Annotated in this window: 51 protein-coding genes and 1 pseudogene (2 of these 52 running past the window's edge); 25 read left to right on the top strand and 27 right to left on the bottom strand. The window is 72.0% G+C overall.

The features are described from left to right. The 3 genes in view from ABZX61_RS42105 to ABZX61_RS42095 are tightly spaced (at most 32 nt apart) and all read left to right on the top strand, a layout consistent with a single transcriptional unit that may run on beyond the window. A protein-coding gene (locus ABZX61_RS42105; RefSeq protein ID WP_355202606.1) for a peptidoglycan-binding protein crosses the window boundary here: on the top strand, window positions 1-540 show its 3' portion. The gene continues 519 nt to the left of window position 1, outside the view; 540 of the gene's 1,059 nt are visible here — the last part of the coding sequence; its start codon lies off the left edge, out of view; the stop codon is at window positions 538-540. Window positions 541-572: 32 nt separating this feature from the next. Then, window positions 573-1,289 carry an ABC transporter ATP-binding protein gene (locus tag ABZX61_RS42100; protein WP_355202603.1) on the top strand — a complete coding sequence of 239 codons (717 nt, stop codon included), beginning with the start codon at window positions 573-575 and terminating at the stop codon, window positions 1,287-1,289. Continuing rightward, a complete protein-coding gene (locus ABZX61_RS42095; RefSeq protein WP_355202600.1) occupies window positions 1,286-2,500 on the top strand; it encodes an ABC transporter permease in 1,215 nt (404 codons plus the stop codon). The genes ABZX61_RS42100 and ABZX61_RS42095 overlap by 4 nt, the downstream gene beginning before the upstream one ends. 7 nt (window positions 2,501-2,507) lie before the next feature. Here ABZX61_RS42095 and ABZX61_RS42090 read toward each other — a convergent pair whose 3' ends face one another. The 4 genes from ABZX61_RS42090 to ABZX61_RS42075 form a co-directional block, all read right to left on the bottom strand. Next, window positions 2,508-3,365 (bottom strand): alpha/beta hydrolase, encoded by an 858-nt coding sequence (locus ABZX61_RS42090; RefSeq protein ID WP_355202597.1) that lies wholly within the window; start codon window positions 3,363-3,365, stop codon window positions 2,508-2,510. A gap of 175 nt (window positions 3,366-3,540) precedes the next feature. Beyond that, window positions 3,541-4,188 (bottom strand): PadR family transcriptional regulator, encoded by a 648-nt coding sequence (locus ABZX61_RS42085; protein WP_355202594.1) that lies wholly within the window; start codon window positions 4,186-4,188, stop codon window positions 3,541-3,543. A 359-nt stretch (window positions 4,189-4,547) separates the two neighbouring features. Further along, window positions 4,548-4,853: a hypothetical protein gene (locus ABZX61_RS42080; RefSeq protein WP_350732067.1), complete on the bottom strand. Its 306-nt coding sequence runs from the start codon at window positions 4,851-4,853 to the stop codon at window positions 4,548-4,550. An 87-nt stretch (window positions 4,854-4,940) separates the two neighbouring features. Beyond that, complete coding sequence (locus tag ABZX61_RS42075; protein ID WP_355202591.1) at window positions 4,941-6,989, bottom strand: ATP-binding domain-containing protein; 2,049 nt, start codon at window positions 6,987-6,989, stop codon at window positions 4,941-4,943. 68 nt (window positions 6,990-7,057) lie between these two features. Here ABZX61_RS42075 and ABZX61_RS42070 point away from each other — a divergent pair, with 68 nt between their 5' ends. From ABZX61_RS42070 to ABZX61_RS42060, 3 genes are all read left to right on the top strand, one after another. Further along, on the top strand, window positions 7,058-7,681 hold the full coding sequence (locus ABZX61_RS42070) for a TetR family transcriptional regulator (RefSeq protein ID WP_355202588.1): 624 nt from the start codon (window positions 7,058-7,060) through the stop codon (window positions 7,679-7,681). Window positions 7,682-7,915: 234 nt separating this feature from the next. Continuing rightward, on the top strand, window positions 7,916-9,538 hold the full coding sequence (locus ABZX61_RS42065; RefSeq protein ID WP_355202674.1) for a SulP family inorganic anion transporter: 1,623 nt from the start codon (window positions 7,916-7,918) through the stop codon (window positions 9,536-9,538). A gap of 380 nt (window positions 9,539-9,918) precedes the next feature. Further along, the gene (locus ABZX61_RS42060) at window positions 9,919-10,476 is read left to right on the top strand and encodes a hypothetical protein (RefSeq protein ID WP_355202585.1); all 558 of its coding nucleotides are present in this window, start codon (window positions 9,919-9,921) and stop codon (window positions 10,474-10,476) included. Between the two features lie 56 nt (window positions 10,477-10,532). Here the strand turns inward: ABZX61_RS42060 and ABZX61_RS42055 are convergent, their stop codons facing one another. After that, window positions 10,533-12,188 (bottom strand): acetolactate synthase large subunit, encoded by a 1,656-nt coding sequence (locus ABZX61_RS42055; protein ID WP_350732073.1) that lies wholly within the window; start codon window positions 12,186-12,188, stop codon window positions 10,533-10,535. Between the two features lie 139 nt (window positions 12,189-12,327). Here ABZX61_RS42055 and ABZX61_RS42050 point away from each other — a divergent pair, with 139 nt between their 5' ends. Further along, window positions 12,328-13,044 (top strand): BTAD domain-containing putative transcriptional regulator, encoded by a 717-nt coding sequence (locus ABZX61_RS42050; protein WP_355202582.1) that lies wholly within the window; start codon window positions 12,328-12,330, stop codon window positions 13,042-13,044. Window positions 13,045-13,133: 89 nt separating this feature from the next. Next, window positions 13,134-13,454, top strand: coding sequence for a hypothetical protein (locus tag ABZX61_RS42045; protein ID WP_355202579.1), 321 nt, complete (start codon window positions 13,134-13,136; stop codon window positions 13,452-13,454). A gap of 58 nt (window positions 13,455-13,512) precedes the next feature. Here ABZX61_RS42045 and ABZX61_RS42040 read toward each other — a convergent pair whose 3' ends face one another. Next, complete coding sequence (locus ABZX61_RS42040) at window positions 13,513-14,700, bottom strand: cysteine desulfurase-like protein (protein ID WP_355202576.1); 1,188 nt, start codon at window positions 14,698-14,700, stop codon at window positions 13,513-13,515. A gap of 9 nt (window positions 14,701-14,709) precedes the next feature. Here ABZX61_RS42040 and ABZX61_RS42035 point away from each other — a divergent pair, with 9 nt between their 5' ends. From ABZX61_RS42035 to ABZX61_RS42015, 5 genes and pseudogenes are all read left to right on the top strand, one after another. Further along, the gene (locus ABZX61_RS42035; protein WP_355202573.1) at window positions 14,710-15,753 is read left to right on the top strand and encodes a winged helix DNA-binding domain-containing protein; all 1,044 of its coding nucleotides are present in this window, start codon (window positions 14,710-14,712) and stop codon (window positions 15,751-15,753) included. A 44-nt stretch (window positions 15,754-15,797) separates the two neighbouring features. Further along, window positions 15,798-17,228, top strand: a complete 1,431-nt coding sequence (locus ABZX61_RS42030) for a wax ester/triacylglycerol synthase family O-acyltransferase (RefSeq protein ID WP_355202570.1) — start codon at window positions 15,798-15,800, stop codon at window positions 17,226-17,228. A gap of 65 nt (window positions 17,229-17,293) precedes the next feature. Next, window positions 17,294-17,614 carry an MmcQ/YjbR family DNA-binding protein gene (locus ABZX61_RS42025; protein ID WP_350732081.1) on the top strand — a complete coding sequence of 107 codons (321 nt, stop codon included), beginning with the start codon at window positions 17,294-17,296 and terminating at the stop codon, window positions 17,612-17,614. A gap of 176 nt (window positions 17,615-17,790) precedes the next feature. Next, window positions 17,791-18,771 (top strand): annotated as a pseudogene (locus ABZX61_RS42020) (RNA polymerase sigma factor); the annotation flags it as partial. An 87-nt stretch (window positions 18,772-18,858) separates the two neighbouring features. Beyond that, on the top strand, window positions 18,859-19,617 hold the full coding sequence (locus ABZX61_RS42015; RefSeq protein ID WP_355202568.1) for a class I SAM-dependent methyltransferase: 759 nt from the start codon (window positions 18,859-18,861) through the stop codon (window positions 19,615-19,617). Here the strand turns inward: ABZX61_RS42015 and ABZX61_RS42010 are convergent. Further along, window positions 19,614-20,354, bottom strand: a complete 741-nt coding sequence (locus ABZX61_RS42010; RefSeq protein WP_355202566.1) for an alpha/beta hydrolase — start codon at window positions 20,352-20,354, stop codon at window positions 19,614-19,616. The two genes, ABZX61_RS42015 and ABZX61_RS42010, sit on opposite strands and share 4 nt — an antisense overlap. A 65-nt stretch (window positions 20,355-20,419) precedes the next feature. Between ABZX61_RS42010 and add the strand changes: the two genes are divergently transcribed. Together add and ABZX61_RS42000 are read left to right on the top strand one after the other, a co-directional pair. Beyond that, window positions 20,420-21,367 (top strand): adenosine deaminase, encoded by a 948-nt coding sequence (add, locus tag ABZX61_RS42005; RefSeq protein ID WP_350732086.1) that lies wholly within the window; start codon window positions 20,420-20,422, stop codon window positions 21,365-21,367. Between the two features lie 39 nt (window positions 21,368-21,406). Next, window positions 21,407-21,868 (top strand): hypothetical protein, encoded by a 462-nt coding sequence (locus tag ABZX61_RS42000; protein WP_355202563.1) that lies wholly within the window; start codon window positions 21,407-21,409, stop codon window positions 21,866-21,868. On the opposite strand, the gene ABZX61_RS41995 is transcribed toward ABZX61_RS42000, so the two are convergent. Together ABZX61_RS41995 and ABZX61_RS41990 are read right to left on the bottom strand one after the other, a co-directional pair. Beyond that, window positions 21,865-22,317 carry an NUDIX hydrolase gene (locus ABZX61_RS41995; protein ID WP_355202561.1) on the bottom strand — a complete coding sequence of 151 codons (453 nt, stop codon included), beginning with the start codon at window positions 22,315-22,317 and terminating at the stop codon, window positions 21,865-21,867. The two genes, ABZX61_RS42000 and ABZX61_RS41995, sit on opposite strands and share 4 nt — an antisense overlap. After that, on the bottom strand, window positions 22,314-23,324 hold the full coding sequence (locus ABZX61_RS41990) for a substrate-binding domain-containing protein (protein WP_350732091.1): 1,011 nt from the start codon (window positions 23,322-23,324) through the stop codon (window positions 22,314-22,316). The genes ABZX61_RS41995 and ABZX61_RS41990 overlap by 4 nt, the downstream gene beginning before the upstream one ends. A 264-nt stretch (window positions 23,325-23,588) precedes the next feature. Between ABZX61_RS41990 and ABZX61_RS41985 the strand changes: the two genes are divergently transcribed. The 3 genes from ABZX61_RS41985 to ABZX61_RS41975 all read left to right on the top strand — a co-directional run bounded on the left by ABZX61_RS41985 (window position 23,589) and on the right by ABZX61_RS41975 (window position 27,488). Next, complete coding sequence (locus ABZX61_RS41985; RefSeq protein ID WP_355202557.1) at window positions 23,589-25,610, top strand: beta-galactosidase; 2,022 nt, start codon at window positions 23,589-23,591, stop codon at window positions 25,608-25,610. Window positions 25,611-25,932: 322 nt separating this feature from the next. Next, window positions 25,933-26,484 carry a hypothetical protein gene (locus ABZX61_RS41980; protein ID WP_350732095.1) on the top strand — a complete coding sequence of 184 codons (552 nt, stop codon included), beginning with the start codon at window positions 25,933-25,935 and terminating at the stop codon, window positions 26,482-26,484. A 95-nt stretch (window positions 26,485-26,579) separates the two neighbouring features. Next, window positions 26,580-27,488: a hypothetical protein gene (locus ABZX61_RS41975; protein ID WP_355202554.1), complete on the top strand. Its 909-nt coding sequence runs from the start codon at window positions 26,580-26,582 to the stop codon at window positions 27,486-27,488. Between the two features lie 7 nt (window positions 27,489-27,495). Here the strand turns inward: ABZX61_RS41975 and ABZX61_RS41970 are convergent, their stop codons facing one another. The 6 genes from ABZX61_RS41970 to ABZX61_RS41945 all read right to left on the bottom strand — a co-directional run bounded on the left by ABZX61_RS41970 (window position 27,496) and on the right by ABZX61_RS41945 (window position 30,750). Further along, window positions 27,496-27,783, bottom strand: a complete 288-nt coding sequence (locus ABZX61_RS41970; RefSeq protein ID WP_355202552.1) for a hypothetical protein — start codon at window positions 27,781-27,783, stop codon at window positions 27,496-27,498. Beyond that, on the bottom strand, window positions 27,780-28,025 hold the full coding sequence (locus tag ABZX61_RS41965) for a hypothetical protein (protein WP_355202549.1): 246 nt from the start codon (window positions 28,023-28,025) through the stop codon (window positions 27,780-27,782). Before ABZX61_RS41965 ends, ABZX61_RS41970 begins: the two co-directional genes overlap by 4 nt. A 90-nt stretch (window positions 28,026-28,115) precedes the next feature. Beyond that, window positions 28,116-28,586, bottom strand: a complete 471-nt coding sequence (gene rraA / locus ABZX61_RS41960; RefSeq protein ID WP_355202547.1) for a ribonuclease E activity regulator RraA — start codon at window positions 28,584-28,586, stop codon at window positions 28,116-28,118. Window positions 28,587-28,598: 12 nt separating this feature from the next. Then, entirely contained in the window at window positions 28,599-29,756 is a 1,158-nt protein-coding gene (locus ABZX61_RS41955; RefSeq protein WP_355202544.1) for an MFS transporter, read from the bottom strand. Beyond that, window positions 29,749-30,453 (bottom strand): GntR family transcriptional regulator, encoded by a 705-nt coding sequence (locus ABZX61_RS41950; protein ID WP_350732103.1) that lies wholly within the window; start codon window positions 30,451-30,453, stop codon window positions 29,749-29,751. Before ABZX61_RS41950 ends, ABZX61_RS41955 begins: the two co-directional genes overlap by 8 nt. Before the next feature lie 105 nt (window positions 30,454-30,558). Continuing rightward, on the bottom strand, window positions 30,559-30,750 hold the full coding sequence (locus ABZX61_RS41945) for a hypothetical protein (protein WP_355202541.1): 192 nt from the start codon (window positions 30,748-30,750) through the stop codon (window positions 30,559-30,561). Between the two features lie 153 nt (window positions 30,751-30,903). Here ABZX61_RS41945 and ABZX61_RS41940 point away from each other — a divergent pair, with 153 nt between their 5' ends. Further along, entirely contained in the window at window positions 30,904-33,711 is a 2,808-nt protein-coding gene (locus ABZX61_RS41940; RefSeq protein ID WP_355202538.1) for an AAA family ATPase, read from the top strand. A gap of 33 nt (window positions 33,712-33,744) precedes the next feature. Here the strand turns inward: ABZX61_RS41940 and ABZX61_RS41935 are convergent, their stop codons facing one another. Genes ABZX61_RS41935 through ABZX61_RS41920 form a run of 4 tightly spaced genes read right to left on the bottom strand, consistent with a single transcriptional unit; the run spans window position 33,745 to window position 39,746 of the window. Then, window positions 33,745-33,999, bottom strand: a complete 255-nt coding sequence (locus ABZX61_RS41935) for a hypothetical protein (RefSeq protein ID WP_355202536.1) — start codon at window positions 33,997-33,999, stop codon at window positions 33,745-33,747. 23 nt (window positions 34,000-34,022) lie between these two features. Further along, window positions 34,023-34,241, bottom strand: coding sequence for a hypothetical protein (locus ABZX61_RS41930; protein WP_355202533.1), 219 nt, complete (start codon window positions 34,239-34,241; stop codon window positions 34,023-34,025). A 30-nt stretch (window positions 34,242-34,271) separates the two neighbouring features. Further along, on the bottom strand, window positions 34,272-36,434 hold the full coding sequence (locus ABZX61_RS41925; RefSeq protein ID WP_355202671.1) for a peptidase domain-containing ABC transporter: 2,163 nt from the start codon (window positions 36,432-36,434) through the stop codon (window positions 34,272-34,274). A gap of 36 nt (window positions 36,435-36,470) precedes the next feature. After that, window positions 36,471-39,746 (bottom strand): type 2 lanthipeptide synthetase LanM family protein, encoded by a 3,276-nt coding sequence (locus ABZX61_RS41920; RefSeq protein WP_355202531.1) that lies wholly within the window; start codon window positions 39,744-39,746, stop codon window positions 36,471-36,473. 244 nt (window positions 39,747-39,990) lie between these two features. Here ABZX61_RS41920 and ABZX61_RS41915 point away from each other — a divergent pair, with 244 nt between their 5' ends. Then, on the top strand, window positions 39,991-40,170 hold the full coding sequence (locus ABZX61_RS41915) for a hypothetical protein (protein WP_355202529.1): 180 nt from the start codon (window positions 39,991-39,993) through the stop codon (window positions 40,168-40,170). 122 nt (window positions 40,171-40,292) lie between these two features. Continuing rightward, the gene (locus tag ABZX61_RS41910) at window positions 40,293-42,275 is read left to right on the top strand and encodes a hypothetical protein (RefSeq protein WP_355202526.1); all 1,983 of its coding nucleotides are present in this window, start codon (window positions 40,293-40,295) and stop codon (window positions 42,273-42,275) included. A 216-nt stretch (window positions 42,276-42,491) separates the two neighbouring features. Here the strand turns inward: ABZX61_RS41910 and ABZX61_RS41905 are convergent, their stop codons facing one another. Beyond that, window positions 42,492-44,975, bottom strand: coding sequence for a caspase family protein (locus tag ABZX61_RS41905; RefSeq protein WP_355202523.1), 2,484 nt, complete (start codon window positions 44,973-44,975; stop codon window positions 42,492-42,494). 758 nt (window positions 44,976-45,733) lie between these two features. Here ABZX61_RS41905 and ABZX61_RS41900 point away from each other — a divergent pair. Next, entirely contained in the window at window positions 45,734-46,864 is a 1,131-nt protein-coding gene (locus ABZX61_RS41900) for an amidohydrolase family protein (protein ID WP_355202521.1), read from the top strand. A 231-nt stretch (window positions 46,865-47,095) separates the two neighbouring features. On the opposite strand, the gene ABZX61_RS41895 is transcribed toward ABZX61_RS41900, so the two are convergent. Continuing rightward, window positions 47,096-47,575, bottom strand: coding sequence for a hypothetical protein (locus tag ABZX61_RS41895; RefSeq protein ID WP_355202518.1), 480 nt, complete (start codon window positions 47,573-47,575; stop codon window positions 47,096-47,098). 85 nt (window positions 47,576-47,660) lie between these two features. Between ABZX61_RS41895 and ABZX61_RS41890 the strand changes: the two genes are divergently transcribed. Further along, window positions 47,661-50,693, top strand: coding sequence for a CARDB domain-containing protein (locus tag ABZX61_RS41890; RefSeq protein WP_355202516.1), 3,033 nt, complete (start codon window positions 47,661-47,663; stop codon window positions 50,691-50,693). 5 nt (window positions 50,694-50,698) lie between these two features. Continuing rightward, window positions 50,699-51,331, top strand: coding sequence for a nitroreductase family protein (locus ABZX61_RS41885; protein WP_355202513.1), 633 nt, complete (start codon window positions 50,699-50,701; stop codon window positions 51,329-51,331). On the opposite strand, the gene ABZX61_RS41880 is transcribed toward ABZX61_RS41885, so the two are convergent. Then, window positions 51,326-52,042, bottom strand: coding sequence for a hypothetical protein (locus ABZX61_RS41880; protein ID WP_355202511.1), 717 nt, complete (start codon window positions 52,040-52,042; stop codon window positions 51,326-51,328). The genes ABZX61_RS41885 and ABZX61_RS41880 overlap by 6 nt on opposite strands. Window positions 52,043-52,188: 146 nt before the next feature. Further along, a complete protein-coding gene (locus tag ABZX61_RS41875; RefSeq protein WP_350732127.1) occupies window positions 52,189-52,644 on the bottom strand; it encodes a MarR family winged helix-turn-helix transcriptional regulator in 456 nt (151 codons plus the stop codon). A gap of 111 nt (window positions 52,645-52,755) precedes the next feature. Here ABZX61_RS41875 and ABZX61_RS41870 point away from each other — a divergent pair, with 111 nt between their 5' ends. Next, the gene (locus tag ABZX61_RS41870; protein ID WP_355202508.1) at window positions 52,756-53,610 is read left to right on the top strand and encodes an NAD(P)H-binding protein; all 855 of its coding nucleotides are present in this window, start codon (window positions 52,756-52,758) and stop codon (window positions 53,608-53,610) included. On the opposite strand, the gene ABZX61_RS41865 is transcribed toward ABZX61_RS41870, so the two are convergent. From ABZX61_RS41865 to ABZX61_RS41850, 4 genes are all read right to left on the bottom strand, one after another. Beyond that, window positions 53,597-53,740: a hypothetical protein gene (locus tag ABZX61_RS41865; RefSeq protein WP_355202505.1), complete on the bottom strand. Its 144-nt coding sequence runs from the start codon at window positions 53,738-53,740 to the stop codon at window positions 53,597-53,599. The genes ABZX61_RS41870 and ABZX61_RS41865 overlap by 14 nt on opposite strands. Before the next feature lie 50 nt (window positions 53,741-53,790). Then, the gene (locus ABZX61_RS41860) at window positions 53,791-54,177 is read right to left on the bottom strand and encodes a VOC family protein (protein ID WP_350732131.1); all 387 of its coding nucleotides are present in this window, start codon (window positions 54,175-54,177) and stop codon (window positions 53,791-53,793) included. Continuing rightward, window positions 54,174-54,461 (bottom strand): metalloregulator ArsR/SmtB family transcription factor, encoded by a 288-nt coding sequence (locus ABZX61_RS41855; protein WP_350732133.1) that lies wholly within the window; start codon window positions 54,459-54,461, stop codon window positions 54,174-54,176. The genes ABZX61_RS41860 and ABZX61_RS41855 overlap by 4 nt, the downstream gene beginning before the upstream one ends. 197 nt (window positions 54,462-54,658) lie before the next feature. Then, window positions 54,659-55,453: the 3' portion of a TIGR04222 domain-containing membrane protein gene (locus ABZX61_RS41850; protein WP_355202501.1), read on the bottom strand. The gene runs 153 nt beyond the window's last position; only the last 795 of its 948 coding nucleotides appear in the window; its start codon lies off the right edge, out of view; its stop codon occupies window positions 54,659-54,661.

The following is a 55,453-nucleotide window of genomic DNA, read 5'->3' as shown; positions in this document are numbered from 1 at the left end:
GTCGTGTTCCAGCCCGCCGCCGTACGCGTGACCGACGCCAAGGCCGAGGTCGGCGCCAGGACCGCGCCCGGACAGCAGGCGCTCACGGTGAGCGGCATCCGCCGCCTGGTGCACGTGGACCTGGACACCGGCGACCAGTCGCTGGCCCGCAAGGGCGCCAAGGTCACGGTGACCCTCCCCGGCGGTGAGCGGGCCGCCGGCCGGATCACGTCGGTCGGGACGGTCGCGGAGTCCTCCGGGTCCGAACGGGACGCGACCACCACCATCGACGTGGACATCACCCTCGCCAGGCCGCCGCGGACGAAGCTGGACCAGGCGCCGGTCGAGGTGGAGATGGCCAGCGCGCGGCACGCGAACGTGCTGGCGGTGCCCGTCGAGGCGCTGCTGGCGCTGCGCGAGGGCGGCTTCGGGGTCGAGGTGGCGGAGGGCGCGGCGAGCCGGATCGTGGCGGTCGAGACCGGGGCCTTCGGCGGCGGCCTGGTCGAGATCAAGGGCGAGGGGCTGGCCGAGGGCATGAAGGTCGGGGTGCCGGTCCAGTGAACGGCCCAGTGAACGGCCCAGGGAACGGCCCAGTGAACGGCATCGTCGAGTTGTGCAAGGTGACCAAGACGTACGCCGGAGACGTGCACGCCCTGCGCGGCGTGGACCTGACCATCGACCGGGGAGACCTGCTGGCCATCGTCGGCCCGTCGGGATCGGGCAAGTCCACCATGCTCCACATGATCGGCACCCTCGACCGCCCCACCTCCGGCACCGTGCGCGTCGCCGGTCATGACGTCGCGACCCTGTCGGACCGGGAGCTGTCCGGGCTGCGCTCGCGCACCCTGGGGTTCGTCTTCCAGCAGTTCCACCTCTCGCCCGGCGTCAGCGCGCTCGACAACGTCGCCGACGGCCTGCTCTACACCGGCACGGGCCGCCGCGCCCGCCGCGAACGCGCCGCCGCCGCGCTGGAGCGGGTCGGGCTCGGCCACCGGCTCCGGCACCGGCCGTCGGAGCTGTCCGGCGGCGAACAGCAGCGGGTGGCCGTCGCCCGGGCCGTGGCGGGCGACCCGCCGCTGCTCCTGGCCGACGAGCCGACGGGCAACCTGGACTCCCACGCGGGCGCCGACGTGCTGGCCGTCCTGGCGGACCTGCACCAGGCCGGCACCACCGTCGCCGTCATCACCCACGACGCCGAGATCGCCGGCTGGTGCTCCCGCCAGGTACGCCTGCGCGACGGGCTCGTCGTCGACGGCCACGAGCACGACCACCTGAGCCCCGTGGAGCTGTTGAGAGGAGCCGGGCGTTGACCGACCACCACCACCGAGCCGGGGCGCGGCCCGCACCCGGCCGGCTCAGCCCCGGAGACGTGCTCCGCGTCGGGGCCGCCGGGCTGCGCGCCCGCCCGACGAGGGTGATCCTGTCGGCCCTCGGCATCGCCATCGGCATCGCGACGATGATCGCCGTGATCGGGATCTCGTCCTCCTCCCGCGAGCAGCTCCTGCGCCAGCTCGACAAGCTCGGCACCAACCTCCTCACGGTGGCTCCGGGGCAGACCATGTTCGGGGAGGAGGCCAAGCTGCCGACCGGCGCGCTGGCCATGGTCCAGCGCATCCGCCCGGTCCGGACCGCCGCGGCGACCGGCGGCGTGGAGGCCACCGTACGCCGCAACAACCACATCCCCGAGTCCGTCACCGGCGGCATCGCCGTCCAGGCGGCCAGCACCACCCTCCTGACCACTCTGGAGGGCTCGGTGACCAAGGGCACCTGGCTCAACGACGCCACCGCCCGCCAGCCGGCCGTCGTGCTCGGCGCGCAGGCCGCCGAACGGCTCGGCTTGGCCAGGACCGGCGTGCAGGTGTGGATGGGCGGCCGCTGGTTCACGGTCGTCGGGATCCTCGGGCCGATGCCGCTGGCTCCGGAGATCGAACGCTCGGCCCTGGTCGGCTTCCCCGCGGCGCGGGAACTGCTGGGCTTCGACGGCTACCCCACCACCATCTACGAGCGCTCCTCGGACGAGGCGGTGGAGTCGGTGCGCCAGGTGCTGCCCCGTACCGTCAACCCCGAGAACCCGGAGGAGGTCACCGTCAGCAGGCCGTCGGACGCCCTGGCCGCCAAGGCCGCCGCCGCGGGCGCCTTCACCAACCTGCTGCTCGGGCTCGGCGCGGTGGCCCTGCTCGTGGGCGGGGTCGGAGTGGCCAACACCATGGTCATCTCCGTGCTGGAGCGGCGCAAGGAGATCGGCCTGCGCCGCTCGCTCGGAGCCACCCGCGGTCAGGTACGCATCCAGTTCCTGGCCGAGTCGCTGCTGCTGTCCACCCTGGGCGGGGTGGTGGGCGCGGTTCTGGGGGCCCTGGCGACCGCGGGTTACGCCCTGTCGCGGGGCTGGCCGCCGGTGGTCCCGCCGTGGGCGCTGGGCGGGGCGGTCGGGGCGACCCTGCTGATCGGGACGCTCGCCGGGCTCTACCCCGCCATGCGCGCCGCTCGCCTGTCGCCCACGGTCGCCCTCGCCACCACCTGAGGGCCCGCTAAGAGAGGAAACCGCGGATCGCGGCCGCGACCTGCTCGGGGCGTCCGCGCTGGTCGGCGTTGCAGGTGGCGCTGTGGTCGAGGCCCTTCAGGTCCACGCGCCGGACATGGGGCAGGACGCGCTCCAGCCCCGTGAGCACGGACTTCAGGTGGGCGGGGCTCCGGGTGCCGCCGAGCAGGAGCACCTCCGCCCCGATCGGCCGGTAGATGTCCAGGCTGCCGGCCGTCTCCGCCACCACCTGCCCGTCGTAGTGCAGCGTGGGGGCCAGCTCCCGGAACGTCGGCTCCCCGTCAACCGCTGCCTTGTCCTGACTTTTCAGCATCATGCCCGTGAGCAGCTCCAGGACCGCCCGCGGCATGACATTGAAGAACTGCGGCCCCAGCCGCGCCGCCCTCATCCCGGTGACCAGCGCCGCCGGGATCCGGCCGGCCGCGAGCTCCCGGTCGAAGCGCTCCAGCCAGCCGGCCGGGTAGAAGTCGTCGACGTCCAGCGGCGGCTCGAAGATGACGGCCTTGCGCAGGCCGGGCCGTACGAGCGCGGTGCGCAGCGTGACGATGGCGCCCGAGCTCACGCCGACGACGCGGTCCGCCCCGGTCGCGGTGAGCAGCGCGTCGAGGTCCTCGACCTCCCGATCGAGGCGGTAGTCCGGACCGTACGGGCCGCTGCGGCCCCGGCCGCGGCGGTCGGGCACGTAGCACGTGAACTCGTCGGCGAGGGCCTGGGCCAGCTCGATGTTGCTGTGGCCGCTCTGCATGACTCCGTGCAGGAGCACCAGCCCGGGGCCGCGGCCGAGCCGGCGGTAGCTGATCGTGGTGCCGTCCTTCGAGGTCACGGCGTCGAGAGTGGTCGTGGTCATGATGGCTCCCCATGGTTCGGCCCGTGAAGGGGAGCCCGGCTATTGTTGCGAGTGCCATCTCGTGTCCGGGGTCCCGCTTCGCGGGCATTTCGGTACGAAGATCTCCCGGCGGCGGTGTTCCCGCACCGCCGCCGGTCTTGCGATCGGCCACCGGGCTCTTCGCCGGTCGCCGGGGTCAATCCGCTGTGCTGCCCCTCTCCGCGATGTCCGCCACCTCGGGGGGCAGGTCACCGGTCCGGTGGAAGGCCCGCCATCCGTCCAGGCCGGGGAACGTGCCGGAGGTCAGCTCGGCCAGCAGTGCTCGCACCCAGCCCGCCTCGGCCTCCCGCATCGCCAGCGCGTACTCGGACTCGAGGAGGAACAGCCTGGGCACCTCCTCCCGGTCCCGCTCCAGCGCCCGGCGCGCGTCCTGGAGCTGCTGCTCCAGCAGCTCCAGGCGCTGCCGCAGCAGCGGCTCCACCTCGTCCGGGCCGAGCCCGGCCAGCACCGACAGCCCCGCCTCGAACGCCGACGGCTCCCGCACGGGCGTGGACAGCAGCTCGCGCGTCCAGTCGTCGGCCTCCTCCCGGCCGGCTTCGGTGACGCGGTAGACGGTCCGCTCGGGGCGGGCGCCCTGCCTGCCGCTCTCCACGGCCTCGATCAGGCCGTGCTTCTCCAGGTTGCGGACGACGGTGTAGAGGGATCCCCACTTGATCGGCATGTCCTGGTCCTTGCCGCGCGCCCGTAGCACCGAGGCCATCTCGTACGGGTGCATCGGCCGCTGCCCGGCCACCGTCAGCACGGCCAGAGCCAGCAGGTTCGCGACCCTGCGCCGCTTCGTCATCCGGCTCATCTCCTCGTGGACGAATACTCGTACACGAGCATACGTGCGCGAGTATCCGCACGCAATGGGGAATCGCTGCGCGTCTTACGTTTGGAGACAGCGTCGGATCCGCGTTCTGCGGTCGGGCGCGTCGGGTCGCTGAGCCCGGTGCCTGGCCGGTGCGGCGCGTCGAGAGGGCGGCCCGGTGCGCGGCGCGTCCTGTGGTCGGAGGCGGTGTTCGGGCGCTTGGGGAAGGCGGCTCACCGGTGGACGGCGAGCGGGCGCGGGCCGTGCCTGAAGGGGGTGGGGCGGGAAAGGCGGCGCCGCCCCGGGAGAGGGTCACGTCAGACGGAGTCGGTGACGCCCGGGGCGGCTCGGGGTCAGGACATACTGCTCACGAGGATCACGCCGAGGGCGATGCCGATGATCATCCCGACGCCGGCGGCGACGGCGGCCCACTTGCCCAGCGGTTCGCCCCGCGTGTGGCCGACGATGCCCAGCACGATGCCGGCCAGGCCGAACAGGATCGGGATGAACAGCACGGCCACCACCGCGCAGACGAACCCGATGATCGACAGGACCTGGTTGCTCGGCGGCTGCTTGTAGGGAGGCTGCGGATACGGGGGCGGCTGCGACCACTGGGTGTTGGGATCGTCGCCCTGGGGCGGGTCCTGCGAAGAGGTCACTTGCGGGCTCCTCTCGAGACGTGAACAACATCACACACCGAAGGGCCCGGTCCTGTCGAGCCGAACGAACCAGGACATATACCGATTTCACGCTGCTTCTACGGGATGAGAAAGCTGGGGCGGCAGAGGCCTGGCGTGAACGACGTCCAGCCGGGAGACGGCCCGGGTGAGGGCGACGTACAGGCGGTTCAGGCCGCGCCGCTCGGCTTCGGCGACGGCGGCGGGCTCGGCCAGGATCACGTGGTCGTACTCCAGCCCCTTGGCCAGCGAGGCGGGCAGCACGGTAAGGCGTTCGTCCACGTCCATGCCCTCGTCCCGGAGCGCGGACGTGATCGCCTCGACGTCGGCGTCCGCCGCGATCACCCCGATCGACCCCTCGAACGCCATCGCTTCGCGCGCCGCCTCCACCACGCCCTTCTCCAGCCCGCTCACGTGGGTGACCCGCAGGCGGCCGTCGGAGCGGTACGAGCGCGTCGCGGGCACCTGCGTGCCGAGCGCCGCCAGCAGCGTGTTGGCCAGCTCCACCACGGCCGCCGGGACCCTGAAGCCGGTGGTCAGGGCGATGACCTGGCCGTCCGGCTTGCCCAGCAGCGCCATGCGCTCCGGCCAGGAGGAGGCCGCCCACGGCGTGGTGCCCTGGGCCAGGTCGCCGAGCACGGTGAGCGAGCCGTGTTCGCTGCGCCTGGCCACGGCCCTGCACTCCATGGGGGACAGGTCCTGGGCCTCGTCCACGATGACGTGGCCGTAGCCGCGCGGGCGCTCGATGAGGGCGGCGATCTCATCGAGCAGCACGAGGTCGGCCGCCGTCCACCTGGCGCTCTTGACGCTGCGGGGCGGCTTGGCCCAGGTGATCGCCTCCCATTCGGCCCCCGTCAGCGCGCCGTCCCGCCTGCCCTTCGCCGACGCGCCGTCCCGCGTGCCTCCCGCCGGCCCGCTGTCGCGCGTGCCCTCGGCCGGGCCGCGCAGGATCTCGTACAGGACCTCTTCGGGTTTGACGGCGGGCCAGACGGCGTCCAGGAACGGGGTGACGGCGCGGGCGATCTTGCGGGTCCAGGCCGCGACGGCCGTCTGCCCGCGCGCCTCGGCCTGGCGCTGGATCGCGGCGACCGTCCGGGCCCGCACCCGCTCGCGGCCCACTCCGTACGGCAGGGACTCGCGGCGCGTGTCGTCCACGATGCGGCGCAGCTCCTCCTCGGGCACCCGCCACCGGTACGAGCCGTCCGCCACCGTCACCGGCTCGACCGGCTTCGCGATCCGCCGGTACAGCGCCCTGCGCAGCACCTCGGCCATCCGGACGTCGTGCTTGACCAGCGCGGCGGCCTCGCTGTCGGCGGCGGTGACGGGGAGGGTGACAGTGACGGGGGCCAGCAGGCGCTCCAGGGTGGTCTGCTCGACGTCCACCTCGCCGAGCGCGGGCAGCACGGCCGAGATGTAGCCGAGGAAGGCCCGGTTCGGGCCGAGGACGAGGACGCCGGAGCGTTCGAGCCGCTGCCGGTGCGCGTACAGCAGGTATGCGGCCCGGTGCAGGCCGACCGCCGTCTTGCCGGTGCCGGGCGCGCCCTGGACGCAGATCGAGGTGTCCAGCTCGGCCCGTACGAGGTCGTCCTGCTCGGGCTGGATGGTGGCCACGATGTCGCGCATGGGGCCGACGCGGGGGCGCTCGATCTCGGCGGCCAGGATGCGCGACTCGCCTTCCTCGCCCCGTTCGAGCCGCTCGTCCTCGAAGCCTGTCAGCGTCGTGCCCGACCAGCCGAAGCGGCGGCGTACCGCGACACCCTGCGGGTCGCGGGCGCCGGCCCGGTAGAAGGCCCGCGAGACCGGCGCGCGCCAGTCGATCACCACGGGCGGGCCGCCGTGCTCGCCGGTGATGTGCCGCCTGCCGATGTGGTACGCGCGTCCGCGGTGCTCGGCCGAGCTCTGGCCGAAGTCCAGCCGGCCGAAGAACGGCGGCCCCTCGGGCTCCTCACTCAGCTCCTTGGCCAGGCTTTTGAGATGGCGGCCCAGCCGCTCGGCGCTGTAGCGGTCGCCGGCCACGGTCTCACCGATGATCACGTTGTCGCGCGCGCCTTCGAGCATCCTGCGCAGTCCGGCCTTGCAGCGTTCGACGTACTGCCTCTCGTCGTCGAGCGTGCCCATCGCGTCCCCCAAAAGCGTTAACTCGGTTAAGAATTTAACCAGGTTAACACTTTGATAGACTGGGTGCCATGACGGGACTACGGGAGATCCAGCGGCAGCGGGTCCACGAGGCCATCTCGACGGCGGCCATCTCGCTCTTCCTGGAGCGCGGCTTCGACGAGGTGCCCGTGACGGAGATCGCGGCGGCGGCGGGGGTGTCCAAGCCGACGCTGTTCAAGTACTTCCCGACCAAGGAAGACCTCGTGCTGCACCGGATCGCCGACCACCAGGGTGAGGCCGCCCGCGTCGTACGGGGGCGGGAGTCGGCGGAGCGGCCGCTGGAGGCGCTGCGCCGCCACTTCCTCGACGGGCTCGCCCGGCGCGACCCGGTCACCGGGCTCAACGACCATCCGGAGGTGGTGGCGTACCACCGGATGGTGTTCTCGACGCCGAGCCTGGCGGCGCGGCTGTTCCAGCACATGGCGCAGGACGAGGAGGCCCTGGCCGAGGCGCTCGGGGAGATCACCGACGAGCTGACCGCCGGGCTGGTCGCCGGGCAGGTGCTGGCCGCGCAGCGGGTGCTCGCCCGGCGCAACTGGGCGATGCTGGCCGAAGGCCGGCCGCTGGCGGAGGTCGAGCGGGAGGCGATCCGGGCCGCCGAGCGGGCGTTCTCGCTGCTGCCGGTGTTCACGCCTCGCGAACAACCCGTTTAGGCAGGTGGCAAGGGGTGTACTTGATACGGAGAGCCTCTTGACCAATTGCAAAAATGTGCAATTTGGTGCATTGCGGGGCGCTCTTTACTCGTAGGGAGTGATGGTGAGAGGACCTTTCACGCACCAAGACGGTTACATTTCCGGACCGGAAGGTAACAGCTCGTGACCGGCGCGCTGACCCTGGCCTGGGGGCGGCTGCGCGCCGTGCTGCCGGAACGCGAGTCGCTGGCCGCCATGTGCCGCCGCCCCCGCCAGGACCTGCTCGCCGGGCTCACGGTGGCGGTCGTCGCGCTGCCGCTGGCACTCGGATTCGGCGTCTCCTCAGGGCTCGGGGCCGCGTCCGGGCTGGCCACGGCCGTCGTCGCCGGGGCGCTGGCGGCCCTGCTGGGCGGCTCCGACCTGCAGGTCTCGGGCACGAGCGGCGCCATGACGGTGATGCTCATGCCGATCTTCGACGCCCACGGCCCCACCGGCGTGCTCACGGTCGGCCTGCTGGCCGGGCTGCTGCTGCTCGCGCTGGCGCTGACCGGCGCCGGGCGCTACATGGCCGTGGTCCCCGCCCCGGTCGTGGCGGGGTTCACCGTCGGCATCGCCTGCGTGATCGGCCTGCAACAGGTGCCCCAGGCACTCGGCGTACCGCCCGAGAACAGCCACAAGGTCATGATCGTGGCCTGGCACGCCGTCCTCGACTTCCTCGCCCACCCGCACTGGTGGGCCACCTCCGTGGCCGTGGCCGTGGCCGCGGTGGTGCTGGTGGCCGCACGCGTACGGCCGAGCCTGCCGTTCGCGCTGCCCGCCGTGGCCATCGCCACCGTCGCCGCCGAGGTGGCCGCGCTGCCGCTGGCCAGGATCGGCGACCTGCCCGCCGGGCTGCCCGCGCCGTCGCTGGGGTTCCTGGATCCGGGCGCGCTGCCGTCCCTGCTCACCCCGGCCGTCGCGGTGGCCGCCCTGGCCGCGCTGGAGTCGCTGCTGTCGGCCAACGTCGCCGACAGCATGACCACCGGACGCCGCCACGACCCCGACAGGGAGCTGTTCGGGCAGGGCGTGGCCAACCTCGTCACCCCGCTGTTCGGCGGCATGCCCGGCACGGGTGCCATCGTCCGCACCGCGGTCAACGTCCGCTCCGGCGCCCAGTCCCGGCTCGCGGCGCTGGCCCACGCGGGCATCCTGGCCGCGATCATCTACTCCGCCGCCGGGCTCGTCGCCCGGATCCCGCTGGCCGCGCTGGCCGGGGTCCTGCTGGCCACGTCGGTGCGCATGATCGACACCGACGCGGTCAAGGCCATGTTCAGGTCCACCCGGGCCGACGCTGTGGTCCTGGTGCTGACGGCCGTCGCCACCCTGACGCTCAACACGGTGGTGGCGGTCATCCTGGGCCTGGTGGTGGCGGGGGCGCTGGCCCTGCGCGCCATGGCGCGCAACGCCCGCCTCGACGCCGAGCCGCTCCGCCACGACCTGCAGCCCCATCACACCGAGGACGAGCACGCGCTGCTCGCCGAGCACATCGTCACCTACCGCCTGGCCGGGCCGCTGTTCTTCGCCGCGGCCCACCGCTTCCTGATGGAGCTGTCGGAGGTGACGGACGTGTCCGTGGTGGTGCTGCGCCTGTCCCGCGTCACCACCATCGACGCCAGCGGCGCGCTGGTCCTGGGCGACGCGATCGAGCGGCTTGAGGGGCGGGGCATCCTGGTGTACGTCTCGGGCATCCCGGACGGCCACCATCAGCCGCTGGAGGCGCTCGGGGTGCTCGCCCGGCTGGACGAGGCGGGGCAGGTGTTCGCCACCACCGACGAGGCCATCGCGGCCGCCCGCGACCGCCTCCACCACACGGGCGTCCTCCCCCACCTGGCCGGCTGACCCCCTCCGCCCCACCCGCCTCCCCCAACCCACCGGGGGAGGCACCTCACCCCCAGGACATCGGGCCCGCCGACCGTTGACCGTGCACCGTCGGTTGTCGGTGCCGCGCCCTCGGGTCGTGGCGCGTGTCCGTCGCCCGAGGGGCGTTCTGCCTCCCACCTCCTTCGAGGGAGCCCGGCCGACGCCAGAGGGGCGTCTCGCCCGTTCTCACTCCGAGGGGCCTCGGCCGAAGCCGGAGGGACGTCTCCCACTCCGAGGGACCTCGGCCGAAGTGCGGTGGGAGGGGTGGGTGCCGTGGATGGGGACCGGCTCACCAAGATTTCGGACCTGGAGCGCCCGAGCCCTGTACCCCCCACCACCGCACCGGCGACACTCGGCTCATGACACGGACCTCCGAACCTCCCCGCGCGCTCCCGGCCGTCGCGCACCGCTGGCCCACCCTGCTCGGGCTGGGCTTCGCCGTCCTCACCCTCCTGGACTTCGAGGACGGCCGCAGCCTGGGGTTCGTCGTCTTCCTGGCAGCCCTCATCTACCTCGGTACGGCGGTCCTCGGCAAGCCCGGCACCGTCTGGGCCCTGTTCGTCATCAGCACCGTGGCGTGGGTGGCGTTGGACCAGCTCGGGATCGACGGCTGGCCCGCCCTCATCGGCGGCGCGGTCTCCCTCATCGTCCTCGGTCTGGTGGGCGGGCTGTTGCGCCAGCCGTTGCTGACGGCCGCGCAGGTCCCGGCCATGCTGGTCTGCGGCGGGGCGGCACTGCTGGCGCTGACGCTGTCGCCCCAGGCCGGCGGCTTCCTGGTCGCGGGGGCGCTGATCGCCCATGGTGTGCAGGACCTGCTCGTGTGGCGGGCCAAGCAGGTCGTGGCGCGGTCGATGGCGGAGTTCTGCATGGTCCTCGACTTCCTGCTCGGCGTGGGCATCGTCGTGCTGAGCCTGTGAAGCAGCTGTCGTGCCGAGCCGGTGAAGCCCGCTCGGAAGGGGCGGGTGAAGCCCGCTCAGAAGGGGCCGGTGAGCTCGCCGAGTTTGTCGGTCAGCTCCAGGTTCGCCGAGTAGTCGACCGGCACCGCGATCACCGACACCACGTCGTCCGCCAGCGCCTTGCGCAGCGTCGGCAGCAGTTCGTCCGCGTGGGTGATCCGGTAGCCGCGCGCCCCGAAGCTCTCCGCGTACTTGACGAAGTCGGGGTTGCCGAACGTGACGTTGGAGTCGCGCCCCAGCTCCAGGTCCATCTTCCACTCGATCAGCCCGTACGCGCCGTCCTCCCACACCAGCACCACGAACGGGATCCGCTCCCGCACGGCGGTCTCCAGCTCCTGCGAGTTCATCAGGAACGCCCCGTCACCCGTCGCCGCGAGCACCCGGCGGCGGGGGAAGGCCAGCTTGGCCGCCAGCGCCCCCGGCACCGAGAAGCCCATGGAAGACAGCCCGTTGGAGACCAGCATCGTGTTCGGCTCGTACGTCGGATACATGCGGGCCATCCACATCTTCACCGCCCCCGTGTCCGCCAGCACGATGTCCTCGCGTCCCATCGCCGCGCGGACGTCGGCCACGATCCGGCGCGGTGACAGCGGGAACCCGTCCTCCGAACGCCCCTGCTCCAGCTCCTCCCGCACCATGCGGCGGATCTTCTCGCCGGTGCCGTTGATCTCGAAGCGCCGGTGCACGGCGTCCGCGAGCGCGTGGAGCGACCGTGAGATGTCCCCCTGGACACCGACCGCCACCGGATAGTGGTCGTCCACCTCGGCGGGGAACTGGTGAATGTGGATGATCTTCTTGTCGCGATGCGGGTTGATCTTGACGGGGTCGAACTCCTGCAGCTCGTACCCCACGCTGATCAGCACGTCCGCCTCGTCGAATCCGAAGTTCACGTAGTCGTGCCGCATGAACCCCACCGCCCCCAGCGCGTGCCGGTGGTCGTCGGGGAAGACGCCCTTGCCGTTGAACGTGGTCGCCACCGGCAGCCCGAGCCGCTCCGAGAAGCGGATCAGCGCCTGGGAGGCCCTGGCGCGCGTGGCCCCGTGCCCGGCCAGCACGATCGGCCGGCGCGCGGTGGCCAGCACGTCGGCCGCGCGGGCGATCTGCGCGGGGGAGGGGTCCTGGGTGCGTACCACGTTGACGGGGAGCGGGCGCAGGTCGTCGGGCACCGGTGCCGACTCGACGTCCTCGGGGATGGCGAGGTAGACGGCGCCGGGACGCTCGGTCTGGGCGGTCTTGAACGCCTTGCGGATCATCTCGGGCAGCGCCTGCGGCGACGGCGCGAGCTCCGACCACTTGGTGATCGGCCTGAACAGCGACACCAGGTCCACCACCTGGTGCGACTCCTTGTAGATGCGGTCGAGCCCGACCTGGGCGCTGATCGCCACCACCGGGGTGCTGTTGGTGGTGGCGTCGGCCACGCCGAGCTGCAGGTTGATCGCGCCGGGGCCGAGCGTGGCCGAGGCCACCCCCGCTCTGCCGGTCAGCCTGCCGTAGATCTCGGCCATGAACGCTGCGCCCTGCTCGTGCCGTACGAGGACGTAGCGGATGGAGGAGTCCTGGAGCGCGTCGACGAAGTGGATGTTCTCCTCGCCGGGGATGCCGAAGACGTACTCGACGCCTTCCGCCTCCAGCGCCTGCACGATGAGCCGGGCCGCGACGGCCTGCGTGGTCATGGGACAAGCCTTCTTTCTGAACGACTGCGTCCGTGAAAGCGCACGAAGGCCGCCGTTCATTCCGGTGTCCCGGCCCCGCCAGCGGGTATCTAAGCAGCGGCTCCCCGGACTGATCTCGCACCAGGAGAGGACCGGGGGCATGGTGGAGCGACCTTTCCGTCTCGCGCTTCTGGGCGGCTTCCGGCTGCTGGCCGGCGACGAGCAGCTCGCCGTCTCCAACGGCTCCGAGCGGCTGCTCGCGTACATCGCCATCAGCCGCAGGACGGTGCACAGGAACGTGATGGCGACCACCCTCTGGCCCGACGCGCCGGAGCGGCGCGCGCACGCCAATCTGCGCTCCGCGCTGAAACGCCTCGACGAGGTCGGGCGGGCGCTGCTGCACGTCGGGACGACCGAGATCGGGCTGGCCCCGGACACCGGCGTGGACTTCGACGACGCCCGGGCGCTGGCGCAGCGCCTCATCGACCCCACCGTTCAGGCCGAGGAGGCCACCGTCTGCGCGGGGTCCGTCGATGCGCTGGCCAACGGCCTGCTGCCCGGCTGGTACGAGGAATGGGTGCTGGCCGCCGCGGACGAATGGCACCAGCTGCGGCTGCACGCCCTGGAGGCCCTGTCGGCGATCTTCGTCAGGCAGCGGCGGTTCGCCGAGGCCGTGACGGCCGCGAGCGTGGCCGCGCATGCGGACCCGCTGCGGGAGAGCGCGTGCGCCGCGCTCATCGAGGCCCATCTCGCGGAGGGCAACCAGGCCGAGGCGATCCGCCATTTCCGGCTCTACGCGGAGGGCCTGCGGGCCGAGCTCGGCATCGAGCCGACCGCCAGATTGCGGGAGCTGGTGGCAAGCCTGCGCGGCCGCTGAGCGATCACGGTAACGCTCCGGTCACGCCGACATCACGGCGCGGTGACACGGCCCCCTCCACGCTGGGTGGTGACAGAAGGGAGACCGGAATGCGCATCAAGAAAAGCCTGATTCTGGCTGGTCCAGCGCTTCTCACCGCTGTCACACTCGGACCCCTCGCGACCCCGTCGGCCCAGGCCCTCGCGCAGACCTCCGCGACGAGCGCGCAGACGAGCACCCACGTCGCGAGCAAGCCACCCGAGAAGAGGAAGGCCAAGAAGCAGCAGTACAACATGGGCCGCTCGGCCGGTTACACCGACGGCCGCAGCGCGTGCGTGAAGAAGGAGCCCTACAGCCTGAAGTACTCCGGTGGCGGCGCCTACCAGAGGGGCTTCGCCGACGGCTACAACTCGGGCTACCACAGCTGCTAGCGATCTCGGCCACTGAGCTGGACCCCACCCGCGCCCGCGGGGTGGGGTCCACCCCTTTTCAGCCCAGGCGGGCCACCCCGTCGAGCAGGCGGTCCACGTCGGAACGGTCGTTGTAGTGGACCAGGCCCGCCCGCACGGCCCCGCCCGAGTCGCGGATGCCGAGCGCGCCGGTCAGCTCCCAGGCGTAGTTGTGGCCGTTCCAGACGTTCACGCCGAGCCCGGCCAGGTGCTCGGCCACCTGGCGCGGGGTGTGCCCGGCCACGTTGAAGTAGGCGGTGGCGGTGCGCCTGGCGGGTTTGCCGTACACCGTGACGTGCGCCATCGTCTCCAGCCCCTCGATCAGCACCGCGAACAGCGCCAGCTCGTGCTCCTCCGCCGCGCTCATCGAGGCCAGCAGGCGCTCGCGGCGGGTGCCCGTGCCCGGCACCATGGCGGCCAGGTGGTCCACGGCCGCCGTCACCCCGGCCAGGTCGGCGAAGGCCGCCGTCCCCGTCTCGAACCGCTCCGGCACCGTGTCGGAGGAGGAGGCCAGCTTGTCCGGCCGCAGCGTCTCCAGCAGCGCCGGGTCGGCCACGACCGCGCCGATGTGCGGGCCCGACCACTTGTACGCGCTCGTGGCGTAGAAGTCGGCGCCCAGGGCGCGCATGTCCACCGGGCCGTGCGGGGTGGCGTGCACGCCGTCCACGTACATGAGCGCGCCCGCCCGGTGCGCCAGCTCGGCGATGGCGGCCACATCGGGACGGGTGCCGAGAATGTTGCTGGCCGCCGTCACCGCGACCAGCCGGGTGCGTTCGCCGATCAGGTCCGCGTACTGCTCCACCGGCAGTTCCCCGGTGACCGGGTCCACCTCGGCCCAGCGTACGGTGGCGCCGATCTGGGTCCAGGGCCGGACATTCGCGTCATGGTCCAGCCTGGAGAGCACGACCTCGTCGCCCGGCCCCGCGATGGCCCTGGCCAGGCGGTAGGTCAGCGTGGTCATGTTCGGGCCGAGCACCACGCCGTCCGGATGGCCGCCGACCAGGTCGGCCACGGCGGCGCGGCAGGCCGCCACGATGGCGCCGGAGCGGTCGCTGGCGGGGAAGGCGCCGCCGATGTTGCCGATCCCGGCCCGGTAGGCGGCGGAGATGGCGTCTATCACCGGCCGCGGGGTCTGGGTGCCGGCCGCGCCGTCGAGGTAGGCGAAGCCGTCGGCCAGCGCAGGGTAGGAGGAACGTACCGATTCGATGGGGAATGTCGGATCGAGCATGATAGGTAGATGCTCACCCTCAGAGACCTCAACCGGGCCACCTTGGCTCGCCAGCACCTTCTCGACCGGCACGAGGGTGACGTGGCCGACGTCGTGCACCGGCTGGTCGGCCTGCAGGCGCAGGAGCCGCGGCCGCCGTACCTGGGGGTGTGGTCCCGGCTGGCGGGGTTCGCGCGGGACGACCTGCACGCCGCGCTGCACGCCCGCACGCTCGTGCGGGCCACCATGTGGCGGGCCACGCTGCACCTGGTGACCGCGGCGGACTTCGCCGCGTTCCGTCCGGTGGTGCGGCCCGTGCTGGCCGCCGCCGCGCGCCGCTTCGACGACGTCGACTTCGACGCGGTCGTGGCCGCCGCCGACCGGCTGCTGGCCGCGGGGCCGATGACCTTCAACGAGCTGCGGCCCAGGCTGCAGGAGGAGTTCCCCGGCGGGTACGACCGGGCGCTCGGATACGCCGTGCGCATGCTCACCCCGTTGATCATGGTGCCGACGGAGGACCGGTGGAGCTTCCCGCGCGAGTCCGCGTTCGCGCTGCCCGGCATCGCCCTGGAGCCCGCCGGCGTGGAGGCGCTGATCGAGCGCTATCTGGCCGCGTTCGGCCCGGCGACCCCCGCCGACGTGCAGACCTGGTCGGGGCTGGGCGGCCTCAAGCGCGTCATGTCCGGCATGGAGCTGGAAAGGCTCACGGACTTCATGGGAAGGGAGCTGTACGACCTGCCCGGCGCGCCGCGGCCCGGGGGCGACGTGCCCGCCCCCGTACGGTTCCTGCCCGACTTCGACACGCTGGTCCTGGGCCACGCGGACCGCACCCGGGTGCTGGCCGACGAGTTCAAGGGCCGGGTCGCCACCAAGAACCTCCGGGTGAAGGCGGTCTACCTGGTGGACGGCTTCGCGGCCGGGACCTGGCAGATCAAGCGCACCGCGAAGAAGGCCACGCTGCTCATCAGCCCGTTCACCTCGACCTCTCTCGACGTGCTGGAGGAGGAGGGGCTGCGGCTGCTGGCATTCGCCGAGCCCGAGGCGGTCCCGTCCCTTGAAGTGACCGACTCTTGAAGTGACCGGCGGAGTCTGATTGGTTCAGGGCGGAGGTGTCACCAATGGCCCAGTTGACCGCCCTGGACGCGCAGTTCCTCCATTTCGAGACCGCGACGAACATCGCCAACATCGCCGGCCTGGCCATCCTCGACGGCGACCTCAACCGCGCCGACCTCCAGGCCCTGCTCGAGCGGCGGCTGCCGTACGTGCCCGCGCTGCGGCGCAAGCTGGCCCCCGTGCCGTTCGGGCTGGACCACCCGTACTGGATGCAGGAGGACGATCTCGACCTCGACTACCACGTGCGCGAGATCGGCCTGCCACCGCCTGGCGACGACCGGCAGCTCGCCGACCAGGTCTCGCGGCTGCACGCCCGCCGGCTGGACCGCGGCCGGCCGCTGTGGGAGATCTACCTGATCCACGGGCTGTACGGCGGGCGGATGGGCCTCTACACCAAGATCCACCACGCGGCCGTGGACGGGATCGGCGGCGCCGACGTCCTGGCCGCGCTCCTGGACATCAGCCCGACGCCCGCGCCGCCGCCCGCCGAGGAGCCCTCACGGGACGCCCCGCCTCCCGGGGCCGCGGAGATGGTGGCGCGCGGGCTGGCGAGACTGGCCGGCAACCCCGCGCTCGCCGTGCGTTTCGCCGCCCGGGCCATGCCGCACCTGGACGAGATCCCCGTCGTGTCCTGGATCCCGGGCAGCCAGGTCGTCTCCTCCCTCGCCCGGCGGCTGGCCGGGGCCGGGCAGGCGCCCGAGCTGCCGGCGCTGCCCGCGCCCAGGACGCCGTTCAGCGGCCCCGTGTCGGGGCACCGGCGCTTCGCGTTCGTGTCGCTGCCGCTGGAGGAGATCAAACGGGTGCGCAAGGCGTTCGGGGTCACCGTCAACGACGTGGTCATGGCCGTGTGCGCGGGCGCGCTGCGCACGTGGCTGGCCGCGCACGGCGGCGTCCCGAACCAGCCGCTGGTGGCGGGGGTGCCGTTCTCGCTGCGCGCGGCCGGGGTGGAGGGCCCCGGCAACCAGGTGGCGATCATGACGGCGCCGCTGGCCGTGCACGTCGAGGACCCCGTCGCCCGGCTGCACCACGTGCGGCACGCCATGCAGCGGATCAAGGACCGCTTCTCGCTGGCGCCCGCGCGCTGGCTGCGCGAGTTCAGCGAGTCGATGCCGGCCGCGCTCATGGGGCTGGCCGCCCGCTCGGCCTTCTCGCTCGTCGGGCAGACCGCGCCGCCGATCAACGTGGGCGTCTCGAACGTGCCAGGACCCCAGTTCCCCCTGTACGTGTGCGGGGCCCGGCTGCTGACCCACTACCCGGTGTCGGTGATCACGGACGTGAGCGGCGGCGTGAACATCACCGCCTTCTCCTACGACGGCTCCCTCGACATCGGGATCGTCACCGACAGAGAGATGGTGCCGGACGCCTGGGAACTGGCCGCCGACCTGCGTGCGGCCCTCGACGAGCTGCTCCACGCGGAAGCGACCCTGCCGCACTAGCCAGGTGCCGGCGGAACTGTCGGTGGCGTGTGGCACCTTGGGAGCGCTGAGGAAGGGAGCATCGCATGTCCACCGCCCGGGAGCTCTACGACGACCTGGTCACCGAGCAGCTCGTCCGTCCAGAGGTGAGCCTGGGGCGCATGTTCCACTCCGAGGGCCTCAAGGTCAACGGCAAGGTGTTCGCGTTCTTCTCCAAGGAGCAGCGGGTCGTGCTCAAGCTCCCCGCCGCGCGGGCGGCCGAGCTGGTGGACGAGGGCGCGGCCGACGAGATGATCATGGCGGCCCGGCGGATGCGGGAGTGGGTGTCCCTGCGCACGCCGGACGAGGAGGTCTGGCGCGGCCTGCTGACGGAGGCCGCCACGTATGTGGAGTCCCTGACACGCTGACACGCCCGCCGGACGGCGGCCGGCTGGGGCCACTCGCGGGCACAGTTGGGTAGCTTGGAAGGAGGCGGCCTGCCAGGTCTCCCGAGTTCGCCGTTCCCTCAGACCCCGAGGTGCCGATGGTTTCAGCCCCCACGTCATAGGTCACCACGTTTCAGCGTCGTGCGTCCAAAGCGAGCGAGGAGTGTGTTTTGTCCGAAGCAGCAGAGGTTCTCGAACTCGACGACAACGTCGCCGACGGTGGCGCGGCCGTCGGCGCCGACTCGGTCAAGGCTTATCTGAAGGAGATCGGCCGAGTGCCGCTGCTCACCGCTGAGCAGGAGATCGACCTGGCCAAGCGCATCGAGGCCGGGCTGTTCGCGCAGGAGCGGCTCGAGACCGAGCCGTGCATGCCCGCCGATCTGCGCGCCGATCTGGAGTGGATCGCCCGGGACGGCGCGATCGCCAGGCGCCGCATGCTGGAGGCCAACCTGCGGCTGGTCGTCTCCATCGCCAAGCGCTACACGGGCCGCGGCATGCTCTTCCTCGACCTGATCCAGGAGGGCAACCTGGGCCTGATCCGGACGATCGAGAAGTTCGACTACCGGCTGGGCTACAAGTTCTCCACGTACGCGACGTGGTGGATCAAGCAGGCCATCACCCGGGCCATGGCCGACCAGGCCCGGACGATCCGCATCCCCGTGCACATGGTCGAGCTGATCAACAAGGTCGCGCGGACGGAGCGCCGCCTGCAGACCGACCTCGGTCGCGAGCCCACGCCCGAGGAGTTGGCCAAGGAGTGCGAGCTCGAGGTCGACCGCGTCGTCGAGGTCCAGGGATACGGCCGCGAGCCGATCTCCCTGAGCACGCCGCTGGGCGAGGAGGGCGACAGCGAGTTCGGCGACCTCATCGAGGACACCGAGGCCGTCTCCCCGGCCGACGCGGTCTCGTTCACGCTGCTCCAGCAGCAGTTGCACGCGCTGCTCGACCAGCTCTCCGAGCGCGAGGCGGGCGTGATCAGCATGCGCTACGGCCTCAACGACGGCAAGCCGATGACCCTCGACGAGATCGGCCGCATCTACGGCGTCACCCGCGAGCGCATCCGGCAGATCGAGGCCAAGACGATGTCCAAGCTCCGCCACCCCTCCCGATCCCTGGCGCTGCGCGACTACCTGAGCTGACCCGCGACTGAAAGGCTGCGCAAACGAAGACCCAAGACTGTCGCCACGGACCTGTGGGGGCAGGCGGGCTGTCCTAGATTCCCAGGCGTGAAACGCGCCCGATCGAGCCTCGTCCACCAACTCGCCTACGCCGTCAAGAACCCGGACCGGATCGCCCCCCACCTGCGGCGGCTGGCCCGCGACTCCTGGTTCCGGCTGCGCACGCGTGATCACGTCGCCTACTACCGGGCCGTCATGAAGTCCGACACCGCGCGGGACCCCGAGGGCGCGGTCGGCTCGCACACGCACAGACGGTGGCTGGCGCTGGGGCGCATGCAGTTCGACTACCTGGTGGAGCACGGGCTCAAGCCGGACTACCGGATGCTGGAGATCGGGTGCGGCAACCTGCGCGCCGGGCGGCTGTTCATCGACTACCTGCACGCCGGAAACTACTACGGCATCGACATCTCGCCCGACATCCTCATGGCGGCCCAGCACACGATCGTCGGGCACGGGCTCAACCACAAGCTGCCCTACCTCACGCCCGTCCGCGACCTGCGCTTCGCCTTCCTGCCCGGCGAGCACTTCGACGTCGTCCACGCGCACAGCGTGTTCTCGCACTCGCCGCTGCACGTCATCGAGGAGTGCTTCGCCCACGTGGGGCGGGTGATGAAGCCGGCCGCCTGGTTCGACTTCACCTTCGACCGCACCGAGGGCAAGGAGCACCAGGTGCTGCGGGAGGACTTCTACTACCGCACCGAGACGCTGGTGGCGCTGGCCGCCGAGTACGGGCTGCGGGCCACGTTCATGGACGACTGGGAGCGCGGCCCGCACAAGCAGTCGAAGATCCGCATCACCAAGGGCTAGCGGGCCGACTCCCAGAACTCCGCCAGCCTGGCCGCGCCGGTCGCCGGATCCTGGAGCAGCCACCAGTGGCCGAGCCCCGGCAGCTCGGCCACGGTGGCGCCCGCCCGCGCCGCGCTCTCCTCCGCCACGCTCCGCGCCAGGAACGCGTCGCCCTCGGGAACGATCACCAGCCCGGGCGCGGGGATGTCCGCGAACGCGGGCGACCACTCCTCACCCACCCGCACGGCCGACCGGTAGAGGGCCAGGATGCTGTCGGCCATGACCTGGTCGACGCCGGCCGCGATCTCCAGGGCGTGCTCGAACGGCACGCCGAAGCCCTCGAACCCCTTGGCCCGCTCCTCCAGGGGTGTGGCCAGCAGTTGCTCGAAGAACTCCTCGCCGGCCCCGGGCGTCTGCCAGAGCCTGGCCAGGTCGTGCCACTCGAAGGCGGGGTGGCCGAGCCCGGCGGCGTCCGTGGCCCACGTACGGACGAGGTCGGGGCGGGTGCTGACCAGGCGCACCACCAGGCCGCCGCCCCAGTCGTGGCCGACCAGGTCGATCTCGTCGCCCGCCATCGCCTCCAGCTCGCCGGCCAGCCACGCCACGTACTCCTCCTTCGTGGCGGAGAACCCGTCCGGCCGGGGGCAGCCGAAGCCGGGCATCCGGAGCGCGCGCACGTCCTGGCGGCTCAGGGCCGCGCGGAGGGGGTCCCAGACGGCGGCGGTCTCAGGGACGCCGTGAACCAGCACAAGGGTCATTCCCCGAACGTACGCCGCGAATATCCGGCTGCATACGTTCTGAGCCCTCCTTTAGGGTGAGGGGAGTGAGAGACGTACGTGCGTTGCCCAAGGCCCACCTGCATGTTCACCTGGAGAGCACCGTCCGGCCCGGGACCGTGCGCGACCTGGGCGGGACGCCCGAGCGCAGCGAGCTGTTCGCGAGCTTCAGGGAGTTCGGCGACGAGCGGGCGCGGGTGCGCGACCTGCTGCGCACCCCCGAGCACTTCCGGCGGATCGCGGTGGAGTTCTGCGAGGACGAGGCCGCCCAGGGCACCCGCTACGTCGAGGTGACCTTCACCGCCGCCTCCCACGGGGAGCGGGTGGGGGACCCGGAGATGCCGCTGGAGGCGGTGCTCGAAGGGCTGGAGGAGGGCTCCTCCCGCTACGGGATCGCGTACAACGTGCTGCTCGACCACTCCAGGCGGCGGCCGGTGGAGCGGCTGTGGCGCACGTTCAAGCTGGCCGGCCGGCACGACCGGGTGATCGGCATGGGGCTGGCCGGCGACGAGAGCTACCCGCTGGCGCCGTTCGCGGAGGTGCTCGACGTGGCCAGGGACGCGGGGCTGCGCCTGGTGCACCACGCGGGCGAGGCCGCCGGGGCCGCCAGCATCCGCGAGGCGCTCTCCCTGGGGCACGCCGAGCGCCTCGGGCACGGCATCCGGGTGCTGGACGACGCCGAGCTGGTGGCCGAGGTGCGCGAGCGCGGGATCCCGCTGGAGGTCTGCCCCACCTCCAACGTCCTGCTCGGGTTCGTCCCCTCCCTGCCCGAGCACCCGCTGCCCCGGCTGAGGGAGGCCGGATTGGCGGTCACGGTCAACACCGACGGGGAGACGGCACTGGCCGACGAGTACGCCCGGCTGCGGGACGTGTTCGGGTACGGCGACGCGGACCTGGCGGACCTGGCCCGGGCCTCGATCGACGCGTCGTTCGCGCCGGAGCCCGTCAAGGCGCGGCTGCGGGCGGAGGTGGAGGCTTGGCTCGCCGCTGAGTGACGCACGGGCGTCCGCACGGTCGCATGAGAGGCTGTCGGCATGGACTTATCGAAGCCGGGCATGCCGTCGGTGGCTCAGCGGCTGCCCGAGCGAGTGGTCTTCGCCGGGGTGGTCGGCGCGATCCTGCCGTTCCTCCATTTCGGATGGGCGCTGCTCGGTGCCGCGCTGGCGGACACCTCTCGATGCGGGCACTTCGGGTGCATCGGGCCGTTCGTCGAGGCGTGGGAAGTGGGGCGCTGGCTGGTGCCGGTGGTGGCCTGGCCGCTGCTCGGCCTCCTGCGCGTCCGGCCGGCGTGGCCCGTCGTGCTCGTGGCCCCGCTGTTCCTGGTGCCGCTCTGGGAGCTCAGCGCCAGCCCCGTGGGCCTGTTCGGCGTGCTGAGCACCGTGCTCGCCTACCCGTTCGCCGCCCTGGTGACCGCGCCGGGCGCCTCCTGGCGGCAGCGCGGCCTGGGCGTGGCGCTGTTCCTCTTGTTCTGCGGCGCCCTCGCCTTCGCCGGTTAGTCCACCCGGCCGTTGCCGGGCCGTACGCGGTGGAGCTCCAGGCCGATGTCCACCACCTCGGCTCGTTCGAGGCCGGCCACCTCGTCGAGAGGCACCCACGCGGCCCGGTCCGTGCTGCCGCCGACCTCGTGGCGCAGGGTGCCGCCGGTGACGCGGCCCTCGTAGACGATGCGCAGGCCGTGGAAGTCCGCCTCGCGGCCCTCGCCCCGGGGGTAGCGGCAGTGCAGGGTGCTCATGCCCAGCAGGGTCTCGATCGCCACCGTGTAGCCGGTCTCCTCCTCCACCTCGCGGATCGCGGCGTCCACCGGGTCCTCGGCGTGCTCGATGCCGCCGCCCGGGAGCGTCCAGTGCCGCTCGCCGGAGGGGCCGACCCAGCGCGCGAGGAGGATCCGGCCGTCGTCGACACAGATCGCGTACGCGGCCACGCGCAGCTCCCTGGTGATGATCACGAGGCGGGAGCGGCGGTGCTGCTGCGGACGACGAGGCTGGTGGCGAGCTCTATGCGCGTCCCGACCGGCCCCCTCGGATGAGTCAGCTCCTCCGAGATGAGGCGGACCGCCTCGTTGGCCATGTCGTCGAGCGGCTGGCGGACCGTGGTGAGCGGCGGCGACATCATCTCGCACCACGTGGAGTCGTCGAAGCCGACCACGGACAGCTGGCCCGGCACCCGGATCCCGCGCTCGGTGGCCGCCTGGTAGACGCCGGCCGCCTGCATGTCGGAGCCGGCGAAGATGGCGGTGGGCCGGTCGGGGCGGTCGAGGAGCTCGGCCCCGAACTCCCTGCCGCCGGAGATCAGGAAGTCGGCGTAACGGGTCAGCCCGGGGTCGGGGTCGATCCCGAACGTACGGTGCGCCGCCAGGTAACCCTCGTACCGGTCGAGCGTGCACTGCGTGTCGAGCGGACCGCCGATGAAGCCGATCCTGGTGTGCCCCAGCTCCAGCAGGTGGGTCGTGGCCATGACGCCGCCCGACCAGTTGGTGGCGCCGACGGTGGAGATGCGCGGATCGCGCTTGCCCACCGGGTCGAGCAGCACCAGGGGCACGTGCAGGAGCTCCTCGATGGCCGAGATCTCCTCCCAGTTGGCCCGCGACAGCACCAGCACGATGCCGTCGGTGCTGCGCTTGCGCACGATCCCGATCCAGCGCCGCAGGTCGAAGTCAGCCCGCGCGGACGAGGTCACCACGAGCGAGAACCCCCACCGCGCGGCCGCCTGCTCCGCGCCCCTGATGAGCACCTGGGCCCACGGGGAGCCGAGCCCGTCTATGAGCAGGTCGACGAGACCGGACCGGGGAGTGCTCGGCGGGCGCGGGGCCTCGTATCCGAAGGCCCTGACCGCTTCGAGCACCTTGTCTCTGGTGGCGGTGGAGACGTGCTTCTTCCCGCTCAGGACCTTGGAGACCGTCGGCACGGACACTCCGGCAGCGGCGGCGACGTCCGCCAGCGTTGCTCGAGCCACAGGACCTCCGAGTGCAACTTTCGGAAAAACCTCAAACCCACAGGTTGCCCACTGACCTGGAGCAGACTGCTACCCGATCGGCGCTGTTGACATCGCTGCGGGCCCGAGCCTACCGTAACCCTTCGGCAATGTCACGGTAATCTTTCGGAAAGTGTGCCGGAAACTTTCCGATGGCGAGGGGCGTATGAACCGGGTCGTCGGGCGCGGTCCGCGCGGCCGCCGGGATCGCGTCGAGGATCCTCCCATCCCTACAGGAGCAGTGAAATGTCTCGCTTGGATGCTTTCAGGAACCGCATCGGGGGCTTCGCCTACGGCGGCGACTACAACCCGGAGCAATGGGACCCAGCCGTGTGGCGGGAGGACGTCCGGCTCATGCGTGAGGCCGGCGTCAACATCGTCTCCCTCGGCGTCTTCGCGTGGGCGTCCCTGGAGCCGGAGCCGGGCAAGTACGAGTTCGGCTGGCTGGACGAGATCATGGACCTCCTCCACGAGAACGGCATCAGCGTCAACCTGGCCACCCCGACGGCGGCCCCGCCCGTCTGGCTCACCCACCTGCACCCCGAGGTGTTCCCGGTGATGGCCGACGGCGAGCGGTTCGGGTTCGGCAACCGGCTGCACTACGACCCGTCGTCACCCATCTACCGTGAGTACGCGGCCAACATCACCACCAAGCTCGCCGAGCGCTACTCCTTCCACCCGGCGCTGGCGATGTGGCACATCTCCAACGAGTACGGGCCCACGGCGTACAACGAGGCCGCCTCGGTCAACTTCCGCCGCTGGCTGCAGCGCCGCTACGGCGACCTGGAGACCCTGAACGAGGCGTGGTACACCCGCTTCTGGAGCCAGCACTACACCGACTGGGACCAGGTCGAGGTGCCGCACATCCCGCGCACCTGGATGAACCCCGCCCGCCGGCTCGACTTCAAGCGCTTCACCTCCGACGCCCTCCTCGAGTGCTACATCGCCGAACGGGACATCGTCCGCTCCTTCCGCGACGACATCCCGGTCCTGACGAACTTCATGCGCTTCTTCAAGCACGCCGACTACTGGAAGTGGGCGCCCGAGGAGGACGCGGTCGCGCTCGACATCTACCCCAACCCCGCCGACGCCGACTCGCACGTGTCGGCGGCCTTCCAGTACGACCTGTTCCGCTCGCTCAAGGGCGGTCAGCCGTGGCTGCTCATGGAGCAGGCGGCCAGCGCGGTCAGCCAGTGGCAGCTCAACATCGTCAAGGAGCCCGGCCGGATGCGGCTCGGCTCGCTGCAGGCGGTGTCGCGGGCGGCGGACTCGGTGATGTTCTTCCAGTGGCGGGCCAGTCGCGGCGGGCAGGAGCGCTTCCACTCGGCGATGCTGCCGCACTCCGGGCCGGACTCGCGCACGTTCAGGGAGATCGTGGACCTGGGACGGGAGATGAAGCTGCTCGCTCCCGTGGCGGGGACGACCTCGCGGGCCGAGATCGCGATCCTGTTCGACTGGGACGGCTGGTGGGGGCTGGAGGAGACCGCGGGGCTGCCGCGCCAGGACCTCAGCTACCCGGACACGGTCATGCGGCACTACACGCCGCTGTGGTCGAACAACCACCCGGTGGACGTCGTGTCCGCGTCGTCGTCGCTGGACGGGTACAAGGTGCTGGTGGTGCCGAACGCGTACCTGATCGGCGACGAGGGCGTGCGGCGGATCACCGAGTTCGCCGAGAACGGCGGGACGGTCGTCATGTCGTTCTTCTCCGGCGTGGTCGACGAGTGCAACCGGGTGCGGCCCGACGGCTATCCGGGCGCGTTCCGGCGGCTCATCGGGGCCAAGGTGGACGAGTACTGGCCGGCGCGGCCGCACGAGGTCTTCTCCGTGGAGTTCGCCGACGGGCGGCGGGCGACCTCGACGTGGTGGCGCGACGACCTGCACCTGGAGACCGGCACGGCCCTGGCCACCTACGGTGACGGCCTGCTGGCCGGCCGGGCCGCCGTAGTGGAGAACCGCTTCGGCGCGGGGCGCGTGGTGTACTTCGCGACCCTCCTGGAGCAGGCCGCCTTCGACGCCGAACTGCTCGCGGCCGTGGCGGCGGCGGGTGTCCGGTCGCCGTTCCCGCAGGCGCCCGCCCACGTGGAGTGCGCCGTGCGGGGGGACGAGGAGCACGAGTACGTGTTCCTGCTCAACCACAGCGGCGAGCTGAGCGCGTCCGTCCCGTTCGAGGGGGAGGGGATCGACCTGCTCACCGGGCAGGCGGTGTCGGGTCCGGTCGAGCTGGCCCCGCTGGGGGCGGCGGTGATCCGGCGCGCCCGCTCGTAATCCCGACGTATGCCCCGGCGGTCCCCTACCCGCCGGGGCTTTTGACTTAAGCCTTTACCCCGAACGTAGATCTATATCCGTTTCATGGGGTTATGTTTGCCTTTGTCCGTTTTGGGGGGTAGCTTGGTAGTCGTTACCGGCGAGTGACCTGGGCCTTACCAACGTGGAAGGCACCACTCGACCGGACTCCCTCTGGTTGGATTCACGCTCCACGTGCCGCTCTTACGGCGTCATGCCCGGCTACGTGAGTGAAGAGCGTATCGCCCTGTCGCCTCACAAAGGACTGCGCCTACCCATGCCTGCTCGCCTGCACTCTATCGCCATGCTCACCGCCTCCGTGCTGACCGCCATGGCCGTCGGCTCGCCCGCGGCGCACGCTGACGCCGAGGCCGGCAGCACGATCACCCAGACGGCCGTGCTCCAGGGCTCGACCACCGCGTCTTACTTCTGGGACGACTCCTCCGGCCGCGCGGGTGACACCGGTCTGCCCGCCGCCGGCAAGCCCATGCAGAAGGGTCTGGCCGCCAGCCCGAGCTGGCCGCTCATGACCGAGGGCTACGTCATCTACAAGGGCAAGAAGCTCCCGTTCTTCGTCGGTGACCGCGGTCCCGGCAACCCCTCCAACAGCGGTGTGATGCTCGACCTCGACGCCAAGACGTTCGCCGAGCTGACCGGCGGCACGTTCAACCCCGACACCCTGGCCGTGGACGGCGTCGCCGGCGCGGGCCACATCAAGATCGACTACGTCGTGACCAAGTGGGGCGGCGGCGTCGGCAAGAAGAACTTCCCGGTCGCCTACTCCACCGGTGCCTGGGCCGAGAAGGACGCCAGCCCGGTCGTCCGGCCGGTCTCGGTGAAGCTCCCCGCGAACTGAGCCGGCCTTCCCCCAAAGGGCGCCCCTGACCAGGGGTGCCCTTTTCGCGTGCCGGTATCGTTTGCGGACGATCTACCGCACGTCGAAGGGACCAGATGAGCTCCCGGCCGCTTTACCGCGACCCCATGCACGACGGCGCCACCGACCCCACCCTGATCTGGAACCGGGCCGAGCGCGCCTGGTGGCTCGTCTACACCAGCCGCCGCGCGAGCGCCCCTGACCGGGGGGACGTGAGCTGGGTGCACGGCACCGACCTCGGCGTCGCGTCCTCGGCGGACGGCGGCGCGACCTGGCTCTACCGGGGGACGATCGAGGGTCTCGACACCGAATGGGGGCGGCACACGTACTGGGCGCCGGAGATCGTCGACGACGGCGAGACGTACCACATCTACGTCAGCGTCATCCGCGGCGTCCCCGAGGCGTGGCCGGGGCACGAGCGCCACATCCGCCACTACACCAGCCCCGACCTCGTACGGTGGACGTTCCGGTCCACCCTCGGCCTGTCCTCCCCGTACGTGATCGACGCCTGCGTGGCCGCGCTGCCCGGCGGCGGCCACCGGCTCTGGTACAAGGACGAGGCCGACGGCTCGCACACCTGGGCCGCCGACAGCTCCGACCTGCACCACTGGCAGGTCCGCGGACCCGCCGTGACGATCTCCGCGCACGAGGGGGCCAACGTGTTCACGCTCGGGGGCCGCCACTGGATGATCGTCGACGAGTGGCGCGGCCAGCGCGTACTGGTCTCGGACGACCTTGACGTCTGGGAGCCACGGGGCCTCATCCTCGACCAGCCGGGCACGCGCCCGGACGACGACGGGTTCGGCCACCACGCGGACGTCGTGGTGACGGGGGAGGAGGAGGCCGTGATCTTCTACTTCACCCACCCGGGCGGTGGCCGCCGCTCGTCGGTCCAGGCCGCCCGGCTGCGGGTGCGCGACGGCGAGCTGACCTGCGACCGCGACGAGCCCCTCACCGGCCCTCTCCTGCCCGTCGAGGGCCCCTGACCTGGCCTCACCCGCGGCGTTCCCACCGGTACGACCAGAAGAGCCCCAGTACGGCGGCCGCGCACAACGCGACGGTGAGGAGCTTCGAGAGCGCTATGGCCGCCAGGCACAGCGCTCCCATCGAGGTGCCGGCCGCTATGCCGGATCTGCGGTTCGGGGCCCCAGGGTCACGCTCGGGGCGTGGCGGCGGGGGGAGCGGCTCCCACAGCTGGCCGCAGCCGGAGCACCGCCACGGCCGGACGTCCCCACCGTGGACGCCCGGAGGAACGCACCGGTGCGTGGCCACCTTGCTCACGAACGTCTCTTGCGGCGGTACTCGGACTTGACCCAGGACAGCCGCTCGACCCGGCGCTGCTCCTCGAGGCAGCACTCGCACGGGCCGTCGTCCACCACCAGGCGGTCGAGGATGCCCGTCCCGTTGACGGTGACCAGCGACTCCACCAGGCCGCGACTCTCCCGGGCGAGCCGGTGCCGCCGCCTCCCGTAGCGGGCGAAGTATTCGTCGATGGCGGCCGCCGTGTCCGCGTCCAAGGTCATGAGGGAAAGGCTCGGCCATGGCGGCCGACCGGCGCAAGATCTCTCCGCCCGTTCGATCGCCGTTTCACGCGGCGGCCGCCGGCCGATCGATCAGCGGAGCGTGACGAGGATCCCGTCGTCGTCGCTGAACAGCTCGGCGCCGGGACGGAAGGTGGCGCCGCCGAAGGTGACGGGGACGTCGCGCTCGCCGCCGCCCACCTTGGCGCTCTTGCGGGGGTTGGAGCCGAGGGCCTTGACACCCAGGTCGAGCTCGCGCAGGGCGGCGACGTCGCGTACCGCGCCGTTGATGACGACGCCGGCCCAGCCGTTGGCGACCGCCATGCCGGCGATGACGTCGCCCATGACGGCGGTGTGCAGGGAGCCCCCGCCGTCCACCACCAGGACCCGGCCCTCGCCGGGCTCGGACAGGACGGACTTGAGCAGGACATTGTCCTCGTGGCACCGGACGGTGACGACGGGGCCGCTGAAGGCGCGCCGGCCGCCGTACTGGCGCAGCTGCAGGTCGCAGGAGTCGAGCTGGTCGCCGCGCTCGTCGTACAGGTCTGCGGTGACAACGGTCATGGTGGAACCTTCCTATGGATCGACGGGAAGCCGCCGGGCGGCCACGCCGGCCCAGCCGAGGCTGAGCGCGGTGACGAGGAGCACGCCGCCGGCCCCGAGCCCGGCGGCCACGACCCCGGCCGCGCCGGGAATGATCAGCTGGCCGGTACGGTTGCCGACCAGGCGCAGGGACATGGCCCGGCCGCGCATCCCGGCGGGGGCGGACTCGGCCAGCCACGACATGGTCAGCGGCTGCCCCACCCCCAGCCCGAACCCCGCGACCAGCAGCAGCGCGGCCAGCGCCCACAGCGGCATGGACACGGGCGTGAGCAGCATGGCGACCGCCGCCGCGAGGGTGCTGCCGACCAGCAGCCTGCGCCGGCCGACCAGGCGGGCGAGGTGGCCGAGGAAGAAGCGCGAGGCCATGGAGGCGACGCCGCGTACGGTCAGCAGCAGGCCCACGGCACTCGCGGTCAGGCCGTGCTCGGTGCCGAGCGCGGGCAGGTACGCCAGCGTGATGTCGACCGCGGACAGCACCACGCAGCTGGTCACCAGGGCGTGCGCGAGGCCGGGCAGGCGCAGCAGCGAGCGCAGGTCCCCGCTCTCGGCCCGGGTCCGGGCGGCCGCGCCGCTCCGCGGGAGCAGCGCGGAGAGCGCGAGGAGGAGCACGCCGAGGCCGCAGGACCAGGCGAAGATGCGGCCGGTGTCGGGGATGGAGCCGTCGCCGCCGAGCAGGCTGATCATGAGCGGGCCGGCGGCCTGGCCGAGGGACGCGGCGAAGGTGTAGTGGCCGAAGGCGGTGTCGTGGCGGCCGTGCTCGGTGGTGTTGGCGACCAGGGCCTGCTGGGCGATGACGCTGCCCAGGTGGCCGGTGCCGAGCAGGACCCCGGCCGCGACCAGGCCGGGGACGGTGTGGCCGAACGCGGTGAACGCGACGGCGGAGGCGGTGAGCAGGAGCGCGCCCGCCACGGCCATGCGGCGCTCGCCGTACCGGTCGGCGGCGTGGCCGGCGGGCAGGGCCAGCAGCAGCGGCGCGATGGCGAAGCTGGCGCCGAGCAGGCCGAGCCAGGCCGTGGGCACGTCGAGCTCGATCGCGCGGTACGACATGGTGGGCCGCAGCACGAAGGTGATCACCTGGGTGCCGGTGGAGTGGGCGAGCAGGACCGCGTGCCGACGCCAGGCGTCAGGCATCTACCTCGTCCTGGCCCACGGGGTTCTGGTGCTTGCGCAGCCGCCAGGCGGCCTGGGCGCCGAGGCTGGTGTCGATGTGCTCGCGCATCACGCCGGCGGCCGACTCCACGTCGCCCGCGATCACGTACTCCAGCAGGGCCTCGTGCTCGGCGGCCTTACGGTCGCGGGCGGCCTGGCCGCGCTCGACCTCCAGCGCGAGGCGGCGGTAACGGTCGGCCTTGTCCCACAGGCTGTCGAGGGTCTGGATGAGCAGGTCGTTGTGGGAGGCGGAGTAGAGGGCGGCGTGGAACCTGCGGTGCGCGACGAGCTGCTCGTAGGCGGGGTTGCCGGGCAGGGGTTCGAGGCCCTCGTGGGCGGCGCGCATGGCGGCGATGTCGGCCTTGGTACGGCGTTCGGCGGCCAGCGCGACCGCGAGGGGGTCGAGGGAGCGGCGCAGCTCCAGCAGGTCGCGGGCCTCCTCGGCGGCCAGGGGCGCGACGCGGGCGTCGCGGTGGGCGTCCAGCTCGACCAGCCCCTCGCTCTTGAGCCGGCGCAGGGCCTCGCGCAGGGGAGTGGTGCTGATGCCGATGTCGCGGGCCAGCTGGGCCTGGGCGATGACGGAGCCGGGGGCCAACCGGCCGGACAGGATCAGCTCCTTGACCCGCAGGTAGGCGTAGTCCGCCTTCGTCGTGTAGAGCTCGGCCGCTGATTCGCCCATTGCTGTCCTGTCTCGTGGCTGACGGTTATAACCTACACCGTCAGCCACTCATGTCGATGAATGCCCCCTTGGATGCTCCGGCGGTGAGCGTTATAGGTTATGCGATCAGTAGGTGCAGCCGAAGAACAGGGTGGGGTTGCAGCCGGGCAGGGTGCAGATGATGAACGTGGTCCCCAGCGTCGGCATCTCCTGGGTGCCGCCGTGCTCGGGGATCATGATCTCGCCCGCGGGATGGGGCACGCCGGCGTCGCGGTGGTAGGGGTCTTTCCAGGATCGGGTGAGGTCGTCGTCGCTCATGAGAGCACGATGGGCCGGGCGGCGACGCTCGCGGCATCCGTCATGTTCCGGAAACGGAAACATCGGGGAAACCACGTAATCCTTGGACGGAACGGCTGAGTGGGATAGAGATGGGGGTGGGATCGACGATCTTCCTGGCGGGGAGGTTATGACGTGCTGGTGACCCGGCGCCCGTTGACGGGTCGCTCCGCCGAGCTCGATCACCTGGCGCGGCTGCTGGACAAGCCGCACGGGACGACGTTCGTGCTGATGACAGGGGACCCGGGGATCGGCAAGAGCCGGCTGCTGACGGCGGTCGCCGAGCTGGCGCGGGAGCGGGGCTTGCCGGCGATGGCGGGGCGGGCCACCGAGTTCGAGCGCAGCGCGCCGTTCGGGATCCTGTTCGACGCGCTGGCCGACGGCGACCGCCACCTCCAGCTGGCCGCCGATCTGGAGCAGATTCGCGCGCTGCTGTCCGCCGAGGCCGGCGCGGACGCCGGGGGAGTGGCCCGCGGGCTGGCGGCGCTGAACCGGCACCGGTTGTTCCGGGCGTCGCACCGCCTCGTGGAGCGCATCTCGGAGCGGGACGGCCTGGTCGTGCTGCTGGACGACGTGCAGTGGGCCGACGACGCCTCCATCGAGGCCCTCGACTACTTCATCCGGCATCCGCCGGACCGGCGCGTGATCGTCCTGCTCGCGGCGCGCACCGGCGGGCTGCCGGCCGGGCTGACGCGCTCGCTGGCCGCGGCCTCCGTGGTGGCGCTGCCCCTCGGCCCGCTGTCGGCGGGCGACGCGGACGCGCTGCTGGGTGAGGAGATGTCCGCGCCCCGCCGGCGCCGCCTGTACGAGCGCAGCGGCGGCAACCCGCTGTTCCTGGAGATCCTGGCCGCGCTGCCGGACGGCGACGATCCCGCCGAGGCCGCGAGCCCCGTCGCGGCGAACGCCCTGGACCGGCTGATCGCCGCCGAGCTGTCGGGCCTCGACCAGGTGCAGGGGCTGGTGGCGCGGGCCGCGGCGGTGGTGGGCGACGAGCTGGACGCGACGCTGGTGGCGGCGGTGTCGGAGCTGGACCTGGCTACGGTGGTGCCCGCTCTGGACGACCTCGTACACCGGAACGTCCTGTCCTCCGGCCCGCGGACCCTGGGCTTCCGGCATCCGCTGGTGCGGGCGGCGGCGTACCGGATGGCGGGGCCTGCGTGGCGGATGGCGGCGCACCGGCGGGCGGCCGAGTACCTGCGCGCGCACGGCGCGCCGGCCGTGCGGTGCGCGGTGCACATGGAGCACGCGATCGTGATCGGCGACGCGGTCGGGGCCGCGCTGCTGGCCGAGGGGGCGGACGCGGTGGCCGCGACCGCGCCGGCGACGGCGGCGCGCTGGTTCCGCGCCGCCCTGCGGGCCCTGCCGGACGACGTCCCCGGCGGGCGGCGCGCCGGCCTGTTGCTGTCACTGGCGGCGGCGCTGGGCGTGTCCGGGCAGCTGGCGGAGAGCCGTACGCTGCTGCGCGAGGTCATGCAGGCGGGCGGCGACCACCGCGACCAGGCGGTGGAGCTGATGTCCATGATGGAGCGCTCGCTGGGCCGCTTCGAGGAGGCCCGGGCGATTCTGACCGCCGAGCTGGGCCACCTGGACCAGGCCCCGGGTGGCGACTCCGGCGGGCGGTGCGCGCTGCTGGTGGAGCTGGCGGCCAACGACCTGCTGGACGGGCGCTGGGACGAGGGGCGGGAGAACGCCTCGCTCGCGCTCGGGCTGGCAGGACCGCGTACCCGGCGAGGGTTGCCGGCCACGGCCGTGACGCTGCTGGCGGTCGCGGCGCTCTACCGGTGCGATTTCGGGGCGGCGTACCGGTATCTCGACCGGGCGGACGCGCTGGTGAACGGGCTGACCGACCGCGAGCTGTGCGACGATCTCGGGCTCGTGGCCGCGCTGGCGTGGGGCGAGTTCCTGGCCGACCGCAACGCCGACGCGTTGCGGCACCTGGCCCGCGGGCTGCGGGTGGCCCGTGACCACGGGCGCAGCCACGTGGTGCCGCTGCTGTACGCCGCCCGCGCCACCGTCCACGCCCGGCTGGGGGACGTCGACCGGGCGCTGGGTGACGCCGAGGAGGCCGAGGAGATCGCGCGCCATCTGGGCAGCGCGGAGATGCTGGCGTTCGTCCACGTCACGAAGTCGCGCCCGCTGCTGTGGCTGAACGGCCCGGACGCGGCGATGCCGCTGATCGAGCCGGCGCGGCGGGGGCAGGTGCTGCGCTCGGCCTGGTGGCGGACCATCTCGGACCAGGCGGTGTCGGAGGTGCTGTTCTCGGTCGGTGAGACGGAGGCGTGCGGGCGGCTGCTGGCGGCGCGGGTGCCCGCCGACCCGGCCGGTCTCGGCCCCGGCGTGGTCGGCAGTTACGCGCTGCGTTCGGAGGTGGAGGTCACCCGGGGCGATCTGACGGCGGGCAGGGAGTGGTACGAGCGCGCCGCCCGCGTCGTGGAGCTCGGCGCCCCGCCCGTGCAGTCGGGTTTCCTGGCGCGGGCCCGTGCCGTCCTCGCGCTCGCCCAGGAACGGCAGGACGAGGCGGAGGAGGCGGCGCGCGAAGCCGTGGACCGGTTCGCGGCTGCCGGGCTGCCCGTCGGGGAGGCGCTCGGCCGGATGCTGCTGGCGGGCGTGCTGCGCCGCGACGACGACTCGCGGGCCGCCAAGCAGCAGCTCGGGCAGGCGAAGGAGCTGTTCCTGTCGTGCGGCGCGCCGTGGCTGGCGGCCCAGGTGGGCGTCGAGCAGCGCCGGATGGCCGCCGGCCTGGCCCACCGGCCCGGCGCCGGGAGCTCGTTGTCGGAGCGGGAGCGGGAGATCGCCGAGCTGGTCGCGTACGGCATGACGAACCGGGAGATCGGCGAGCGCCTGTTCCTCAGCCCCAGGACGGTGGAGACGCATCTGGCCAGCGTGTTCAGGAAGCTCGGGGTGAAGACCCGGGCCGCCCTGGCGCACCGGCTCGCCGAGTGACCGGCCGCGGCTGCGCGGCCGGTCACCGGTCTGTCAGAGCAGGGTCCAAGCCACGCAGATGGGGACGGGGTACAGCGCGCTGATCGCGCAGCGCACCTCGGAGGTGTAGCCGCCGCAGCAGCCGATGGTGGACAGGTGCTGGGTGCCGTTCGCCGGCTCCTGCTCCACGCCGCCCGCCAGCCGCGCCGTCTCCAGATCGAGGTCGCCGGCGGGGTGCGGCAGGCCGGCCCCATAGGCCGCCCGGTTGATGGGGTCCTTCCAGGAACGGATCAGATCGTCGTTCGTCATGGTGTGTGCTCCTTTGCTCGTGGTCAGCAGCAGCCGAGGCTGGAGAAGCGGCAGGTCCCGACCCACATGGAGCGTTCGCAGCTCTGCCAGCAGCTGAAGAAGTTGGTGTATTCGTCGAAGCCGGGCACGGGCTTCTCGCCGCCGCTCAGGGCGCCCAGGTTGATCTCACCCGCGGGGTGGGCTTCGTCGCGCCCGCGGAGCTCGGGGGTTTTCCAGGATCTGATCTGGTCGTCGGCCGACATTTCTGTCTCCTTTCATGAAGATGGGTGATTTCAGGCGCTCAGCGAATCGGGCACCGGCGGAGCGCCGAACAGGTCGCGGTAGGGTCCTGGGCTGCTCACCAGCCTTTCGTGGGTTCCGCGGCCGACGATGCGGCCCTGGTCGATGACGAGGACTTCGTGGGCGTCGCGGATCGCGCTCAGCCGGTGCGAGACGACGATCCGGGTGACCCGCAGCTCCGACAGGGCGGCGTCGACCCGGCGTTCGGTCTGGGGGTCGAGGTGGCTGGTGGCCTCGTCGAGGATGAGCAGGCGCGGCCGGTGCACGATGGCCCTGGCGAGTGCGACCCGCTGCCGCTGCCCGGCCGAGAGCGCGGCGCCGCCCTCGCCGACGTTGGTGTCGTAGCCCATGGGCAGGCGTTCGACGTCGTGGTGCAGCCCCGCGACGAGCGCGGCGGTCACCACGTCGTCGTCCGTGGCGTCGGGGCTGCCGAGCGTGATGTTGTCGCGGATCGAGCCGTTGAACAGCGACAGCTCCTGCAGCACCGCGCCGCATTCGCGCCGCAGCGCCGACACGTCCAGCTCCTGGACGGGTACGCCGTCGTGCCGGATCTCGCCCGTCTCCGGCCGCAGCAGCCCGAGCACCAGCAGGGCGAGCGTGCTCTTGCCCGACCCGGTACGCCCGACGACGCCGAGCTTCGCCCCCGCGGGCACCTCGAACGACATCTCCCGCAGCACGGGCGGCGAGTCGGGCGCGTACCGGAAGGCGACGCCCTCGGCCCGGATCGCGACCGGCCGCCCGGCGGGCAGCAGCCGGGCTCCGCTCGGCTCCGGGGCGGCGTCGAGCACGTCATAGATGCGCTCGAACTGGCCACGCAGCATGGAGTACAGCTGCACCGCCCCCACGAACGCCTGCAACGGCGCCAGCACCGACATCGCCAGGGCGTTCACCGCCAGCATGGTGCCCAGCGACATGCGCCCGCCGAGCACCAGCCACGCGCCGCACCACAGCAGCGCGAGCGGCGCGAACACGGCCACCGCTCCCTGCACCGCCTCGAACCAGGAGCTGGCGCGCCCCCGCCGCAGCATGGCCGTCTGGTACGTCCCGAACAGCTCCCGCCAGCGCGCCTGTGCCCGCGACTCCACGCCGTTGGCCTTGAGCGGCAGCATCGCCTGCAACGTCTCGACGAGATATCCCTGCTCGCCCGCGCGGGCGCCCAGCTCGGCCTGGGACAGGGTCCGCAGCCGCCGGTACGAGGCCACCATCAGCCCCGCCTGCCCGGCCGCCAGCGCGCCGACCATGAGCGCGTACCAGGGGACGAGGAGGACGAGCGCGATCCCGTACGCGGACAGCAGGACCATGTCGAGCGCGAGCGTGACGCTCTGCTGCGTGACCGCCTCCCTGGTGGTGGCGATGCTGCCGACGCGCAGGAGCAGGTCGCCCCGGCTGCGCTGGAGGAAGAACCCGATCGGCAGCCGCAGCAGGTGGCCGACGAAACGGCCGGTCAGCCGCTCGTCGGCGCGGGCCCGGAGGGCGAGCAGGAGGCGTGCGCGCAGGAAGGTGAGCGTGCCGTGCAGCGCCGCCGTGCCGAACACCGCCCAGCCGAGCACCGGCAGCAGGTCGCCGCGCCCGGCGGGGACCAGCTCGTCCACCACGGACTTGGTGGCGAGCGGCAGCGCCAGCGCCAGCAGCTGGATGGCCGCCGCCAGCGCCAGCACCCCGGCCAGGCGACGCCGGCCGCCCGGCACCGCCGCGAAGTCGCGCAGGTAGCGGACCGGCGTCGACCGCCACGGCGACGCGCGCCTCCTGACGAACCCGGGACCGGGCGCGCACTCGATCACCACGCCGCCGTAACGCCGCGCGAACTCCTCCCGCGGCATGGTGCGGCGGCCGTTGCCCGGGTCGACGATCCGCACGCCGCCCCTGCCCAGCCCTTCGACGACGACGAAGTGGTGGGCGGAGAAGTAGGCGACGAACGGCGCCCGCGGCGGCTCGCCGAGCGGATCCGCCACCCGTTCCGCCGTGGCCGTCAGCCCGTACTCGCGGGCCGCCGCGACCAGCCGGGCGACGGACACGCCGTCTCTGCCCGGGCCCAGCAGGTCACGGCACTCGGCGACCGAGGCGTGCCTGCCGTGGTGGCTCAGCAGCATGGCCAGGACGGCGGCCCCGCACTCGCTCGTGGTCAGTTGCAGGCGGACGGGGACGCGGCGCCGCATCACGGCAGCCCCTTTCTTTGACGGGTACGTGGCGCTTCAGGCGGCCGGCGGGGCCAGGACCAGGACGGACGGCACCTCGGCGGGGGCGGCCAGCCGCAGGAGACCGTGCCCGATCCCCGCCAGACCGGACATCAGACCCGGCGTCGTCACGCCGCCCGGGGTGCCGCAGAGCGGGCCGTCGGCGAGCTGGGCGAGCAGGACGCCGGTCCGCAGGCGCAGGGTGTCCGTCAGGTCGTGCCTGCCCGCGGCGACGGCTTGGGTGAGAAGCTCCAGGTTCCCGGCCTCGCCGTGGCACAGGCTGTGGCCGACGATGCCGGGCGGGCTGCTCACGTACGAGCGCAGTGCCACGTCCAGGTCGGCGGCGAGGTCATCGGCCGCTTCGGCGTTCAGGCCGGGACGGCGGAGGAGGTCGGCGCGGGCCAGGCCGATGCCGGGCGCGCCGTGGCACCACCCCTGCATGGACGGGGGCAGGCCGGAGGGGTTCGCCGAGGCGTCGGGCAGGTCCCGGAAGTCGGGCCAGTTGCCGATGCGGGCGTCGAAGCGGGAACGCTCATAGGCGAAGGCGGCCAGGCCGGTCTCCGCGTACCGTGCCTCGCCGGTCCGGGCCGCGAAGCGGAGCAGCGCCCAGCCGATCCCCGCGGCCCCGTGGGAGAACCCGGTCAAGGGCGCCGAGGCGGGGATCTGACCGTGCCACGCCACCCCGCCGTCCTGCGGCCGCGCCGTCTCGACGAGCCGGTCGGCGCAGGCGCGGGCCACGTCCAGCGCGTTCGGCAGCCCGGTCGCCTCGTGGACGGCGAGCATCGCGGCCAGGCAGCCGGCCGCGCCGCCCACGATGTCGAGTCCCTCGTCCGTGGCGGCGGCGCCGGTCGTCGCGGCGATCAGGGGTTCGACGTGGTCGAGCAGGCCGGGCGCGCCGAGGTCGCGGGCCAGATGCGTCAGCGCGTACGCCAGCCCGACGGCGCTGTTGAACGGCCCGCACGGGAACGCCGTGACATTCCCGGCGATGCCGTCCACGAAGCCGGGGACCCAGGCCAGGGCCCGCATGGCGAGGTCGGCGTGGCGGGTCTCGCCGGTGATCCTGGCGAGCTGGCCGAGGAAGAGGGCGACGCCGGGGGTGCCGCCGTACAGGTCGCTCTTGAGCGTGCCGACCGTCCAGCGGGTCTCGCCCACGAGCTCCATGCCGAGCCAGTTGGCGGCGGAGGCGTCGCGGTGGGCGCGTTCGGCGAGTTCGTCCCCGAGCGCCGTGGCCATGGCCACGAGCCGGTCCGCGAGCCCGTCCACCGGCGGGGTGGGGGTGGCGGGAGCCGCAGGGGCGGTGGAGGTCCAGACGCGGTCGCGGTCGCGGCGGCTGGCCAGGGAAGCGCGGATGATCCACTGCTGCTCGGCCAGATCCCGGGGGCCCATGGCGCGGATCTTGGCGGCGGCGTCCGAGGAGGGCACGCCCGTGAGCGCGTCGGCCAGCGGCTCGTCCCGGCTGGTCCACAGGTCGGGCGTGCCGGGGCGGCCGGTGAACAGGGGGATGTCGCCGTTCCAGACGTCGGCGATCTCGGCGGGGACCAGCCGGCGGCGGACCGGGTCGTCGGCGCAGGCGGCCCACAGCGCGTCGAGCACGTGGTCGCGGTCCAGGGCGTCACGCATGACATCCGGGTGGGTCGATTCCAGCAGCAGGGTGCCGTACAGCTGCGTGGGCCGCATCACCACGCGGATCTCGTCCCCCTGGAAGGCCGCCAGGACGCCGCTGGGTGCGAGCAGCTCGTCGCGATGGGCGGCGATGACCTCGTACGCGCCGGTGAAACCCGACAGGAAGTCCTCGACGTGGTCGGCCGGATCGGCGACGGCGTCACCGACGCCCGGTCGGTTGCTGCTGCCGGGGAAGGCCGCCCGCTCCCGGATCAGCCGCATCTCGTCGGTCCCCGCGGCGGACCAGCCGGCCGACTCGAACGGCAGCGTGCTGCCCGCGTCCCCGCCCATGCCTCCCATGTCGAGGGCGCCGCCGTCCTTGCTCCACACGACGGCCGGCAGCAGCCCCACCCGGGCGACCGAGGTGTCCAGCGCCCGTTCGGCCGGGTCGTCGTCGGTACGCCCGCGGGCGCCGCCCCTGGGGATCGCCGGGTGGAACAGCGCCTCCAGGTCGACCAGCACCGGCTGGTCACCGGCGGCGATGAGGTTCTCGAAGTGGAAGTCCACGCCGTCGAGCGCGTACAGCAGGGCCAGCAGGGCGCCCTGCCGCCGGTAGAAGGCACGTACGCCGGCCTCGTCCGCGCAGGGCCCGTGCTCGGCGTACTCCACCCAGCCGTGGCCCGGCCGTTCCAGCACGGTCAGCACGCGCAGGCCGAGGCCGGGCATCCGGTCGTCGAGCCAGCCGAGCGCCCGGTTGAAGTGCGCGTGCACGGCCAGCGACCGCGGCTTGTAGACCACCCGCGCCCCGCTCTCGAACCGCAGCAGCCCGACCGACCGCCCGCCCCGGTGACCGTCGCCCACGCCCATGACCACCTCGGTCAGCGGCCCCGGCTCGGTCCCGCCGAACAGCTCCGCCACGATCGCGGACCGGTCGGCGGCCAGCCGCCGCAGCAGCTCCAGGTAGTTCTCCACGGCGTGGTCGGCGCATTGGGCCATCAGCCGTGCCAGCACGACGTACTCCGACAGCAGCCCCGCCAGCCCCTCCCGGCCGGCCAGCCGCGTCGTGAAGGACCGGAAACGCTCCTCGGCGCTGTCCCCGTGCAGCTCGCCGCGTACCCGGGCCACGTTCAGCTCCAGGACGAGCACGCGCGAGGCGAGCGAGACGAGCTGCCTGCCGAGCTGGTCCGCGAACCCGCGCCGCAGAGCCGCCACCTTCCCGAGCCCGTCCGGCGCACCGGACACCATCCGGTCGACGGCGTCCCGGACGAACGGGGCGACGATCCGCGCGAACCCCGCGTCCCACGTGAACGTCGCCTCGTCGAGCTCCGGCGGCGCGACCTGGACGCCGCCGCCCAGGGAGGCCGCCACGAGCGCGGCTTCGACGGTGCCGGCCCAGGCGGGCCGGGGTGCGCGCGCCGCCAGCTCCTCGGGCGGCTCGGCCAGCAGCGCGAGCAGCACGTCGGCGTCGATGCCGAGGTCGGCGAGCCTGGCCTCGAACCGGCCGTCCTCGTCCATGCGGTGGGCGGCCCGCCAGCGCGCGAGCCGCCGCTCGGCCAGGTCGCTCTCGCGGGGAGCGGGCCGGGTGGTGAGCGCCAGCCGCTCGGCGAGCGTGAGCGCCCCGGCCCACCAGTGCGGTGCCGGTTCCGCGTCCGTGTCTGTACGTTGTGCCGGCGTCGCGGCGATGTGTGACAAAGGTGGCATCCTCGCTGCTCGCGGGGACCACGCGCTTCGGCGGGCCCCTGGCCGTTGGCTGTCAGCAGGATGAGACGGCACCCGGCCGCCGCGGCATCCGGTGAATGCCGTGAGCCGCCTGCCCCCGTCGCCCGCGGGATACGTGAAACCACTGAGGCGCCGGATTTACGGGTCCGCGGCCATTCACCCAGGGGCCGATCTTGCCCACAATGGGCGCCGGAACCGACACGACCGAGGAGGACCGATGAACAACAACGGCAAGACCGGCATCCGGCGACTGCGGCGCATCGTCGTGGGCGCAGTGACGCTGGCCGCCTGCGCCATGCTCGCGATCGCGGGACCCGCCGCGGCCGACAGCGATGGCGGCTTCGGCGGTTTCGGCGGCGGCAGCGGCGGCGGAGGCGGCGCCACCGGCAGCTGGTGACCCGCCCCCGGCACCGGATCAGCCGGGCAGAGTGACCGGCTCGGCAGAGGTCTTCGCTGTTGCGAAGTCGGTGATGACCTTGGAGCATCTCCTTATGCGTGCGACGTTCCGGGAGTGCCCCTGTGATCACCGATGATCTCGCCGAGCCGGAACTCGTCCTCTGGGAGGCGTTTCCCGTAGCGCGTCCGGTAGATCTTCCCGGCGTCCCCGTCCGGGCCGCGGTCATCGCGAAGCTGCTGCTCGGCGCCCAGGAACGCCTGCCGGGACAGACGCCCGGCCTGCGGCTGTCCGGCGCCCGGATCGCCGGCCGGCTGGACCTGTCCGACGCCGAGGTGCAGCACCCTCTGACCCTGACCGGCTGCGAGTTCGAGGAGGCGCCCGTCCTCACCGGGGCCCGCACGGGCCTGGTCGACCTCGCGGCTTCCCGGTTACCCGGCCTGCGGGCCGCGGATGCCGTGATCGGTGGGGGCCTGCGCCTGGAGGGGTGCCTGATGGACGGCCCGATCCAGCTCGGTGGAGCGCACGTGTCCGGGACGATGGATCTCAGCGACACGGCGATCCACGCGGATCCGGCCGTCCACGCCGACGGCCTGACCGTCAACCGGGACCTTCTGTGCGCGAACGCCATCATCGACGGTGAGATGCGCCTCGCGGGCGCCAGGATCGGCGGGACGATGACGCTCGACGGCGCGCGGGTCGGGCGGCCGGGCGGCCGCGGCCTCACTGCCGAGGGGATCGTCGTCGACGGCGGGCTGTCGGGTCGGCACGGCTTCCTCTCGTACGGCGAGCTGAGCGTGCAGGATGCCCGGGTGGGGCGCCGATGCGAGTTCAGCGGAGCCCGGCTGTCCAACCCCGGCGGCGTCGCCCTGAACGCGGAGAGGCTCACCGTCGAGGGCAGGCTGCTCTTCGATGAGGGCTTCGCCGCCGAAGGCGAAGTCCTGCTGCGTGCGGCCCAGGTGGCCGGGCAGCTCTCCTTCAGCCACGCGACGCTGGCCAATCCGGGCGGACGCGCGCTGAACGCACCGCTGATGGAGCTCGGCCGCGGACTGCGGGCCACACCCGGCTTCGTGGCGACCGGAGCGGTCTTCCTGGACTCGACGCAGGTCCGCGGATCGCTCAACGTCGACGGCGGGAGGCTCTCCAACCCGGGCGCGACGGCGCTCTCACTGCGGCGGCTGGGGGTCACCGGCAGGCTCAGCTGCAGCGAGGGCTTCAGCGCCGAAGGCGAGATCGTGCTCATCAACGCCAAGGTCGAGGGCACCGTGGAGTTTCACGGCGCCGTCCTCAGCAATCCCGGCGGGCGCGCTCTGTCCCTGTGGGAAGTGACCGCGGGCGGTGGCATCGACTGCTGCGAGGGCTTCACCGCCACCGGAGCGCTCTCTATCAGGAACTCCCGGATCGCCTCCACGCTGTGCTTCGCCGAGACCACTCTCGACGGTGACCTTCACCTGCGTGGCGTCGAAGCGGCCTCGCTGAAGATCGGTCCGGAAACCCTGCTGCTGCGCACCGTCGACCTTCGCCACACCCGGGTCGGCCTGCTCGACGACGTTCCTGACCGGTGGCCCGCTCAACTCCTGATGAACGGCTTCACCTACGACAGCCTGGAGGCGCCCCTGCCCGTCCAGGAGCGCCTTGAGTGGCTGGCCAAGGAGGCCTACCAGCCGCAACCGTACGAGCAGCTGGCCGCCGTCTACCGCCGGCATGGTCACGACGAGGCCGCCCGGGACGTGCTGCTGGCCAAACAGCGCCGCCGCCGGACGGGGCAGCGGCTCGGGGCGCGGCTCTGGGGTTACCTGCAGGACTGGACCGTCGGGTACGGCTACCGCCCGTTCCGCGCCGCGCTCTGGCTCGCCGCCCTTCTCCTCATAGGCACGGTCGCTTTCACAGTCCACCAGCCACCGGCGGTCAAACCCGGCGAGGCACCCCCCTTCAACGCCTTCCTCTACACCCTGGACCTGCTCCTCCCGATCATCACCTTCGGACAGGAGAGCGCGTTCGGCCCGCGTGACCTGCAACAGTGGCTCGCCGCCGCGCTGATCGCCGCGGGGTGGATCCTCACGACGACCATCCTGGCGGGCCTCACCCGTGGGCTCTCCCGCCAATAGCCCACCTCAACGCCCGCCGCGGCGCGCTCTGGCGCAGTTGCGCCGAGCCGCCCGCCGCACGGCGCAGCTGCGCGTCGACGATGACGGCGCCCGCCACCTGGCCCGGCAGGCCGCCGCACGGCGGGGATCGTGGTCCAGGCCGACGATGCCGATGACTGTACGGTCGCGGTGACTACGAGAGCCGGCGCCAAGACCACCTCGACGCCGAACAAGCGCTCAAGGACGGCGGCTCGAGTGCAGGCCTCTGCCGGGCAGGTAGACCGCTGCCGCAGAGCAGGCCGCGGCGACGAAAAGCACTGTCACGAAAACCGGCCAGGTCTCGACCATCGCCAGGTTGTGCCCAAGTCCCACGATGACGGTGAGCTGGACCGCCGCGAGCAGTTCCGGCCGGTCATCGAGCGCCTGGGCGGCCATGAGCAGCAGCACCAGCAGGGCGGGCGTGTAAGCCGGAATCTGCGGGTAGTTCGAGCCGCTGTTCAGCAGGTAGACGCCGCACACGTCCGCGACGACCAGCAGCGTGGCCGCCATGCCCAGTACCAGTGTCGGCCGCGCCCCGCCCGCTCGCCAGTGCAGAACCACCCGCGTCACGAAGAACCCGAGCAAAAGCACGACGACCGAGAACACCACCCGCCAAGGGATCTCCTCCCCGGGATCGTCCATCATGTCGTGGGGGAACCGCTGGTTGATGATGATCATGATCAGTGCGAGCACTCCGCCGAAGGCTCCTGCGGCTCTCCACCACCAGCGGCCGGGCTGGGCCATGGCCGTCTCCGTGAACGCGACCAGCAGGATCAGCAGGCCGGATGCCATAGGGCCGACCAGTTCGGCTGTACTGAAAGACGCGTAGACGTGGGCAGATACGCCCAGGTGCAGCGCGGCCAGACCGGCGGACGCGCCGAGGCTCACGGTGCGCCATCGGCCCTCCGGCAGCAGGCCGACCCCAAATGCCGCGGCGATCAAGAGCCACAACCAGATGATGTAGTCAGCGACGACCACACTGCTGAACATGGCGGAGAACGGGGGCGTGCGCTCCGGACCGAGCAACAGCAGCAGCCCCGACGACAGCGCCAAGCCACGCAATGCCAGGAGCAGCCACGCCCGCCCGCGCGGCGTGTCGGAATCCCTGCCCGGCGACGCGTCCACGTCCGCCGATGCGGCGTTCCTCGCACCAGGTTTCCCGGTCCAGGCGCTGGAAGCCCGCGCAGCCGCGCGAACCTGGGCGGTTTTCACGTCGCCGCCGGGCACCTGCTCGGCCTCCGGCGCGGTGGGGAGCGGCGCCGCACGGCCGACGTCCGCGGCTGTCCCACGGCCGGCAGCATCCGGCAGGATCTCAGGCGGGACGGCGGGGCGGCCGAGGGCGCGTGACGCCGCTGCCGAGACGGATCGGCTGTCGTCGTGCGCGAGCTCTTCCAGGGCCAGCCGCGCCGCGAGCGCGAGCCCGGCGTGGCGGCTGTGTCGTAACCGCTCCAACTCGCCGATCGTACCCTCCCGGATCTTGGCGATCGGGTGGTCGATGGCTTCTTGTAGTTCGGTCGGCAACGGCGCGGGTCGATCCACGGGACGGCCGCGCCGTGCGATGATCAGGTCTCCCTGTACGTCGAACGTCCACTTCCCGGGCGTCTGCTTGGGAGTGACGGCCCGTACCTTGTCGTAGACGAAGTCGTACAGCTCGTGGATGCCCACATAGCCATCCTGGTCCTGGTCGGCCTCGCCGGTCTCGAGCCCTTCGACCAGCGCTCTGGTGAACACGGAAGGCGAGGTCGTCTCCTGAGCGTCGGCGAGGTCGGTCCCGTCGAAGGCGTACTCCAGGGCGTTGGAGGCCGTGATGACCACCCGTCCGCGCCCGCCGAACTGCTCCTCGACGTGCACGTCCGTTCCCGCTCTGGGCAGCGCGCCCCGCGCGAAGGCGCCGGCGTAGCAGCAGTCGAGCAACAGGACGATGCGCCGGCTGCGGCTGCGGCCCATCCGGCGGTTGACGAACTCCGCCGACACCGCCGTGGCGCCGAGCCTGTTGAGCTTGGTGCTGGGCGTGGCGAAATACAGTTCGCCGTTGTCGTCCTTGACCCCGTGGCCGGAGAAGTGCAGCAACAGCAGGTCGTCGGGGTGACAGTCGGCGAAGAACTCCTCCACGGCTTCGTTGACGACGGTGGTCGACTCGTTGAGCATCGTGCGTACGTCGAACCCGCCGATGGCCTCGTCGCCCAGCACCCTCGCCAAGGCCTCGGCGTCAAGTGCGGGCGCCCGCAGCCGCCGCAGCCCGGGATCTCCGAACTCGTCGCTGGCCACGATCAGCGCGAGGCGGCGGCCGGACTGGCCGGGTACGTCCGGCTGCTTGCGGCGGCGCAACCATACGTCGGTGAGCTCGCGTTGCTCCCTGGACGGGATGCCGGTCAGTTCTAGCACGTCGCCGTCGATCTCCAGCTTGACCGAACGGTGCTGATGGCGGTTGAGCCAGGCGGTCACGGCGTTCACGATCGAGGCCAGCAGTTCCGTACCGGCCAGCGCGATCACCAGGCCTCCGAGCGTGAACGACAGGACCGCCCTGGTGCCTTCAGCGGCCTCCCCCGACTCGGCGGCGCCGGCCACCACGTCCAGTTCGAGAAGCTCGTTCCTCAGCCTGGCCGTGGCCTCGTCCAGCTCTTGGGCATCCGCGGCTGCGTCGATCACTCGTAGCCGCAACCGCACCGTCTCACTCACCATGGGCCGCCTCCGGGCGAACGCAGGACACCACGAAGACGGCATGTCGCCAGGGACCGAGCCGTCACATACCGATATCGCCGACGATCACACTGTCGCTACCTGGAAGCTCCGAAGCTTTGGAGAGCCCCTGCCGGAGGTGCACCATACCGACGGGGACCCCGCATGCTCGCGGAGCGCGGGACCACCCCGCCGCCGCGCCGGCGCTGTGCCGCAACTGCGACGGCCTGGTCACCTATGGCCATGACCGTGCCGCGCTCAACGTGGTCTTCGCCGCAGCGGCGGAGGAAGCACATCAGCGGATCCAGACGCATGAATCGCGCTTGGGCATGTCGGGTTGAGCCACCAACGACCGAAGGGCCGCGGGAGGGCGGGCCGGTGAGCCGGGTAGGTGACCTCCTGGGGTCAGGTGCCGCGGCGGGCGTCGATGGCGTCGGGGTGGGGGTGTGGTCGGGCCGTGGTAGAGCAGCCTGGCTGCCTGCACGTGCTCGTCGGCCGCCCTGTACAGGCGGTAGCTGTCCTCCAGGGGAGCAACGCCGATGCGGGCGCGCCACGCTGTGCGACCGTGAGGCCGCTCGGCTACCCGTTGGTCGCCACCACGGGCGACTGCGATGAGTGGGGTAGATCACTTCAGTCGGCTGGGGAAGGAAGCGGCAGCCGAGCTGGCGATCCGGAGTGGTCGACATCGGCGCCGGGGGCGCGGGCGAAGTTGAGTAGGGCATACTCAGGCGATCGCGGCGCGAGGGCGCGACGGTGGAGCCATGCTCGCCCTACGCGCCCGCCATCTCTTCGACGGCCAGGAAATGCGCCACGACCAGGTGGTGATCGTCGAGGACGGCCGCATCACCGGCATCACCACCGAGGCGTCGGCCACGGTCGACCTGGGTGATGCCACGGTGCTGCCCGGACTCATCGACTGCCACGTCCACCTGGCCTTCGACGCGAGCCGCGACGTCGTGGCGATGCTGGAACCGCCGGGGCTCGCCGACCGGATGCGGCAGGCCGCGCGGCAGCACCTCGCGGCCGGGGTGACGACCGTACGCGACCTGGGGGACCGGGACTACCTGGCGCTCGGGCTCGACCTCGGGCTCGACGGGCCGGAGATCCTCTCCGCCGGGCCGCCGATCACCACTCCCAGGGGGCACTGCTGGTTCCTGGGCGGTGAGGCGGCGGGGGAGAACGGGGTGCGCGAGGCCATACGGGAACGGGCGGCGCGCGGCGTCCACGTGATCAAGATGATGGTGACGGGCGGCGAGATGACGCCAGGCACGCACTCCCACCTGCTCCAGTACGGCCTCGCCGAGCTGAGGGCGGCGGCCGACGAGGCCCACGCGCACGGCCTGCCGATCACCGGGCACGTCCACTGCGCGGAGGGGATCGCGCACGTCCTGGACGCCGGGTTCGACTCGATCGAGCACTGCTCGTTCTTCACCGAGGACTCCTACGCGGTGGACCACGCGATGATCGCCCGGCTGGCCGCCGCCGACGTCGTGGTGTCCCTCACGGCGGGGGTGGTGCCCGGCCCGGCGCCGCTGCCGCCGCGTATCCAGCAGCGGATGGCGGGCATGGTGGAGGCGCTGCGGGCCGTTCAGGCCGCCGGGGTGGACTTCGTCATCGGGACGGACGCGGGCATCGGGCCGCCCAAGCCCCACGGAGTACTGCCGTACGGGGCGGAGATGCTGGTCGAGCACGGGTACGCGCCTCTGGACGTGCTGCGGGCGATCACGTCGGGCGCGGCCCGCGTCTGCCGGGTGGGGGAGCGCAAGGGCAGGATCGCGCCCGGGTTCGACGCCGATCTGCTGGTCGTGGCGGGTGACCCGCTCTCCGACATCACCGCGCTGCGACGCCCGCTGGCCGTCTACCGGATGGGGTACCGCGCCCCGGGCCGATGACCCGTCCGAGGGCGGTATATACGGGGATGCGAGCTGCGTGAGCGCGCGGGCGGACCGGGGTGTGGCCGGCCACCGCCCTCGCCCGTGTCGTCTACGACCGCACCGCCGCCCTGCTGGGTATCTGATCTCAGCCCGCCGATGCGGCTCGCGCCGACCGGCGCGTGGCGTCGGTCGGCGGGATCCAGAACTTCGCGTCCAACCCCGCCGGGATCATGCGGAGGGTTGAGCTGCTCAGTTGAAGCAGTCCTGCTTCTTCAGGGCCAGGCCGAACTCCGTGACCTTGCCGTGCAGGACGGTGAAGGAGTAGTAGGCCTTCGTGTTGCCCGGCACCGTGGTCACCCAGAAGCCGTGCGTGTCCTGCTTGAGGTGCGGGTAGACCTTCTTCAGCTGCGACTTGGCCGTCCCGACCGCCACGCCTTCGGGAGTCTTGGCGGCCTTGGGCGCGAAGAAGGCGGCCACACCCAGCTTCGGCGAGATGTACAGGCCGACGTTGTCCTTGCCGGTCGGATACTTCTTCAGGTCCCAGCCCGAGCAGCCGTCGGTGCCGCCGTCGATCTTCTTGGTGATCCCGGCCGCTTTGGCCTGCTTGAGCGACATGCCGAGCTTCAGCCCGCCGAACCCGTTCGGACCGACAACCGGCTTGGTCTGGGCGAGGGCGGGGGTGGCGGCGAGCGTCAGGGTGGCGGCCACGGCGATCATGAGCTTCATCATGGTTGGTATGACGACCGCGAAGCGCCCAAGGTTCTGAGTAGACCTTACTCATGTGCGTCCCGCGAGGTCACTTCATCCTGGCAGCATGCGCTTACTCACAGTGTTATCCCTGATCGCGCTCAGCCTGGTGGTGGTCAGCACACCCGCCGCCCAGGCCAGTACGGGCGTCACCCTCCGGCTCACGATCAACAAGATCCACCAGATCGAGAGCCCCGACAACGGCACGGGCAACTACTTCCCCGAGATCCGCATCGGGAACGGCGACCTGCAGCGCAGGAGCGCGGTGGAGGACGACGACTTCGATCCCAGCACGTTCGACCCGCCGTGGATCTTCACCCAGGACGTACAGGTCCCGGACGACACCACCAAGGTGCCGATCCTCATCCGCCTCTGGGACGAGGACGGCGGCCTCAACGGCGGCGACGACAAGCTGGACATCAGCCCGCAGAACCAGGACGACGACCTCGAGCTCCAGTACGACATCGGCACCGACACCTGGACCGACCCCGGTGACCTGCTCACGCCGGGCCAGACCTACGTGGAGGGCGACGGCGACCCCAACTTCCCCAACGCGCACGACGGCAAGCGGGCGGGGATCGGCTTCAGGATCGAGCGGACCAGCGGCCCGCTGCCCGACATCGACGGCGACGGCATCCCCGATGTCATCGAGCGCTTCGGCATCCGCAACCCCGACGACTCGATGAGGTTCGACCTGAAGCAGATGGGCGCCAACCCCTGCCGCAAGACGGTCATCGTGTGGATCGACTGGATGACCGGCGACCCCCAGCACACCCACCGGCCCAAGGACGCCGCGCTCCAGGAGCTCAGGCGCGCCTTCGAGGACGGCTCGGCCCAGGCCACCCAGCCCTGCCCCTACGGCGGCGTCCCGCTGGACGACGGGGTGGACTTCATCCCCATCGTCGGCACGGGCATTCCGGAACAGGCCGTGATGACGGAGAAGGACACCGCCTTCGCCAACGCCAGGACGGCCGACCTGCCAGGGCAGCTGGCGCCGTACGCGCACTACACGATCTTCGCCCACGACCTCACCGCCGGCAGCATGGTCTCCGGCCGGTGCTGCGACCCCCGCCGCGGCAACCGCGACTTCATCGTCACGCTCGGCGAGTGGCGCACGTGGTGCGTCGACGGGGGCCCGAACGGCAAGCTGGACTCCACCGTGGTGGGAGACGACTTCCTCAAGGGCAGCCAGATCGGCGTCGGCCCCGACCACGTCTGCAACAGCAAGGTCAAGAAGGGTTCCGACGACATCCAGTTGATGAAGCCAGGCAGCGGTCCGGACGTCGTCTTCTCCGGTACGGCCCGCGACCAGGCCGGCACGCTGATGCACGAGCTGGGACACGCGCTCGGGCTCGCCCACGGCGGCGACACCCGGACCAACTACAAGCCCAACTACCTCAGCATCATGAACTACGCCTACGAGCCGGCCGGAATCCCGACGGGCCTGGACCCGGCGCCCCGCCGCTTGGACTACAGCCAGGGCAGGATGCCCCGGCTCGACCGTGATCACCTCGACGAGAGCAAGGCCATCGGCCCCGGCGACGACTACGCCCGCTGGAAGATCCCCAGCAAGCCGGAGCAGTACGGCCCGGTCGACCCGGCCGTCGACTGGCTGGACTGGAACGTGAACGGGACGGAGGACCCGCCCACGATCGCGGCCGACATCAACTCCGAGGACGACGTGTGCGTCCTGGCGGGCACCAACAACACGATCGACTCCGCCAGGATGGGCGACGACGTCCAGTTCAACGACGCGATCATCCAGGGGTCCGACAACACGTGCCAGTCGACGCCGCTGGCGGGCAGCGACGACAGGGGCCGCGACCCGATCCTCACCGACTACGACGACTGGGGACACCTGAAGCTCGACATCTCCAAGCCCGGCGCCGGCGTGGAGTCCGGCCGTGAGATCGACTTCGTGACCGCGGCCAAGATCGAGGCCGGCTTCCAGGACTTCTACACGCCCGACCTGGCCACCACCAAGACCGTCGACAAGGAGTCGGCCGAGCCCGGCGACACCCTCACCTACACGGTCAAGGTGGACAACGTCGGCAAGGGCGGGGCGGAGTCCGTCAAGCTCACCGACACGCTGCCCGACGGCACCGCCGTCGCCCGCGACCTGCCCGACCTGGCCGCCGGGGCGAGCCGCAGCGAGACCTTCACCTATGCGATCCCGTGCGCGACCGACGACGCCGCCACGGTCACCAACTCCGCCACCGTCGTGGGCAAGAACGTGGCAGGAGGCGCGGAGGAGGACACTTCCGACAACACCGGCAAGGCCTCGACCACGGTCAAGGCGCCGAAGCTCACCCTGACGGCGAGCGCGACGCCCACCGCCGGCGCGGCCGAGGCCGTGACGACCACGCTGACGGTGAAGAACACCGGAGGCGCGAGCGCCACCGGAGCCAAGCTCACCTACAAGCTGCCGCCCGAGGTGTACTACAGCACCGCCCTCGACAAGGGCGCGGGCCCCAAGCCTGACGCGGTCGACGGCGGCACGCTGACCTGGAACCTGGGCACGCTGGCGGCCGGTTCGACCACGACCGTGGCCTTCAGCAGCCGTTCCAGCCTGCTCGTGGTGGGCGGGACCGTCCTGACCGGGCAGTCGCAGGTCTCCTACGGCAACGCCAAGGGCTGCTCCTACACCCCGGCCACGGCGACCTCCACCAGCACCGTGACCGAGACCGCGCCGAGCCGGGACCCGCGCCCGCAGGGCATCTGGCTGGCCTTCCCCTCGATGCGGACATCGGAGCTGCTGGCCAGGGTCCAGGCCACCGACACCCGCTTCGATGGGATCGACGGCTCGACGCCCGACGGCCAGCTGTCCCAGCACGAGGTGGCGGCCGCGTTCACGCTGCCGCTGCTGCCGCCGCGCAACCTCCGCGCCGAGCTGCTGACCACGTACTTCAACGTGGGCAGCAGGCGGATCAACGCGGCGACGGCCGTCCGCACGATCACGATCGAGCGGCTGCACCTGCACACGGTCGGCGAGGCCGCCAAGCACGCGCAGCAGACCCTCGCCGACCCCGACCTCATCGGCGTCACGGACGCGATGGTGGCCCTCGTCGAGATCAACACGGGGATCGCCGAGCGATACTGACTCCTATGGAGTTTCAAGAGGTGGTACGGCGGCGCCGCATGGTCCGGAACTACGACCCGGACCGTGCGGTGCCCGCCGCCGTGGTCGACCGGATCCTCGGCAACGCGCTGCACGCGCCCTCCGCCGGGTTCAGCCAGGGCTGGGCATTCCTGGTGCTGGAGGATCCGGCCGACCGCGAGCGGTTCTGGGAGGCGTCCACCGACGACTCCGAGTGGGGGATGGGGCTGCGGCGGGCGCCGCTGCTGATCGTCGCCCTGTCGCACAAGCAGGCCTACCTCGACCGGTACGCCGAGGGCGACAAGGGCTGGGAGGACAGGGACGAGGCCCGCTGGCCGGTGCCGTACTGGGACATCGACACGGGGTTCGCCTCGCTGCTGATGCTGCTGACCGCCGTCGACGAGGGGCTGGGCGCCTGCTTCTTCGGGGTCCCGCCGGGCGAGCGGACGAAGGCGTTCAAGGAGGCCTTCGGGGTGCCCGAGGCGTACACGCCGATCGGGGTGATCAGCGTGGGATACCGGGCGCAGGACAAGCGCTCGCCCTCGCTGAAGCGCGGCAGGAGGCCGCTGGAGGAGGTCGTGCACCGCGGCTCGTGGAGCGATCGACGCCAGGATCCGGGTCGGCACGTCAACGGTTCATGAGTCTGCCCGCCGGGCGGCGAGCTCGTCCTTGGCCGCCGCCTCGATGCTGGTCATGCGAGCCTGAACGTCCTCGAACTGTTCGTTCAGGTACTCGCGCAGCTGCACCAGCGTGGTGCTGACGTCGGGGGCCGGGTGGACCTGCACCGTCGGGCGGCGGCGGCCGACGCCGCGGAAGGCGAACACCGACAGCACGCCCCAGTACAGGACGGCGATGCCCGCGGCGAGCAACTGCCCATTGGCCGGGCTGGCGCTGTAGACCATCGCGACCGTGCCGGCGCCGTACAGGACCCAGGCCAGGCGGGCTCCCCAGGACCGCAGCAGCCAGCAGAGCAGCCACAGGCCCGGCCCGGTCAGCGCCCAAGCCGACCAGATCGCTTCGGCTCCGGAGGGCAGGCCGGCGGCGTGGGCGGTGATGTAGTCATGGACCGGCTTGGTGATGACCTCGGTGAGGTGCCAGTCGGCCAGCCGTTCCAGCGCCCACGTCAGGCCGGTGGCAAGGCCATGGGCCACGCCGTTGACCAGGCCGCCCAGCACCATGACGACCAGCCACAACAGCGTGACCGAGATGAGGGCCACGACCGAGACGCACACCACGATGACCGCGTACTTTGCGATCTCCGCCTCGCGGGGGTTGTCGGCGAACCGCTCGCTCGCCCACCTCTGGAGGCTTTGATACCGGTCAGCGATCCCATCGGCCACTTTCGCCAGCATGCGAGGCTCCTTCGCCGGGACGGGGGGTTCCAGGTACCCCTCGATGTTCTCCCGAATGTGCAGGCGCCGCCACTCAGGGTGACCGCTTTGGCCTTTATGGCCGAGGCGTAAGCAGTTCGGCCGGTGCGTCGCTCGCTGGCCCAGGGTCAGGTGGTGGTCGGGTCGCGGTGGTCGATGGGGGCCTCCAGCAGGGCGTTCGCCGATCGGTGGATCTTCCTGAGTGCGCTGAGGAGATGTTCGCGTTCGGTCTCGGTGAGGTCGGCGGTGACCTTCTCCTCGAGCAACCGCCGTTCCTTCTCGATGGGTGCCTGAAGGGCGCGTCCGGCGTCGGTGAGCCACAGCCGGACCAGGCGGTTGTCCCGGTCGTCGCGGCGTCGGGTGAGCAGGCCCGCCGCGGCCATCCGGTTGGCCGCCTTGACCACGTTGGGGGTGGTGACGTTCAGCGCGGCGGCGACCTCGCCCGGGGTGCGGCCGTCCTGTTGCCACAGCACCGCGAGGAGGTGATCTTGCCCCAGGTGCAGCCCGTGGCGTCGCACGGCCGCCTCGGCCGCCGCCCGCAGCGCCTTTGACGTCTTGCTGTGCACGTCCAGGAATTCAGGCACGTCGAGGACCTCCGGTGATGTCGCGAGCGTGGCATGGGGCGATTGACAGCAGATCGTGTACCGGTTAACGTTCCCCTCGATCATTAACCGGTACACGATTTAGGGGTTCTCATGATACTGGTCACCGGTGCCACCGGAAACGTCGGCCGCGAGCTCGTCCGCGAGCTGGACGAGACCGGCGTGCCGTTCCGCGTCCTGGTCCGCGACCCGGCCCGCGCCGCCGCCTTGCCCGAGCGGGTCGAACGGGTCGTGGCGGACCTGAACGACCCGGCGACGCTGCCGCCGGCCTTCGCCGGAGCGGACCGGCTGTTCCTGCTCACCCCGGGCATCGGCCTCGACCACACCCGGCACGCCGTCGCCGCCGCCCGCTCCGCCGGGGTGCGCCACATCGTGCACCTGTCCTCGTTCAACGTGCTCGGCGACCCCATGCCCGCCATGGGCCGCTGGCACCACGAACGCGAGCAGACCATCCGGGCGTCCGGCATCCCGGCCACCTTCCTGCGGCCCGGCGGTTTCATGACCAACGCCTTCGACTGGCTGCCCACCGTCCGTGAGGCGGGCTATGTCCTCGATCCGGTCGGCCCCGGCCGGTACGCGCCGATCGACCCCGCCGACATCGCCGCCGTCGCGGCCCTGGCCCTGACCGGTGACGGCCACCGAGGCCAGGAGTACGTCCTCACCGGTGAGGAGCTGTTCACCATCACCGAGCAGGTCAAGATCCTCGCGGCGGCGGCCGGCCGGGAGATCGCGATCCGGGCGGTGACCACGGCGGAGGAGGCCGTCGCCTCCCGATTCCCCAACGGGGCCCCTCCGGCGCTGGCCGAGGCCGTCATCGAGGGGTTCCACCTCATGCGCGCCGACACCGCCGGCTTCCGCACCGACACCGTGGAACGCCTGCTTCGGCGCAAGCCCCGCACCTTCGCCGCCTGGTGCGCGCGCAACGCCGGCGCGTTCAGAACCCCCTGATCCGCGTCTCGCCCCCTGCCGGCTCGGCGGGCACGTCCACTTCGGTGGTCGTCATGCCGTCATCGTGACCCATCTTGAGCCCTTGGCCCAGTTCGGCGGTCGCCGCACGAGATCCGTGCCTGGCGATCATCCTCGGTCACCGCCCCTCGCACCGGCAGCCCCGACCATGGCAAAGCACCACTAGGCCGGGGCCACGATCTGGATCAGGTTCCCGCAGGTGTCGTCGAAGACCGCCATGGTCACCGGTCCTGCCGCCAGCGGCTCCTGCGTGAACGTCACCCCCAGCCCGCGCAGCCGCTCGTACTCCGCCTGCACGTCCGGGACCTGGAACGAGGCGGCCGGAATGCCGTCGGCGACCAGCGCCTTCTTGTACGGCCCGACCGCGGGGTGCCCGTCCGGTTCCAGCAGCAGCTCCGTGCCCTCGGGGTTCTCCGGCGAGACGACCGTCAGCCACTGGGCCCCGCCCAGCGGGATGTCATGCTTTTTGATGAAGCCGAGCACGTCGGTGTAGAAGGCGAGGGCCTTCTGCTGGTCGTCCACGAACACGCTGGTGATGTAGATCTTCATGGTGCCTGTCCTTTCCTGGTGATCGGCCACCGTTCGAAGATGGCGGCCAGGGGAGTGGTGTCGAGGTGGTGGAATTTGTACCGCCCCTGCTTGCGCGTGGTGATCAGCCCGGCCTCCTCCAGCACCGCCAGATGCTGGGACACGGCCTGCCTGGTCAGGCTCAGCTGATGTCGGCTCGTCAGGCGGACACAGATCTCGAACAGGGTCTGGCCGTCGTGTTCGGTCAGTTCGTCGAGGATGGTCCGCCGGGTGGGGTCGGCCAGGGCCTTGAAGATGTCGCCCATGCGGCGATGATAGGCAAGCCGCCACTTGCCTGTCAACGCGGAGACGTCGCGCTCCGTGCAGCCCGGCAGCGCGCCGCATGGCTGGCCGTTGCGCAGGTCAACCTCGTGATCGGGCCCGGATGCGTGGTGATGCGGCCAGTCCCCATCGCTCGCTCCGGGCCTGCCGTAGTGGCCCTATCGCCGTAGGTTCGGGCAGGTCAGCTGCCGCCGCCCCCGCAACCGCCGCCCCCGCAACCGGACCCGCCACCGCAGCCTGAGGAGCCGCTGCCGCAGCCCGAGGACGAGGACCCGCAGCTCGACCCGCTGTGGGTCGATCCGCCGCAACCACCGGAATAGGTGCCGCTGCTGCCGGACGTCGACCGCGGCCTGCGCCGAGGTGCGGTCCGGGGGATGTAGGTGTCCAGTGCCCTGCTCAGGTCCGTGTCGCGCAGTGCCCAGTGACCGTACAGCGCGATGTACACCGGTCCGTTTCCCGAGCCCGCGGGGTGCGCCTTGCGTACCCGGCCCAGCTCCGCCGCGCCGTCGGCCGTGAGCCTGCCCCGCCTGAACTTCCTGTCGCCGGCGAGCACGACCACCGCGCCGGTCCCGGTGGCCAGCAGGACGAGTACGGTGACCAGCGGTAACGGCGTCGGGCCTGCGGCGAGCACGACCGCCCCCGCGACGACCCCGGCGACCGCCAGGACGGAGATCACCCGCAGCCCGCGGGCCAGCCGCGTGAGCCGTGCGAGACGGGCATCGGCCACGATCAGGCCCAGCTCGGCGACGCGGTGCTCCAGCTCCCTCATGGCCGGGCCACCGCCCACGGCCCGGCTCACCAGGAACCTTGACGGGCCGTCGTTCGCCGCGACGGCGGCCAGAGTCTCCCGCTCGACAGGCTCGTCCGTGGCGGATCTCTTGGAGACGGTGTAGAAGCGCGGCCCCCGTGACACGCGCAGCTCTCCGCTTTCGGCCAGGAGCGTGATGGCCGTGTCGACCACTTTCCCGGATCCGCC

This window comes from Nonomuraea sp. NPDC003709, from assembly GCF_040610775.1.
GTDB lineage: Bacteria > Actinomycetota > Actinomycetes > Streptosporangiales > Streptosporangiaceae > Nonomuraea > Nonomuraea angiospora_A.
The sequence above is the reverse complement of the archived record's forward strand: the minus strand, read 5'-3'. Positions and strand labels throughout refer to the sequence as shown.

What these genes read in the sequence shown, in the direction of transcription:
- ABZX61_RS42090 (WP_355202597.1), bottom strand. Translation starts at nt 3,365, where the DNA reads ATGACCACGACCACTCTCGACGCCGTGACCTCGAAGGACGGCACCACG.
- ABZX61_RS42085 (WP_355202594.1), bottom strand. Translation starts at nt 4,188, where the DNA reads ATGACGAAGCGGCGCAGGGTCGCGAACCTGCTGGCTCTGGCCGTGCTG.
- ABZX61_RS42075 (WP_355202591.1), bottom strand. Translation starts at nt 6,989, where the DNA reads ATGGGCACGCTCGACGACGAGAGGCAGTACGTCGAACGCTGCAAGGCC.
- ABZX61_RS42070 (WP_355202588.1), top strand. Translation starts at nt 7,058, where the DNA reads ATGACGGGACTACGGGAGATCCAGCGGCAGCGGGTCCACGAGGCCATC.
- ABZX61_RS42065 (WP_355202674.1), top strand. Translation starts at nt 7,916, where the DNA reads ATGTGCCGCCGCCCCCGCCAGGACCTGCTCGCCGGGCTCACGGTGGCG.
- ABZX61_RS42060 (WP_355202585.1), top strand. Translation starts at nt 9,919, where the DNA reads ATGACACGGACCTCCGAACCTCCCCGCGCGCTCCCGGCCGTCGCGCAC.
- ABZX61_RS42055 (WP_350732073.1), bottom strand. Translation starts at nt 12,188, where the DNA reads ATGACCACGCAGGCCGTCGCGGCCCGGCTCATCGTGCAGGCGCTGGAG.
- ABZX61_RS42050 (WP_355202582.1), top strand. Translation starts at nt 12,328, where the DNA reads ATGGTGGAGCGACCTTTCCGTCTCGCGCTTCTGGGCGGCTTCCGGCTG.
- ABZX61_RS42045 (WP_355202579.1), top strand. Translation starts at nt 13,134, where the DNA reads ATGCGCATCAAGAAAAGCCTGATTCTGGCTGGTCCAGCGCTTCTCACC.
- ABZX61_RS42040 (WP_355202576.1), bottom strand. Translation starts at nt 14,700, where the DNA reads ATGCTCGATCCGACATTCCCCATCGAATCGGTACGTTCCTCCTACCCT.
- ABZX61_RS42035 (WP_355202573.1), top strand. Translation starts at nt 14,710, where the DNA reads ATGCTCACCCTCAGAGACCTCAACCGGGCCACCTTGGCTCGCCAGCAC.
- ABZX61_RS42030 (WP_355202570.1), top strand. Translation starts at nt 15,798, where the DNA reads ATGGCCCAGTTGACCGCCCTGGACGCGCAGTTCCTCCATTTCGAGACC.
- ABZX61_RS42025 (WP_350732081.1), top strand. Translation starts at nt 17,294, where the DNA reads ATGTCCACCGCCCGGGAGCTCTACGACGACCTGGTCACCGAGCAGCTC.
- ABZX61_RS42010 (WP_355202566.1), bottom strand. Translation starts at nt 20,354, where the DNA reads ATGACCCTTGTGCTGGTTCACGGCGTCCCTGAGACCGCCGCCGTCTGG.
- ABZX61_RS42000 (WP_355202563.1), top strand. Translation starts at nt 21,407, where the DNA reads ATGGACTTATCGAAGCCGGGCATGCCGTCGGTGGCTCAGCGGCTGCCC.
- ABZX61_RS41985 (WP_355202557.1), top strand. Translation starts at nt 23,589, where the DNA reads ATGTCTCGCTTGGATGCTTTCAGGAACCGCATCGGGGGCTTCGCCTAC.
- ABZX61_RS41980 (WP_350732095.1), top strand. Translation starts at nt 25,933, where the DNA reads ATGCTCACCGCCTCCGTGCTGACCGCCATGGCCGTCGGCTCGCCCGCG.
- ABZX61_RS41975 (WP_355202554.1), top strand. Translation starts at nt 26,580, where the DNA reads ATGAGCTCCCGGCCGCTTTACCGCGACCCCATGCACGACGGCGCCACC.
- ABZX61_RS41965 (WP_355202549.1), bottom strand. Translation starts at nt 28,025, where the DNA reads ATGACCTTGGACGCGGACACGGCGGCCGCCATCGACGAATACTTCGCC.
- rraA (WP_355202547.1), bottom strand. Translation starts at nt 28,586, where the DNA reads ATGACCGTTGTCACCGCAGACCTGTACGACGAGCGCGGCGACCAGCTC.
- ABZX61_RS41955 (WP_355202544.1), bottom strand. Translation starts at nt 29,756, where the DNA reads ATGCCTGACGCCTGGCGTCGGCACGCGGTCCTGCTCGCCCACTCCACC.
- ABZX61_RS41950 (WP_350732103.1), bottom strand. Translation starts at nt 30,453, where the DNA reads ATGGGCGAATCAGCGGCCGAGCTCTACACGACGAAGGCGGACTACGCC.
- ABZX61_RS41945 (WP_355202541.1), bottom strand. Translation starts at nt 30,750, where the DNA reads ATGAGCGACGACGACCTCACCCGATCCTGGAAAGACCCCTACCACCGC.
- ABZX61_RS41935 (WP_355202536.1), bottom strand. Translation starts at nt 33,999, where the DNA reads ATGACGAACGACGATCTGATCCGTTCCTGGAAGGACCCCATCAACCGG.
- ABZX61_RS41930 (WP_355202533.1), bottom strand. Translation starts at nt 34,241, where the DNA reads ATGTCGGCCGACGACCAGATCAGATCCTGGAAAACCCCCGAGCTCCGC.
- ABZX61_RS41925 (WP_355202671.1), bottom strand. Translation starts at nt 36,434, where the DNA reads ATGCGGCGCCGCGTCCCCGTCCGCCTGCAACTGACCACGAGCGAGTGC.
- ABZX61_RS41915 (WP_355202529.1), top strand. Translation starts at nt 39,991, where the DNA reads ATGAACAACAACGGCAAGACCGGCATCCGGCGACTGCGGCGCATCGTC.
- ABZX61_RS41905 (WP_355202523.1), bottom strand. Translation starts at nt 44,975, where the DNA reads ATGGTGAGTGAGACGGTGCGGTTGCGGCTACGAGTGATCGACGCAGCC.
- ABZX61_RS41900 (WP_355202521.1), top strand. Translation starts at nt 45,734, where the DNA reads ATGCTCGCCCTACGCGCCCGCCATCTCTTCGACGGCCAGGAAATGCGC.
- ABZX61_RS41895 (WP_355202518.1), bottom strand. Translation starts at nt 47,575, where the DNA reads ATGATGAAGCTCATGATCGCCGTGGCCGCCACCCTGACGCTCGCCGCC.
- ABZX61_RS41890 (WP_355202516.1), top strand. Translation starts at nt 47,661, where the DNA reads ATGCGCTTACTCACAGTGTTATCCCTGATCGCGCTCAGCCTGGTGGTG.
- ABZX61_RS41885 (WP_355202513.1), top strand. Translation starts at nt 50,699, where the DNA reads ATGGAGTTTCAAGAGGTGGTACGGCGGCGCCGCATGGTCCGGAACTAC.
- ABZX61_RS41880 (WP_355202511.1), bottom strand. Translation starts at nt 52,042, where the DNA reads ATGCTGGCGAAAGTGGCCGATGGGATCGCTGACCGGTATCAAAGCCTC.
- ABZX61_RS41870 (WP_355202508.1), top strand. Translation starts at nt 52,756, where the DNA reads ATGATACTGGTCACCGGTGCCACCGGAAACGTCGGCCGCGAGCTCGTC.
- ABZX61_RS41865 (WP_355202505.1), bottom strand. Translation starts at nt 53,740, where the DNA reads ATGATCGCCAGGCACGGATCTCGTGCGGCGACCGCCGAACTGGGCCAA.
- ABZX61_RS41860 (WP_350732131.1), bottom strand. Translation starts at nt 54,177, where the DNA reads ATGAAGATCTACATCACCAGCGTGTTCGTGGACGACCAGCAGAAGGCC.
- ABZX61_RS41855 (WP_350732133.1), bottom strand. Translation starts at nt 54,461, where the DNA reads ATGGGCGACATCTTCAAGGCCCTGGCCGACCCCACCCGGCGGACCATC.